Here is a 55467-nt window from a genome sequence, read left to right on the forward strand (position 1 = left end):
CGCAAGGTCAATCCCATTCCGCTGGAGACCTACGGCTGGCCTGCTTTCGTCGACGAAGTCGCGGCTGCCGCGGCCTCGCTGCCCGACGATGTGCCGATCTTCGCCAGCGACTACGGCGAAGCCTCGGCACTGCGAATCTTCGGGCCGTCAGCGGGTATCAATCGTCCGGTGGTCAGCGGCGACAGCAATTACGCCCTCTGGGGCCCGCCGCCCGGTGACGCAGCCACGGTGCTGTGTGTCGGGAGATTCCCGGTCCGCAAGCTCACGCAGTACTGGGAGCACGTGACCTATCTGGCGTCGATCAAGATCCCCGGTGGTGTGCACAACGGGTTGCACGGAGCCCACATCTACCTGTGTGAGCAGCCGCGGGGCAGCTGGGCCGCGATGTGGCCGCGGATGCGCCACAGCTCCGGTGTTCCGTACTGAACCTGTTGACTGCGGCAAGCGTCGAGTGGACAGGTGTCAACTACTTGCTACCATGCCCGGGTCTGTACTGCTTGACGATGGAGAGCCGGTGATTCGCTCGACAGCCGTGCCGGGGCGTCGTTCCACAGACTCGTTGGTGAGTCGCCGAACGCTCGTGCCGGTAGGCATCGTGATGGCCGTGACCGCCGTCGTCCACGGGGCCTTCGCCATGAACTACGGCTGGCACCCCGACGAGTTCTACTACGTGATCTGCGGCCAGCACCCGGCCTGGGGATACTTCGACCACCCGCCGCTGGTGCCGCTGCTGGCCCGGGTGGCTGCCCTGGGTGGCCTGCTGGGGCTTCGGCTGTTGGCCATCGCGATACACCTGGGCTGCATCGTGCTGGCTGCGTTGCTGGCCGCGGAACTGGGCGGTCGGCGGGTGGCGCAGGTGATCACCGCGGCGGCCGTGGCCGCCAGCCCGCTGTTCATGGGTGCCGCGATGTTCTTCGGGACCACCGTCGTCGACCAGCTGATCTGGATCGCGGTGCTGCTGCTGGTGACGCGGGCGCTGCGGATCGGAACGACGTTGGCCTGGCTGCCGGCCGGAGTGGTGGCCGGCATCGGGCTGGAGGCCAAACAGACCGTCGCGTTGCTGCTCATCGGCATCGGGGTCGGTCTGGCGATCTTCCGGCGTGATGCGCTGCGCTCGCCGGGACCATGGCTGGCCGGCTCCGTCGCGATCTTCTTGGCTGTCCCGAACCTGATCTGGAGCGCGGCACACGGCTGGCCGAACCTGGAATTCGCCCACGCGATGTCGGTGCGGATGGGCGGCCCGGCGGGATCGCTGACCCAGCTTCCCCTGCTGCTTCTTTTGTACGCAGGTCCGCTGCTGGTGCTGCTGTGGGTGATCGGGGCACGGTGGCTGGCGTCCGATGATGCTCGCGAGTACCGCTGGATGCTGGCGGTGCCGGTGGCCGCGTTGGTGCTGTGCGTCGTCACCGGCGGTCGCTGTTACTACGCGGGCCCGGCGCTGGTCGCGTTGTTCGCCGCCGGGGCGGTTTGGATCGAAAGCGAGAACCCCGACCGGCCGCCGCGCGGCTGGGCGATTGCGCTGGTCGCGCTGTTCGCCGGCGCGGTGGTGTTCTGCCTGCCGGTGCTGCCGCCGGCGAACGCCACAACACTGCGGAAGGTCAACCCCATTCCGATGGAGACCTACGGCTGGCCGCAGTTCGTCGATCAAGTGGCGACTGCCGCCGCTCCACTGCCCGCCGACGTACCGATCTTCACCAGCAATTACGGCGAAGCCTCGGCCCTGCGAGTCCTCGGGCCGGCGGCCGGCATCAACCGTCCGGTGGTCAGCGGCGACAGCAGTTACGCCCAGTGGGGGCCGCCGGCCGGCAGCGCCGACACCGTGCTGTGCGTCGGCCGATTCCCGGTCGCGAAGTTGACCCAGTATTGGCGGCACGTCACCTACCTGACGTCGATCAGGTTCCCCGCCGGGGTGCGCAACGGGGAGAGCGCCGCGAAGATCTATCTGTGCGAGCAGCCGGTGGGCAGCTGGGCAGCGATGTGGCCCCGCATGCGGCACAGCTCAGGAGTGAGCTACTGACCTGAGGGGGCAGGCAGCAGCGCGATCACGTCGGCGAGCAGCGCACCCATGCGGGCCGCCGATTCCCGCCCGGCGGCCAGCACCTCGGCGTGGCTGAGCGGCTCGCCGGTGATCCCGGCTGCCAGGTTGGTCACCAGCGACAGGCCCAGGACCTGGGCGCCGGCCGCCCGGGCGGCGATGGCCTCGTGCACGGTCGACATGCCCACCAGGTCGGCTCCCAGAGTACGCAGCATCCGGATTTCGGCGGGGGTCTCGTACTGCGGGCCGGGCATCCCGGCGTAGACGCCCTCGGCGAGCGTGGGGTCGACTTGGTGGGCCAGCGCGCGCAGCGACGGGGTGTAGGCGTCGACCATGTCGACGAAGCGCGCCCCTTCGAGGGGGGAGCGCCCGGTCATGTTCAGATGGTCGCTGATCAGCACCGGTTGGCCGACGTGGTAGCTGGTCCGCAGGCCGCCGGCCGCGTTGGTCAGCACCACGGTGTTCGCGCCGGCCGCGACGGCCGTGCGTACCGGGCGCACGACGTCGGCGAGCTGATGGCCCTCGTAGGCGTGGATCCGGCCGACCAGCACCAGCACCCGGTGCGTGCCGATCTGCATCGACACCAGCTCGCCGGTGTGGCCCGCCGCGGTCGGCGCGCTGAACCCGGGCAGGTCGGCCATCGGCAGGGCCGCAGTCGGGGTGCCGAGGGCCGCCACCGCGGGTGCCCACCCGGAACCCAGCACGACTGCCACGTCGTGCGTCTCGACGCCGGTGCGCCGGGCCACGACCGCTGCCGCCTGTGTTGCCAGCGGTACCGTCACAGGCACTGAGTTTAGTAGCGCTCCGCGATGGGATACTGCCTGAATGTCTCCAGCTCCCGTGTCGCACGCCGTCGAGGCGTGGCTGGCAGCCCATGCCGAGGAATTGGTGGCATGGCGACGGCACCTGCACCGCCACCCGGAGTTGAGCCGGCAGGAGTTCGCCACCACCCAGTTCATCGCCGAGCGTCTCGCCGGAGCCGGCCTCAATCCCAAGGTGCTGCCCAGCGGAACCGGCTTGACCTGCGACTTCGGTCCAGAGGACGGGCCTCGCGTTGCGTTGCGGGCCGATATCGACGCCTTACCGATGACCGAACAGACCGGGGCGCCCTACGCCTCGCTGGTGCCGGGGGTGACGCACGCCTGCGGTCACGACGCGCACACCGCGATCCTGTTGGGTGCGGCGCTGGCGTTGGCATCCGCGCCGGAATTGCCGGTCGGCGTGCGGCTGGTGTTCCAGGCCGCGGAAGAACTGATGCCGGGCGGCGCGATCGACGCGATCGCCGCGGGCGTGCTGAGCGGAGTCAGCCGAATCTTCGCGCTGCACTGCGACCCGCGGCTGGAGGTCGGCCGGGTGGCCACCATCCCGGGGCCCATCACCTCGGCTGCCGACACCATCGAGATCATGGTCACCGGTCCCGGCGGACACACCTCGCGACCGCACCTGACCGCCGACCTGGTCTATGGGCTGGGCACGCTGATCACCGGGCTGCCCGGCGTGCTGTCCCGGCGCATCGATCCGCGTAACAGCACGGTGATGGTGTGGGGTGCGGTGAATTCCGGTGCCGCGGCCAACGCCATACCGCAGTCGGGGCGCCTGGCCGGTACGGTGCGCACCGCCAGCCGGGACACCTGGGTGGCGATGGAGAGCATCGTCGAGGAGGCGGTGGCGTCCCTGCTGGAGCCGCTGAACATCGAGCACACGCTGAATTACCACCGCGGCGTGCCGCCGGTGGTCAACGAAGCGGTGTCGACGCGGATGCTGACCCACGCGATCGAGGCCATCGGGCCCGAGGTGCTGGCCGAGACTCAGCAGTCCGGCGGCGGGGAGGACTTCTCCTGGTATCTGGAGCAGGTGCCCGGTGCCATGGGCCGGCTCGGGGTGTGGCCGGGCACCGGGCCGCAACTGGACCTGCATCAGCCGACATTCGATCTCGACGAACGGGCGCTGGCGGTCGGCGTGCGGGTGATGGCCGGCGTCGTCGACCAGGCCGGTCTGCTGTAGCACCTTTCTCGCGCCCTTTGGCGCGAGTGTGCGTGTTTGCCCGCCGACACTCCGTGATTTCTGTACAACTGCGCACCCTCGTGGCGCTCACGGGTGTGCACAGTACGGAGGCTATCCACAGTTCATGCGGGACGATCTCGTCGAGGTAATCGCCGCAGTGGCCGCGCGCCGACGATCGCGGCATGGACCCTCGATTGCGTCAACTGCTCGACCAACAGGGCGGGGTGGTGACATCCGGTCAGGCGCTCGCTGTCATCACCCGACGCGGCTTGGCGGCGGAGCTGAAACATGGCCCATTGCAAAAGATTTGGTATGGAATCTACGGCGACGGCGAGTTGAGCGATGAACTACGGTTGCGGGGACTGGACCTGGCCACCGGAACCAGTGTCGCGATCTGTTTGGGTACCGCGGCGGCGGCGTACGGTTTCGACACCGAGGAACCGGTCGATCTGCACGTACTCAACCCGCCGAACCAACAACTGCGCCCGGCCGATGGGCTTGTGGTGCACCGTCGTGAGGGTGCACCGCTGACTGAAGTCGCGGGCCGGCCGGCGACTGCCCCGGCGTGGACCGCGATCGAAGTCGCTCGCAGCCTGCGGCGGCCACGCGCGCTGGCAACGCTGGACGCGGCACTGCGCAGCGGCACCTGCTCCCGCGGCGAGCTGCAACGGGCCGCCATCCGGCAGGCGGGCCGTCGGGGCATCGTGGCCGTGCGCGAACTCCTGCCACTCGCCGACCCGCGCGCGGATTCCGCGATGGAGAGCGAGTCGCGGCTGATGATGATCGAGGGCGGCCTGCCGCTGCCGGTACTGCAGTATCAGGTCGTGGACCGCGATAACCGGACCTGGCGTCTCGATTTCGCCTGGCTCGAGCAGCGGGTCGCGGTCGAGTACGACGGCGTCGACTGGCACGAGGGGCCGGCTGCGTTCGTCTACGAGCGGCAGCGGCGCGCGGCGTTGGAGGAGATGGGCTGGGTGGTGATCCCAATCATCGCCGACGACGTTCGGCGCCGACCTTGGCAGACGGTCCGACGTATCGAGACGCACTTGGCGCGTGCTGCAGCCTGACGGCGAAATGGAGCGCGCGAGGGTGCACGGTTGGACAGATATTGCCGCGTGTCGGCGGGCAAACACGCACCGTCGCGGGAAGGGAAGCCAGCGAAGGAAAACTAGCTGCCGGGGCCGATGTTGCGGGCCGGTCGGGTCTGCAGGTTGCGCACGTATTCGTCTGGCGCACCGGCGATCTGGGCGGCCTCGGCCACCACGCCGAGATACCGCGCCGACGGCAGCCCGCCCTCCCAGGCATCCACCACGTACAGCCAGGCGAGCACCGGTTCGGGGGCAGCGTCGGCGGGGTCCGACGTGATGCCGTCCACCCGGTCCACCCGGAGGCGGATCTTCTTGTGGATGCCGAACTCCGAGCCCTCCCAGCTGTCCATGTTCTTCTCGTCCTCGGGGGTCACGTCGTAGAGCACGACGAAAACACTCGAGTCCGGGTCCTCGACCACGGTCGCCAGGGCGCCTTCCCAGCCGATGTCCTCGCCGGCGAACGTGAGCCGCCAGCCGTGTAACCAGCCGGTGCCGGTCATCGGGGAGTGCGGTGCCCGCTGCAGCATCTGCTCGGGATGCATGTTCGACCCGTAGGCGGCGTAGAGCGGCACGGCAGAAAGCTTAAACGTCGCGCCCCGGATAGGTTAGTCGCTGTGACTTCTCCCTCGACGCGCATCGTGATCGTCGGCGGCGGCCCGGCGGGCTATGAGGCCGCGCTGGTCGCGGCGGCCAAGGGCCCGGAGGCGGTCTCGGTGACGGTGGTCGACGCCGACGGCCTCGGCGGCGCCTGCGTGTTGTGGGACTGCGTGCCGTCCAAGACCTTCATCGCCTCGTCCGGGGTCCGCACCGAGCTGCGACGCGCCCCGCACCTGGGCTTCGACATCCATTTCACCGACGCCGAGATCGAACTGGACAAGATCCACGAGCGGGTGAAATCCCTGGCCGCGGCGCAGTCCGCCGACATCCGCACGCAACTGCTCAACTCCGGCGTCGACGTCATCGCCGGCCGGGGGGAGCTGATCGACCCCGAACCCGGCCTGGCGCACCACCGGATCCGGGTCACCGAGCCGCATCAGTCCAGCGGTGCGCAACGCGTGCTCGACGCCGACGTCGTGTTGATCGCCACCGGCGCCAGCCCGCGCACGCTGCCCGGCGCCGAGCCCGACGACGAGCGAATCCTGACCTGGCGGCAGCTCTACGACCTGCACACACTGCCCGAGCACCTGGTGGTGGTGGGCTCCGGGGTCACCGGTGCGGAGTTCGCCAACGCCTACACCGAGCTCGGGGTCAAGGTGACAGTGGTGGCCAGCCGCGACCGGGTGCTGCCGCACGAGGACCCCGACGCGGCCCGGGTGCTGGAGAGTGTGTTCGCCGAACGCGGCGTCACCCTGGTCAAGAACGCCCGGGCCGCCTCGGTGACGCGTGCGGGAGACGGCGTGCTGGTCACCATGACCGACGGCCGCACCGTGGCGGGCAGCCATGCGCTGATGACGGTCGGGTCGGTGCCCAACACCTCCGGTCTGGGCCTGGAGCGGGTCGGGATCGAGCTCGGGCCGGGCAACTGCCTACAGGTGGACCGGGTGTCGCGGACGTCGGTACCCGGGATCTACGCCGCGGGGGACTGCACCGGGTTGTTGCCGCTGGCGTCGGTCGCCGCCATGCAGGGCCGGATCGCGATGTATCACGCGCTGGGTGATGCGGTGGCCCCGATCCGGCTGCGCACGGTGGCGGCGGCGGTGTTCACCCGGCCCGAGATCGCCGCGGTGGGGGTGCCGCAGTCGCAGATCGACGACGGCACGGTGCCCGCCCGCACCGTCATGCTGCCGTTGCAGACCAATGCCCGGGCCAAGATGAGCCGGATGCGGTACGGCTTCCTCAAGCTGTTCTGCCGGCCGGCCACCGGAACGGTGATCGGCGGGGTGGTGGTGGCACCGATCGCCTCCGAGCTCATCCTGCCGATCGCGCTGGCGGTGCAGAACCGGATCACGGTGGCGGACCTGGCCCAGACGCTGGCGGTGTATCCGTCGCTGTCGGGTTCGCTCACCGAGGCCGCCCGTCGGCTGATGACACACGACGACCTGGACTGAAACAGCCGGGATGAAGCGAGCGTCACACTCGGCCGGAGCACCAAGCCACGTAGCCTGGCACTCGTGAGCACGCTGGGACCCGACCAACGAGCACGAGCCTGGGAACGACTGGGCAGTGAGCAGTTCGACGTAGTGGTGATCGGTGGTGGTGTGGTGGGCGCCGGCTGCGCGCTCGACGCGGCCACCCGCGGCCTGAGGGTGGCGCTGGTCGAGGCGCGTGACTTCGCCGCCGGGACGTCGAGCCGAAGCTCGAAGATGTTCCACGGTGGTCTGCGCTACCTCGAGCAGCTGGAGTTCGGCCTGGTGCGCGAGGCGCTGCACGAACGCGAGCTGTCGCTGACCACCCTGGCGCCGCACCTGGTCAAGCCACTGCCGTTTCTGTATCCGCTGACCCGGCGGTGGTGGGAGCGGCCGTACGTGGCCAGCGGCATCTTCCTCTACGACCAACTGGGCGGAGCGAAATCGGTTCCCGCGCAACGGCATCTGACTCGCGCCGGCGCACTGCGGCTGTGCCCGGGGCTGAAGCGCAGCGCGTTGATCGGCGGCATCCGCTACTACGACACCGTCGTCGACGACGCCCGCCACACCCTGACCGTCGCGCGCACCGCGGCGCACTACGGGGCGGTCATCCGCACCTCCAGCCAGGTCGTAGCGCTGCTGCGCGAAGGCGACCGGGTGACCGGAGTGCGGGTCCGTGATTCCGAGGACGGCGAAGTCACCGAGGTCCGGGGACATGTGGTGGTCAATGCCACCGGGGTGTGGACCGATGAGATCCAGGCGTTGTCGCGCCAGCGCGGCCGGTTCCACGTCCGGGCTTCCAAGGGCGTGCACATCGTGGTGCCGCGGGACCGGATCGTCTCGGAAGCGGCGATCATCCTGCGTACCGAGAAGTCGGTGCTGTTCGTCATCCCATGGGGCACCCACTGGATCATCGGCACCACCGACACCGAATGGAATCTGGACCTGGCCCACCCCGCGGCCACCAAGGCCGACATCGACTATCTCCTGACCCACGTCAACACCGCGCTGGCCACGCCGCTGACGCACGCCGACATCGAAGGCGTGTACGCCGGGCTGCGACCGCTGCTGGCGGGCGAGAACGACGACACCTCCAAGCTGTCGCGTGAGCACGCGGTGGCCGTTCCGGCGCCGGGCCTGGTGGCGATCGCCGGCGGCAAGTACACCACCTACCGGGTGATGGCCGCCGACGCGATCGACGCCGCCGCCGAGTACATCCCGACGCGGGTGGCGCCCTCGATCACCGAGAAGGTTCCGCTGTTGGGCGCCGACGGCTACTTCGCGCTGGTCAATCAGGCTGAACACGTCGGCGCTCACCAGGGCCTGCACCCCTATCGGGTGCGGCACCTGCTGGACCGTTACGGCTCGATGATCCACGACGTGCTGGCGGTGGCCGAGGGTCAGCCGGATCTGCTGGATCCGATCGCCGAGGCGCCCACCTATCTGAAGGTGGAAGTCGCCTACGCGGCCGTCGCCGAGGGCGCACTGCACTTGGAGGACGTGCTGGCCCGCCGGACCCGGATCGCCATGGAGTACGCCCATCGCGGGGTGAACTGTGCGCGTGAGGTCGCCGAGGTGATGGCGGCGGTGCTCGGGTGGGACGACGCCGACATCGACCGGGAGGTGGCCATCTACATCGCCCGGGTGGAAGCCGAGATCCTCTCGCAGGAGCAGCCCGATGACGCGTCCGCGGATGCGCTGCGGGTCAGCGCCCCCGAAGCGCGGGCCGAAATACTGGAGCCGATTCCGCTTACCTGAACAGAATGTCATTACTATGGGTATGGTTCAGGGAATCTTTCCGGACATTTAGGTTGATATCAGCATTCACATGTGTTTGACACACATTTCTGACAGGGCTACTTTCTGCCCATGAGCTGGATCACATGGGGGATCCGGGCTTGGGGAAGGGGCGGCTCATGTCGGGTGGGATCGGGGTGTGGCGCTCTCGCGAGCTCTCGGTAAGGGGCGGCGCCCTAATCGCGGCCGCTGTCGTCGCCGGGGCCGGCCTGCTCGGTGTCGGTGCGGCCGGGCCACAACTCCCCAGCTCGTCGAGCGCCTCGGCGCAGCACCAAGTGATGCTGACGGCCTATCCGACGTTTACGCAGAGCCTGCAGGCCCTGCTCGACACCATGTCCCTCGGGGATCTCAACCAGGTGCTGGCGGCGCTGGGGGATGTGCCCGGGACCAGCACGCCGCTGAGTGTCAGCGCGGATGTGTCGGCCCTGCTGGCGGCGTTCAACCCGGACGGCACCACCCTGGCCGGCATCGCCGACATCTTCGGGATATCGCTCACCGAGCCGCTCTACAGCTCGAACCCCGCGGTCCAATCGCTGTTGGGCACCGGCAGCCTGTTCCTGGTGGATGGCGTGCCGATCGGCAATGTGGACCTCGGCGACCTGGTGGACGTCGTTCTGGGCGACGGTGCCGGTACGCACTCGCTGACCGATCTGGCCAACGCGGTGGGCCTGGGATCGCTGCTCGGTCAGTTCGCCAGCATGATCAACGCGCTGGGCATGGACAACCTGAACGTTGAGAACTGCACCTTGACCTGCGGCGCCCTCCTCAACATCACCAGCCATCCCGATCTGACGGTCAACAGCTCGCTGGTCGACTGGTTGAGCGGGATACTGACTGTTCCCACCACCGACGTCACCCAACACGCGTTCTCGGGTCTCGGCTCGACCACGGTTGTGGCGGGCAGCGCCTACACGCTGGGCGAGTACCTGCACATCTTGCCCGTCAGCTCTACCAACAGCACCACCATGGATAACGCGACCCTGGCGCTGCTGTTCAGCCTCAACCCTGTCCAGACCTGGGACAAGTACCTCGACGGTCTCCCGTTCGGCGGCACGCTGCTGGACCCCTCCGGTGAAACATGGGGTGAGCAGAGCCTGGGCACCTTCCTGGCCAATTTCCTGCCCGACGACAGCACCTTGGTGATCACCGGCGACACGCCGGTCACCGACTTCTTGGAAGCTCTCGGCCTGCTGGCTCCCTAGCGGCCCCCGCCTTTCTCGCCGCGCCCGGTCCGTCTCCGCGGACCGGGCGCGGCTTTTGTCTGAGTTCAAACGCGCGATAAACGCACCCGTAAATTTTCGCGACCGAGAAATAGTACTGCCGTGTGCGCATTTCGCTCTATAGCGCAAAATAGCTCAAGTATTTTTGCCCCGTAAATTTCATACCGATTGACTGCTTTGCCGTGATGTTAATGCCCATTAGCCATCGGTCTGTCGCGTGCGGCGATCGGCTGGGCTGAAAACCCCGAGAAAAGGCTGAACTTCTTGCTGTCGGCGGGCGGATTCCCGACCCGCGGCGTATTGCCTGTGGTCGTTGCGGGTCCGACCCCGCCATCTCGATGAGCTGGTAATTTGCTGTGTACTGACGTTGCTGGTGCCGAAAGATCTACCCCTGAAACCGTTGACACGAGACTGAGCACATAATAAGTTAATGGCGATGTGGGAATCGCATCGCCTTAATGCTCGATCCCAGAAGGGGGACCCATTCATGTCTACTTGTTCCACTGTCGCCACGCCGACGGGGCCGCGTGGTTTTGTGGTGAAAGCCGGTGCGCTAGCGGCCGGAACTGCATTTGCGGGTGCGGCTCTACTCGGCGGTACCGCGGTCGCTCCGACAATTACCGCCGGCCTTACCGCGTCGGTGCAACACGAGGTCATGCTGACCGCCAGCTTCCCGACGTTCAGCGAGAGCCTGCAGAGCCTGCTGAACGCCATCGACCTCGGCAACATGGGCCAGGTCTTGGGGATATTCGGCGATGACATCTCCACCACCTCGAGCCTCGCCGACCTGCTCGCGGCGCTGAACCCGGACGGCATGTCCCTGGACGACGCCACCCTGGGCATGCTCTCCACCGACATCACCGCGCTGCTCAACGATGTCGACTTCGGCGGGGCGCCACTGGGCTCGATTCCGATCGACAGTTTGATCGGCGGCTTCATCGGTGGCGACGGGGCCGCCACCGAACTCGGAACCTTGCTGGGTTACTTCGGTCTCGGTGAGTACGCCGGCCTGCTGAACATCCCGTTCACCGACTTCTCGCCCGAGATGACCGTGGCCCAGCTGCTCGACGTGCTGATGGGGATCGACGGCACCACCACGCTGAACGGCCTGCTGGCGCAGAACGGAATGGAAGACGCCACCATCGGCGGCCTGTTCGGGATCACCCCCGAGCAGCTCGACGCGGGCTGGGACAAGTTCGTGGACAGCATGGTTGTCGGCGGCACGCTCGCCGACCCGGACGGCACCGGACTACTGGGCGACGAGACGCTGGGAGCCCTGCTGACCGCCTTGCTGGGGACGGGCGCCGACCCGGTGACCGACGCCACCACGCTGACCGCATTCTTGGACGACCTGGGCATCTTCGCCATGCTCGGGGTCAGCTGAGCCGGACCGCAACTCCGCGTCAACAAGCCACATCGGCCACAACCCCCGACGGTTGTGGCCGATGTGTCGTTGTGGGCTGGGACGCCGCTCGAGGCGGGGAGCCCGCTGACCTGGCGGAATGCGCGGCTGTCCCGGTACGGTGGGCACCATGTCCGCGCAGCACTGCCGCACCGGGATGCGTGCAGTTCCGCTACCGACCGACCGAGATCTACGGCCTCGGGGCACCAACGGCTACACCACCTGCTGGGGTAACAATGCCCACGGCAAACTTGCCGGCTGCCCACCGGCGCACCACTGAGCCGCCACGTCCGACATCGTCGAGGTCCGAGATCTCTGGCCTCCGTCACTCGAATCAAAGGCTTTCCCTTGACCTCTGGTCGCCCCCCGCTTTTCGGCCGCGGATCTTCGGCCGAAGCCCGACGGCTTGCCGACGTGCTCCGCAAGGAGACCGTCGGTGGGGCGCTGTTGCTGCTCACCGCTACCGTCGCGATCGGGTGGGCCAACTCGCCGTGGTCGGCTGTCTATTACCGGCTCGGCGACCTCACTTTCGGCCCGCGCGCCTGGCATTTGAATCTCCCGGTGTCGACATGGGCCGCCGATGGCCTGTTGGCGGTCTTCTTCTTCATGGTCGGCCTGGAACTGAAGTACGAAGTGCTCGCCGGCGACCTGCGTGACCCGCGTCGAGCAGCGCTTCCCGTCGTTGCTGCGGTCGGCGGAATGGTCATGCCCGCAGCGGTATTCGTCGCCGTCAACATCCACACCGGGGGCGGGGCGCTGCGCGGGTGGGCCATTCCCACCGCCACCGACATTGCCTTCGCCCTGGCCGTACTGGCCGTGATCTCGTCGCACCTGCCGTCGGCGCTGCGTACCTTCCTGCTGACCTTGGCTGTGGTGGACGATCTGTTGGCGGTCACCGTGATCGCGGTGTTCTACACCGATGACCTCAATCTCGCCGCTCTTGCGCTGGCGCTCGTACCATTGGCGTTGTTCGCGGTGGCGGCCCGGCGTTTCGGAAACGCCGCGGTGCTGCTCCCGCTGGCCGCAGCCACCTGGTATCTGGTCCACGAATCCGGTGTGCACGCCACCATCGCCGGTGTGTTGCTCGGTCTGACGGTTCCCGTTCGCGAGTCGGCCAAGCGTAAGTCGGGGCGTCGTCGGCTGGACGCCAAGGACCTCGAGCACCGGATTCGCCCGCTGTCCGCCGGACTTGCGGTACCGGTGTTCGCGTTCTTCGCGGCAGGAGTGACCTTTGGTGGACTGCACGGATTGGCCGCATCCCTGCGTGATCCCGTCGCCATCGGGATCGTCGCCGGCCTGGTCATCGGGAAGGCTGTCGGCATCGCCGGTGCCGCCGCGCTGACTGCCGCATTGACCCGGGCCGAACTCGACACCTCGCTGAAGTGGATCGACGTGGTGGCTCTGGCCTTACTCGGTGGCATCGGGTTCACCATTGCACTGCTCATCGGCGATCTCGCCTTCGCCGACCCCGTTCGCCGAGAACACGTCAAATTGGGCGTGCTGATCGGCACGCTGACCGCGGCGCTGCTGGCGGCGGTGCTGCTGACTTTTCGCGACCGGGCCTACGCCCGCGATGCCGACAGTCCACAGTCCTTCGACCTCAAACCGCAATGACCCGCCGACGCCCCGCCCCGCTGCCGGCACGCGACGGCCTGGGCCCCGCCCGGCTGCGCCTGCACGGCGGCCCGGTCGCCGCCGAGCTGCGTACCAGGTTCGGTGCGGCTGCCGCGGCGAAAGTTGCTGCCGGAGAAGTGGTTACCGCAGATGGGGCGGTAGTGGACGACACCACGGTGTTGCCGGCCGGGGCACACGTCTTCTTGTATCGCGACCTGCCCGACGAGGTGCCGGTGCCCTTCGACGTCCCGGTGCTGCACCGTGACGCGAACCTGGTGGTGGTCGACAAGCCGCACTTCCTGGCGACCATGCCGCGCGGCAGCCATGTGGCCCAGACCGCGCTGGTACGGCTGCGGCGGGAGTTGGACCTGCCGGAGCTGAGTCCGGCGCACCGGTTGGACCGACTCACCGCCGGGGTGCTGCTGTTCACCACCCGCCGGGAGCTGCGTGGGCCCTATCAGACCCTGTTCGCCCGCGGCGCGGTGCGCAAGCGGTACCTGGCGCGGTCCTCCGCCGAGCCGACCGTCGCGTTTCCGCAGCTGGTTCGCAGTCGGATCGTCAAACAACGCGGCTGCCTGCAGGCGCGCGAGGAACCGGGCGAGCCGAATGCCGAGACGCTGATCGAGTCACTGGGCGACGGCCGCTACCGGCTCACGCCGCGCACCGGACGCGCCCACCAGTTGCGGGTTCACCTGGCCTCACTCGGGCTGCCGATCGACGGCGACCCGCTGTACCCGCAGGTCATCGATGTTGCCCCGGACGACTTCTCGCAGCCGTTGCGACTGCTGGCCCACCGTCTGGAGTTCGAAGATCCCTTCACTGGCCGGCTGCGCGGGTTCGTCAGCGAACGCAACCTCGACGCGAACTGACTCCGGCCGCCCCGGGTTTCGGCCCCGACCGTCCTGGGTACAGGAACACGACCAGAGCAGAAGGAGTCTGATTCTGATGAAGGCACACAGCAAGATGACGATCGCGGTGCTCGGCAGCGCAGTCGCGCTGGTGGCAGCCGGTTGCAATGGCACCAAAGAAGAGGGGCCGAGTACCACCACGACCACGACAACCACCACAACCACGACCGAGACGACACTCGAACCGGTACCTGGTGGGCCAGGACCGGAAAACCCGGGTGAGCCTGGCCCGACCGGTGGTGGCGAAGTTCCCGGTGGCCCGACCGGTGGTGGCGGGCCCGGTGGTGGCGGTGGTCAGATTCCCGGTGGCCCGACGGGTGGTGGCGGGCCCGGTGGCGGCGGTGGTCAGATTCCCGGTGGCCCGACCGGCGGTGGTGGGCCCGGCGGGGGCAGCGGCACGATCCCCGGTGGCCCCACCGGCTGGGGCGGACCCGGCGGCGGCGGGGGTTGCGTGCCCGGTGTGGGTTGCGGCGGGTGGCCGTGATCGATCACCGCTTCGGGTGCTGACAGCCGAAAGTCGGCCGGCGAAACAGCCGGCCGGCTTCGGTTGTGTCAGCGGCCGGAAGGTCCCGGCATCACCGCTGACATGACGAACACCAGAACCGAATCCGCTCGCCATTGCGGTCGGACTCCACAGCGGTACCGCATCGCCGACACGGCCGACCGGCTCGGCCGTACACCCACAGCTGTCGGCCCGGCCGGGTGTCGCCGGTGGTGCAGCGCGACCATCGCAGCCGATTCGCCCACAACATCTCGCGTGCCCGCGATACCAGCCGACCCGGATCATTCAGTTCCGCAACAGGCGTAGTCGGCAACCGGCCAACGATGAAGCACAACTCGTTGCAGTAGACGTTACCGATCCCGGCCATCACCGTCTGATCCAACAGTGCCGATGCCAGTGGACGCTGGGGGTCGGCGACCAGGCGGTCTGCGGCCACAGTCGGATCCCAGTCGGCGCCGAGCAGATCCGGACCCAAGTGCGCGACGACGTCACCGTCATGGCGGCGATCCAGCACCTCCAGCACACCCAGATCGACGCCGGTTGCGCGAACGGGGCCGGCCTCCAGGATGATCCGTACCCGATGATCGACCGGTCGGCGACCGATCCGCCAACTGCCCTCCATCTTCAGATGCGAATGGATGCTGGCCGGACCGACGCGGATAAACAAGTGCTTGCCGCGGCTGATCACCTCGTCGACCCGCTGTCCGCTCAGATCGATATCGGCGTACCGCGGGACCCGGACATCGCAGCGGGTCAAGGTCTTTCCCGCCAACGCGGTGGCCAGCACCGTCGCGGTGTGGAAAACGGTGTCGCCCTCGGGCATCAGCGCATCCGCAATCCGCGTGGTGTACGGGAGAACCCGGCCTCGGTCAACGCATCCAGCGTCGGCGAATCGTGCAGCTCCAGAACCGGTACGCCGTCGACCCGCTCGATGAGAATCCCGTCGACCCGCCGATCGCTGATCAGCTGAGCCAATGCCCCGGCGGCGGCCTGCTGCGCCGCGGCGACACCGGCGAAGTTGAGCAGCGTCCGGCCACCCCGCTCGACGAACCACGCCAGTTCACCGTCGACCAGCACCACCAGCGCGCCTGCCTTGCGACCCGGCCGGGCCGTTCCCGGGTGCGCCGGCCAGCTCAGCGCCGCGCCGTACGGGTTGGCCGGGTCGGCGGCGGCCAGCGCGACCGCGTGGTAGTCCGGACGGGCCGGGTCGACACCGTCGAGGTAGCCACGCAGCCGGTCCACTGTGGAGGCCAGCGCGAACTGTGCTGCCCCCAACGACTCGATGAAATAGCCACGCTGGCATCGCCCGGCATCCTCGAACGCGGTCAGCACCTTGTAAATGGTGGAAAAACCGCCCGGCACGGCCTCGACGGCCACCGCGCCGCGGGTCAGCACGCCGTAGCGGTGCAGCAACAGCTCGGCGGTGTGGTGTGCCCGCAGGGTGGAATCCTCTTCCGGTGCCGGCAGAGCCGACCAGCGTCCGGCCACCGTCGGGTCGGCGGCGCGGGCAGCGGCGTGCGCCACGCTGTAGCGACTGAGCCGGGGTGGGCGCCTGCTGCGGTGCGCCGGGGTGGCGCGCCGGGTACCGGCCAGTACCGCGCGCACCGGAGCGAAGGTATCGCCGGTGACCCAACCCGCCCAGATCAGCTCCCACAGTGCGGCTTTCAGAGCCGCCTCGCTTGCGTCACCGCACAGTTGGCGGAAGAAGAACGCACCGCCGCCGTGCAGGGCGTCCAAGACCATCCGGTGGGCCTCGGTGAATTCGATCGGCGCCCCGGGTGACAACGTCAGCGGCGCCGAATCGGCGGTGTGAAAGCTGATCCAGCCGTCGGTCGCCGGGGCGCTGCCGGCCGGGGCGCCCGCGCCCGACCACAGCACCTCCCCGGAGGCCAGCAGTTCATCGAGCATGGCCGGTGAGTAGTCGCGCACCCGCGGGCCGAATATCAACGGCTCGACCGCCGACGCAGGAAGCGCTACGCCGGCGAGCTGGTCGATCACCCCGGCCAGCCCGTCCACACCGGTGGCGGCGACGTCCGGAGCGCCGATCTGCTGCCAGGCCGGCAGGAAGCGCCCATAGGCGGCCGGCGACACCGGTTCGATCGCCGAACGCAGCGCGGCCAGCGACCGGCGCCGCAGGATCCGCAGTACTTCGGTGTCGCACCACTGTTCGCCGGGGGAGTCGGGGAAGTCGGTGAACTCGCCACGCACCACCCGCCCGTCGGCGGCCAGTCGACCCAGCGTGTCGGCCGCCACCCGCACGCCCAGCCCGAACCGGTCCGCGGCCTGGCCGGTGGTGAACGGCCCCCGGGTGCGGGCGAAGCGGCCAAGCAGATCGCCCAACGGGTCGGCGACCGGTTCGGTGAAGCCCGTCGGCACCCCGGGCGGCACCGCAACCCCGAGGCCGTCGCGCAGCCGCCCGATGTCCTCGATCGCCACCCACCAGCGGTGCCCGCCGAACGCGACCGTCAGCACCCGCCGGGCCGCCAGCAGATGTTCCAGCCAACCGCCGACCGCAGCACCCGCGGCTCGGGCGCTGACCTCTTCGGTGGTGAGCGGACCGAGCAGCCGCAGCAGATCGGCCACCCCTTCGGCGTCGCGGGCGGCCTTCTCCGGCGTCAGATGCTGTAGTTGCGCAGTGAGTCCGGTGATCACCTCGGCGTCGAGCAGTTCGCGCAGTTCGACCCGGCCCAGCAACTGCGCCAGCAGGGTCGGGTCCAGCGACAAGGCCGCCGCTCGCCGCTCCGCCAGGGGGCTGTCGCCTTCGTACATGAATGCCCCGACGTAGCCGAACAGCAACGACGCCGCGAACGGTGACGGGGTGGTGGTCTCGACCTGGGACAGCCGCACCCGGCGTTGGGCGATCCGCGCCATCAGCGCGGTCAGCGCGGGCACGTCGTAGACGTCCTGCAGGCATTCCCGCACGGTCTCCAGCACGATCGGGAACGTCGGATATTTGCGCGCCACGTCCAGCAGTTGGGCGGCCCGCTGGCGTTGCTGCCACAACGGTGTCCGACGGCCGGGATGCCGGCGCGGCAACAGCAATGCCCGGGCCGCGCATTCCCGGAACCGGGAGGCGAACAACGCCGAACCGCCCACATCGGCGGTGACGATCGGCTCGATCTCGTCCGCGTCGAACACGAACAGTTCGGCGCCGGGGGCGTCTGCACCGGGGTCGGTGTCGGGCAGCCGGACCACGATGCCGTCGTCGGAGGCCGTCGGCTTCTCGTCGATGCCGTAGCGGTCGAGCAGCCTGCGGCCCACCGCCAGCGCCAACGGCCCGTGCACGCGCAGCCCGTACGGTGAGTGCAGTACCACCCGCCAGTCCCCGAGCTCGTCGCGGAATCGCTCCACCACCAGCGTGGTGTCGGTGGGCACCGCTCCGGTGGCGGCGCGCTGATCGTCGAGTAGCCGCCTCAGGTTGTCGATCGCGTAGTCATCGAAACCCAAACCTGCGCAGCGTTTGTCGAATGACTCAGGGGCAAGTCCGGCCAACTCGCCGGTGAACGCGCCGAGCGCCGCACCGAGCTCGGCTGGCCGCCCGACACCGTCACCGTGCCAGAACGGCAGCCGGCCAGGCTGGCCGGGTGCCGGCGTGACCAGCACGCGGTCGTGGGTGATTTCGGTGATCCGCCACGTGGTGGCGCCCAGCGAGATCACATCGCCGGGACGCGACTCGTAGACCATCTCCTCATCGAGTTCGCCGACCCGGGAAGGTTTCTCAGCGCCCGCCAGGTACACCGCGAAAAGTCCGCGGTCCGGGATGGCGCCACCGGAGGTGACGGCCAGTCGTTGCGCGCCGGGCCGGCCGGTCAGGGTCCCGGTGTCGCGGTCGTAGACCAGCCGCGGCCGCAGTTCGGCGAATTCGGTCGACGGGTATTTGCCGGAGAGCAGGTCCAGCGTCGCCTCGAAGACACCGCGCGACAGGGTGGCGAACGGAGCGCTGCGGCGCACGGTGTCGAACCAGGCTTCGGCGTCCAGCGGCTCCAGCGCGGCCGCGGCCACCGTGTGCTGGGCCAGGATGTCCAGCGGATTGGCCGGTACTGAAAGGGTTTCGATCTGGCCGGCGAGCATCCGCTCTACCGCGACCGCGCACCCGATCAGATCGGTGCGATGTTTGGGAATCAGTACGCCCGAAGAGATTTCGCCGACCTGATGCCCTGCGCGACCGACGCGCTGCAGGCCGCTGGCCACCGACGGCGGCGCCTCGATCTGGATCACCAAGTCGACCGCACCCATATCGATACCCAGCTCCAGGCTCGAGGTCGCCACCACGGCGCGCAGTCGCCCGCTCTTGAGGTCCTCCTCGACGTCGGCTCGGGTCTGCAGCGACACCGAGCCGTGGTGTGCCCGGGCCAGCGGTACCGTCGGCTCCGCGATGTCAACATAGCGCTCCGCGTGAATCTCGTTGAGCCGCGCAGTCAGTCGCTCAGCGAGCCGTCGCGAGTTGGCGAACACGATCGAGGACCGGTGGGCTTCGATCAGATCCACAATGCGCTCTTCGACCTCGGGCCAGACGGTGCCCTCGGCCGGATTGGCCATGTCCGGCACCGGGACCTGAACCGTCAGCTCGAACGTCTTGGCGGCCGGAGGAGCCACGATCGTCGCCGGCGACTGCCCGGACAAGAACCGGGCGACTTCTTCAGCGGGACGCACGGTGGCGCTCAAGCCGATCCGTTGGGCGGGTCGGGCGAGTGCCGCGTCGAGGCGCTCCAAGGACAGTGCCAGGTGGGCGCCGCGTTTGGTTGCAGCCACCGCGTGCACCTCGTCGACGATCACTGTGCGCACCCCGGTCAACGTCTCCCGCGCCGCCGAGGTCAGCATCAGAAACAGCGACTCCGGGGTAGTGATCAAGATGTCGGGTGGCTTGGCGACCAGCTCGCGGCGCCGCGCCGGGGAGGTGTCGCCCGAGCGCACTCCCACGGTGATGCCGGGAGCGGGCAGATCGCGCTGTGCGGCCAACCGGGCGATGCCGGCCAACGGGGTGCGCAGGTTGCGCTCGACGTCGACGGCCAGCGCTTTGAGCGGCGAGATGTACAGCACCCGGGTGCCGCTACCGGGCCGCTCGGTCAGTTGATCCAGCGCCCAGAGGAATGCCGCCAGCGTCTTACCGGACCCGGTGGGAGCGACGACGAGCGTGTTGTGGCCGTCGGCGATCGCCGACCAGGCCTGCTCCTGCGCCGGGGTCGGCGCGCTGAAGGTGCCGGTAAACCAGTCCCGGGTCAGCGCCGAGAACCGCGCCAGCGGGGCGGGAGTCTCTCGGTCTGGTGGGCTCACCCCGCCATGGTGCCAAGTTCAGCGCCGGAATGCTCCCGCGCTTGCGGTTTTGTGCACGTCGTAGCCGGGTATCCGCCAACGGTGATCGCGGTGATCGGAGGCGGGGGATGATCATTCTGGATGAGGGGCCGGCGACGGTCCGGCCGATATTCGCCGATGCGCGACCGCGGGCGGCAGGAACGTCGCCGCCCGAAGCGCAGCCACGCGATTGGACCTGGGCCAACTGGGCGCTGTCGCTGCTGACCGGGCCTGCTGCTGCGCTGCTGATGGCATTCGCGCTGACCAGAGTGTCAGGTTCCGCGTTGTGCAGCAGGGCGGCCTGCCCAGAACTGAAGGTGCACGGATCGTTGTTCGGCCTGCTCTACCACGGAGCGGCGGGGGTGGCGGCCCTGACGCTGTTTCTGGCCTTCTTCTTGGCGACGCACCGCCGCGGGTTCGCGGTCTGGGTGTGCGGGTGGGCCCTCCTGGCAGCCGACCTGATGGTCCTGCTTGCGGTGTTCTGACCGAGCGGTACGTCACTCCTCGACGGTGAAGAACGAGTCGCCGTCTTCGGGACTTCCGGAAACCTGAGCGCGGTGCCGGCCGCCCGCGACAGGCTCGTCGGGATCGTGTTCGGGGCCGGCGACGTCGGGTAATTCGGCCGCCAGCTTCTCATCCAACGACTCATGGGCCGTCTCCTCGTCAGCGGCTTGCCAGTTGTCCGGCGCGGTGACGGTCGCGTCGCCGTCATCGTTGCGCAGCTCGTCGGAGTCGGTGGCCTCACTCGGCGGCAGCGTGTCGTCATCGGTGGTGTCGGTGGCCGCCGTATCGGGCTCGGGTTGTTCAGTCATGGTTCTTGCCCTTCTCAGTTGGCGATGGCCCACTGCGGTGGTGGCGACTCCGGCGTCATGTAGCCGACACCGCGGACCGTGTCGACGATCGATTCGTGGTCGTCGCCGAGCTTGGCGCGCAAGCGCTGCACATGAACGTCGACTTTGCGGCGGCCGCCCTCGCCGCCCCATATCTCCCGCAGCAACCGGGTGCGCGTGAATGCCTGGCCGGCATGCCGCACCAGATAGTTGAGCAGTCTGAACTCGGTGAGGGTCAGATCGAGTTCGCGATTCGACAGCGTTGCGGTGAAGCTGTCCGGGTGGATGACCAGGGCGCCGAATCGCAACGTGCTGTGGGTGGATTCGTGCCGCCGGGCCAGGGCCAGTCGCAGCCGGGCGTTCGCCTCGGCCGGCCCTGCGGTCGCGGCCAGAACATCGTCGACGTGCCAGTCGAGGCCGATCGCGGCGAAGTCTTCGGCCGCGACGACGGCCAGCACGGCAGCCCACGGCTCCCAGGCTCCGAGCTTGCGGCAGCTCTCCCGCGCGGCCGGCACATCAGAACAGCCATCCACCAGAACGGCTTTCGCCCCCCGGCAGTCGGCTCGCGCGGTGAGGGTCAGCGGGCGGCGGGCGACCGAATGACCGAAGACCCCCAGCCCCAACAGCGACCGTTCGAACTCGTCGCGGTCGGTCAGTAACAGGATCTCCATCGCCTGGCTCCAACCCGTGGATGCTTTCCGCCTCAAGGCGTTTACTACCCGTTGCACCCAGGAAATAACCCCGGTCCGTAGCGACAGGCCCGGCCCGCCAGGCGGACCGGGCCTGCCCTCCCCTCGGGCTACTGGTGCGACTGTTCGCGCGCCTCGGCTGCCTTCGCACCCGCTCGGGCCGATTCGGCCTCGGCTTGGTGTTTGGCGGCGTCGCGCTGCGCTTCGCCCTTGTCCTGCTGGGCCCGGCCCTCACGAGCCATCTCGTCATTGCCGGTCACGGCCCCCAACGCTTCCTTGGCCTTGCCTTTGACGCCCTCGACGGCGCCGCGGACGCCGTCTTCGGTGGCGCTCTTCTTGTCGTCCGACATAAGTCCTCCCTTCGTGACTGCGACAGACCCACGCGGGTGTCGAGGTCCGCCACAATGGCAAGGCTTCCCGGGGTTCCGCGCGCCCAAACGTTGCCCCAAACGATGAATCGCCTTGACGCAGAGCTGATCAGCGCGGACGGTGGAATATGTGGAACCGCCCACACCGTCACGCTCTGCTCCCGGTGGCGATCGGCTGGGCCAGGAGGACCGTGAGGTTCGAGCGGCCGCTCGATTCGCCGGGACGATCGCCGCTGTCGCGCTGGCGTTTGTCGTGATCGCGGTGTTGTGGGTGGGCTCATGCGACCCGCAGTCGGCCACTGCGGGATGTGGAAGGCCCTACCGAGCAGTGTTGGCCGCCGGAGGCCCGGTGATTCTGGCCGCCGGTGGATTGCGGGCGTTTATGCGCACCTACCGAGTGTGGCGCGCCCGCGGCACCTGGTGGGGCTGGCAGGGCGCCGGATGGTTCTTGATGACGTTGATGCTGGTCGTCTTACTGGTGAGCGGGGTGCCGATCATGGGTATTGGCTGACCGCGGCGCCGGCCTCGACATCGCTGTTGCATGACTGTGAACATCCTGTAAACCAGGCGCCGCGCTCAACGTATCGTCATACGATAGTTGCGGGTCGCGGACGGGTTCACCTCATATCGGTCGACTTCCGGGGGCGACTTCTGAGATCAGAGTTCAGGAGTGTTCAGGAGGAGGAACGCAATGGGAGACACGTTTCATGACCCGGTAGACCATGTCCGGACGACCCGGCCCCACGCGGGCCGCGCCATGATCGACGTCATGGGCTGGCCGGGCTACTCCCTGCTGGTGGTGGGGATGGTGGCCGGAATCGGCAGCCTCGCCGCATTCGGGACCGGAAACGACCGTCAAGGCGTGGAGGTCGCGGTCGTCGCGGTGCTCGCCGCCGCGCTGGGCACGGTGTGGCTGCTGCTCGAGCACCGCCGGATCAGCAAGGTGAACCATCAGTGGCACCTGGCGCACGCTGAGATGCATCAGCAGGTCTCCACGAGTTAAACCGGGGGGTCAAGTCGGCCCGGCCGGTGTACCGGCCGGGCCGCTCTACGCTTACCCACCGAATTCGATGATTGAGTTGTCCGGCGATCGGGTACAGACTCCCCATGACTGATCTCCGGGCAGCCGGCGTGCGATGTTGACGGTGTCGGCTGAAGGCGGAACGCACGAGGTGCCTGCAGGCGAGGGTGGTGAGCAGTCGATTGACACGCAGCAGTAGTCTCGGTCCGATTTCGCCGGGAGGCCTCATGACCGACATTCACAGTGACCGAGCTCAGCCGTCGTGCAGCGAACGGGCCGTCGAACTGCGGGTTACGCCCAGGCTGGAAAGCCTGGCGGTGGTCCGCATGTTGGTGGGTGCGATCGCTACCTACGAGGATCTCGATGTCGACACCGTTGCTGATCTGCGGCTGGCGATCGATGAACTGTGTACCCAGCTGATCCGTAGCGCCGCGCCCGGCGCGATGCTGACGGTGGTCATCGACCCGCACGACGACCACGTGACGATTCAGGCGTCGGCAGCCGGTGACGGGGCGGGTGTGCTGACTCCGGGAAGCTTCAGCTGGCACGTGCTCACTTCGCTGGTCGACGACGTCCAGACATTCACCGATGGGCACGAAACCGACGGCGTGGGTGAGGTATTCGGGGTAACGCTGACGACCCGCCGGGCGGATTCCGAGCGGTGACTCCGCGTGCCGCCGGCAGCGGCTCACAGTCCGGATCCGAGTACGCCGACGTCGGCGACATGTTCCGTGAGCTCGCCGAATACGACGCCGACTCGCCCGACTTCCGCAACCGCAAAGACAAGATCGTGGAGCGGTGTCTGCCGCTGGCGGACCACATCGCTCGCCGGTTCGAGGGCCGTGGAGAGTTGCGGGACGACCTGGTACAGGTAGCACGGGTGGGTCTGGTCAACGCGGTCACACGCTTCGACGTCGAGACCGGCTCCGACTTCGTCTCGTTCGCGGTTCCGACGATCATGGGCGAAGTTCGCCGCCATTTTCGCGACAACAGCTGGTCGGTCAAAGTACCGCGGCGACTTAAAGAGCTGCACCTTCGGCTCGGGGTGGCCACCGCGGAACTGTCGCAACGGCTGGGGCGGGCGCCGACCGCCTCCGAGCTTGCGGCCGAGCTGGAGTTGAGCCGCGACGAGGTGGTCGAAGGACTGGTGGCGGGCAGCTCCTACAACACGCTGTCGATCGACGGCGGCGGCAGCTCGGACGAGGACGACGTCCGCTCGATCGCGGATACCCTCGGTGAGGTCGACGCCCGGATGGACCGGATCGAGGACCGAGAGGCGTTGCGGCCCTTGCTGGAAGCCCTCCCGGAGCGAGAACGCACCGTATTGGTGCTGCGGTTCTTCGAGTCGATGACCCAGACGCAGATCGCCGAGCGGGTCGGCATCTCGCAGATGCACGTGTCGCGCCTGCTGGCCAAATCGTTGGCGAAGCTGCGCGACCAGCTGCAGTAGCCCCGCTCATTGCAGCCCGTAGATGCCCGACCACAACCGGCTCAGTTCGGCTTCGTGAGCGTCGCCGAACATGTAGACCGGCGAGGCGATCGGCAGCGCGCGTTCGACCCGGATCAGTACGGCTTCGCGACACGGAAACCGCGGTCCGTGGGTGTCGATGACCCACTGCCGCAGCCACTCGTAGACCTCGTCCCCGGGCTGCCGCAACTGCGCGGTGCCCTTGAAGCGATAGCCGCGCCGTTTGAGGAAGTCCACCACGTTGACCTCGATGCGCGGGTCGCGGCGCAGATCGGCCACCGTTGTCGGCGAAGCCATATGCATGAACGCCAGGTGCTCGTCGCCATAGACCAGCAGGGACTCCTTCGGTGACAGGTTCGGCGAACCGTCCGCACAGACCGTGGCCACGAACGCCAGCTTCGCGCTCTCAACGATCTGGCGCATGTCATGGTCGATGATGCACACCGCTCACCCCGTCGCTTCGCAGCCGTCTTTCACCGCCCAGCGGTCGGTTACCCGCCCCGGCGCGCGATAAACGACGCCCGCGGCTGCTCAGCCGCCGGCAGTCAGGCCGCGGGTGGCCGGGCCTTCCAGCAGAGTGCCGTCGGGGGCGAAGCGCGAACCGTGCAATGGGCACTCCCAGGCACGGTCGGCGTCGTTCCAGGTGACAACGCCACCCAGGTGGGGGCAGACCGGGGAGAGACGGTGTTCGACACCGTCCACCCGGCACTGGGCCTGCAGGTGCCACGGAGGTCCGCTGACCACGCCGGCGTCGGTGCCCAGGCATTGCTGGCCGATGTGAGCCGCCGGAGCGATCCAGCCTTTCGCCAGGTTGACGCCGACCGCAAGGTTGGCTGCCACGGCCGTCGACAGTCCGCGCAGCTCGCGGGTGCTCCAACTGGCGAACGCCCGGTCCCACCGCGGCCGTTCACCGAGCAGCCGGCCCGACAACGCGAGCGCGGCCGCCGCCCCATTGGTCATGCCCCATTTGTTGAAACCCGTTGCGACGTAGATGGTGTCGTTCTCGGGAAGAATGGGACCGACATAGGGGAGTTCGTCGACGGGCGCGTAGTCCTGCGCCGACCACAGATGGGTGCGGATGGCGCCCGGGTAATGCCTGACCGTCCACGACTCGAGTTCGGCCAGTGCATCGATGGGGTGCTTTTCGCGGCCGACGGTATGCCCGGCCCCGCCGACGAGCAACAGCTGCGAGTCATCGACCGGAGCGTAGCGCAGTGACCGCGTCGGCGAGTCGGTGGAGATCATCATCGGTCGGGTGATCTCGCCGGGCACGTCGAATGCCATGCAGTACGACCGGCTGGGCTTGAGGCGGGCGAAGTACCCGCCGCGGTCCAGGACCGGGATTCCGGTGGCCAGCACCAGTTGGGTGGCCTGGAGCTCGGCATTCCCGCGCGGAGCGTTGACTGTCAGGAGAAGGCCGCGACGGTTGCTGGAAACACGCTGCAGCCGTGTGTGTTCCACCAGTTGTCCGCCACTGGCGAGCAGCTCGGCGCGCAGCGCGTCGAGAAACGGCATCGGGTCGAACTGTGCCTGCTCGCCCAGCCGGACGCCGCCGTGGTAGGCGAACGGCACGTCGGCGTGCGCCGCCCACGTTGCCGGCAGGCCCAGTGCGCGGCAGGCCTCGAACTCGGCGCGCGCCGCGGCCACCCCACGCTCGGACTGGGCGAAGCTGTAAGCATCCTCGCGCTGGACCGGCACCCCGGCATCGGCGCAGAACGACAGCAGCCAGCCCTGTCCGGCGCGGTTGCCGTCCAGGTAAGCAGCGGCCAGACCCTTGCCCTGCTTCGCCGAGATCGTCGACAGCTGGGTGCCCTGCAGCAGGCTGATCTTGGCGGTGGTGTTGCCGGTCGCGCAGGACCCCACCGTGCGGGCTTCCAGCACCAGCACCTGGCGGCCGGCCCGGGCCAGCAACACCGCGGTCATCAGCCCGGTGATACCGGCGCCCGCCACCACCACGTCGGCGAGGCCGGGCAGGTCTTCGGCGCTGCCCGAAGCCGGTGATGTCGCGATCCGGTCGGCGAGCCACAACGACGTCATGGTCGATCAGTACCCCGCGGGGCGACCGTGAAACGTGCCGGGACTGGCCGGCGTGGCCAACGCGTTTGCGCTGCGCCACGGGCGGGTAGCCGGGCGATGTTCTCAAGACACGACGGAGGCGACCCGATGCGGGCAGTCACATGGCAGGGCAAGCGCAAAGTTCAGGTCGACACCGTCCCCGACCCGGTGATCGAGAAGCCGACCGACGCCATCATCGAAGTGACGACCACCAACATCTGTGGATCCGATCTGCACCTCTACGAGGTGCTCGGCGCGTTCATGGATCCCGGCGACATCCTGGGGCACGAGCCGATCGGCATCGTGGCCGAGGTCGGTGCCGCGGTCAGCAATCTCGAGCCCGGTGACCGGGTGGTCATCCCGTTCCAGATCGCCTGCGGGCACTGCTGCATGTGCCGCCGCGGTCTGCCGACCCAGTGCGACACCACCCGGGTGCGTGAGCAGGACACCGGCGCGGCACTGTTCGGCTACTCGAAGCTCTACGGCCAGGTTCCGGGCGCGCAGGCGCAGTACCTGCGAGTGCCGCAGGCGCAATACACCCACATCAAAGTTCCTGAGGGCCCGCCGGATTCGCGGTTCGTGTATCTGTCCGACGTGTTGCCGACCGCGATGCAGGCGGTCGACTATGCCGCGATACCCGACGGCGGTTCGGTGACGGTGCTGGGGCTCGGGCCGATCGGTGACATGGCGGCACGGATCGCCACCCATCAGGGCGCCCGGGTGATCGGCGTAGATCTGGTGCCCGAGCGGCTGGGCCGGCTGGCTCGGCGCGGGATCGAAATCGTAGACCTCACTCAGGTATCCGACCTCGGTGAGGTGATTCGTGACCGCACCGACGGCCGGGGGACCGATGCGGTGATCGATGCCGTCGGCATGGAGGCACACGGCTCCGTCGGCGCCAAGGCCGTGCAGCAGTTCAGCTCGCTGCTGCCCGATGCCGTGGCTGCACCGTTGATCAGCAAGGCCGGCATCGACCGGCTCGCCGCGCTGTACGCCGCGATCGACATCGTGCGCCGTGGCGGCACCGTGTCGATCGTCGGCGTCTACGGTGGCAAACTCGACCCGCTGCCGATGTTCACCTTGTTCGACAAGCAGATCACCCTGCGGATGGGGCAGGCCAACGTCAAACCACGCGTCGACACGCTCATGCCGCTGCTCACCGACGACGACCCGCTGGGCGTCGACACCTTCGCCAGTCACGAACTGCCCTTGGAGCAGGCGCCAGAGGCCTATGAGATGTTTCAGGAGAAACGCGACGGCGCGGTGAAGATCACGCTCAAGCCGTAACTCAATCCGGGTGGGGGCCTGCCAATAGGTGCGCGGCCTCGAACAGCAGTGCGTGTGCGAACGCCTGCGGCAGGTTGCCGCGCAACTGACGTTGGCGCACGTCGTATTCCTCGGCGAGCAGGCCCGGCGGACCGCATGCGGTGCGGCCCCGCTCAAACCACTGCAGCGCCGCAAGGTCATTGCCCTGCTGGTGATCGGAGAGCGCCATGACGAAGTTGCACAACAGAAACGCCCCCTCGGCCGAGCCGAGCCCGCGCTGGTCGGGCCGGTAGCGGTAGACGAAGCCGTCTTGGGTGAGGTCTCGGCGCACGGCGGCCAGGGTGGCCAGCGTGCGGGCATCATCGGCCGGGACGGCTCCCCGCAGGCCGGGCAGCAGCAGAGCCGCGTCGATCCCCGCGTCGCCGGGTGCGCGTTGCCACCTGCCGTCCCGGTGCAGACAGCCGGCGCTGGTATCGCTGACAAGCTTGTCGGCCAGTTGTTGCCAGTGGGCGCCTTCGGCCAGCGATGCCACGCCGGCGATTCGGCGCAGCCCGGCCGCGCACATCAGCCGGGAATGGGCCCAGCGTTGGTTGTCGAGTTCCCAGATACCGGCGTCTGGCTCGGCGCAACGCTTTTCGATCGCGTCAACCAGGGTGTGAACCGCCCCCCAATGGGTGCTGTCTATCCGGTCGAGCCGGGCGGCGGCGGCCAGCAGCAGCAGCGCCTCCCCGAAGATGTCGAGTTGGAACTGCCGGCCCACCCAGTTCCCGGTTCTGGCCGACGCGCCGGGATAGCCGGGCAGCGGCAGGTCGTGTTCGGACGGTGGCGTCGTGGCGTCGACGCAGTAGGCCGGTCGCAGGTCGGGCCCGTCGGCCAGGACCCGCTCGGTGACGAACCGGACGGCGTCATCAAGCAGTGGATGCGGGCCGGCGGCGGCGATCGCCTGTCCGGTGTAACACTGGTCGCGAATCCAGCAGTAGCGATAGTCGTAGTTGCGCCCCTCCTTGGCGCGCTCCGGTAGTGACATGGTCGCCGCCGCGACCATCCCGCCGCCGGTGCTGGTAAGGCCGCGCAATACCGCGTAGGACTGTTGTGCGTCCACGTCGGCCAGCGTGCCGGTGACTTCCGGAACGGCTTGGTTCCAGGCGCTTTCGGTGGCGGCCCAGGCCTGCGCCGCGTCGGCCGGCTGCGCCGGCAATTCGCGGTCGGACAACTCCAGCACCAGGTCGTGGTCACGCCCCGGTGCGACGTCGAGCACCATACGCAGCGAGCCGTCGTCGGCGCAGCGGGCCGTGGCAGCGCCGGTCCACCGGAACCGGTGCGGTCCCGATCGACCGGTCCAGACTCCGCTGTCGCAGGACAGTGCCGACATGGCGGTGGCGCCGAAGTCGGCGCGAACGTCGAGCGCGACCTTCACCCGCATCGGTCGGTCGAGTGCCCGGATGCGGCGTAGCACGACCGCGGTGTGGGTGTCGCCGGGGAAGGCCAGCGCCTCGCGGCACTCCACGATTCCGTCGGTGGTGACCCAGCGGGAACGCCAGATCAGCGACCGCTCCTCGTATCGGCCACCCCATACGTAGCGCAGTTCCGGGGTGACGGCATAGACTCCCGAGCCGCCGAGCAGCGAGCTGAAGACCGCCGGACTGTCCCAGCGGGGCAAGCACATCCAGCAGAAGTCGCCGCGCGGCCCGACCACGGCCCCGCGCTCACCGTCGGCGATCAATGCATACTGGCGCAGCACCTGCGGCGGATAGCGTTCTAACAGCGACGGGCCGGTGTTCATGCTCGGGTGCATACCCTGCGCCGGACGAGGGTAGTCACCGACCTATGAGCCAGCCTCGTGGTGTTGCGGTGCCGATCGACTCGATCGGGATTGCGGCCTACACGATTCCCACCGACGCCGAAGAATCCGACGGCACACTGGTGTGGCATTCCACCACGCTGGTGCTGGTATCGGTGCGCGCCGCAGGACAGACCGGCACCGGCTACACCTACGCCGGCAGCGCCGCGGCGACGGTGGTGTGCGACCAGCTGGCCGGGGTCATCACCGGCGCCGATGCGCTGTCGCCACCGGCTCGCTGGGCTGACATGGTGCACGCGGTGCGCAACCTGGGCCGCCCCGGACTGGTGGCCGAGGCGATCGCCGCGGTCGACATCGCGCTGTGGGATCTGCGGGCCCGGCTGCTCGACGAGCCGTTGACGGTGGCGCTCGGTGCCGTGCACGAGGCCACCCCGATCTATGGCAGTGGCGGTTTCACCTCCTACGACAACGACACGCTCTGTCGCCAGCTGGCCGGGTGGGTCGAAGAGGGCATCGGCCGGGTCAAGATGAAGGTCGGCCGCGACCCTGCCGTCGACGCCGCACGCGTGGCGGCGGCCCGCTGCGCGATCGGCGCCGCCACCGAGTTGTTCGTCGACGCCAACGGCGCCTACCGACGCAAGCAGGCACTGGACTGGGCGCAGCGCTTCGCCGAGCAACAGGTCGGCTGGTTCGAGGAACCGGTCAGCTCCGACGACCTCGAAGGCTTGCGACTGCTGCGCGACCGCGGGCCGGCGGGTATAGACATCGCCGCGGGTGAATACGGATACGACTTGCCCTATTTCCAGCGGATGCTCGACGCCGGTGCTGTTGACTGCCCGCAGGCCGATGTCACGCGCTGCTTGGGTATCACCGGAGTGCTCAAGGTGGGCGCACTGTGTGACGCCCGCGGACTGGACCTGTCGTTGCACTGCGCGCCGCAGATCAGTGCGCACGTCGGTACCGCGCTGTGGCACCTGCGACATCTGGAGTATTTCCACGACCATGTGCGGATCGAGCGGATGGCCTTCGACGGCGTTCTTCACCCCGAGCCGGGCGGAGTGCTGCGTCCGGACCGGGGCGTGCCGGGGCATGGCTTGGCCGTCAAAGCGGCGGACCTGGAACGCTTTCGGGTGTTCTGAGGTGTTCGACGGCGAAGTCCGCCGCCTGCGCTGTCATGCCGTTTGCCGCATAGGCCGCATGCGCTGCACCGTCGCCGCCGGCCGAGCAGACCGGATCACCGGGCGCGCACAGGTCGATGGTCTTAGCGGCGTAGCCCGGCCCGATCTCCACGGGCGGCGCCCCGATGGAGTTCAGGAACGCCGCCGACGGCTTTCCCAGCAGTGCCACGGCGGCGACGTGGCCGGCCGCCTCGGGCGGTAAGGGGGCTCCCAGCCCGCCGCCGGCCGTCGGTTCGGTGACGTATCCGACCAGGGCCGCGCCCCGGGAGTATCCACCGAGGACCATTTGGGTGCTCGGGCAACCAGCCGCCATATCGCGGATGTGGCCGGCTGCGTCGGTGACACCGGCGGCGGACGGACCGAATTCGGCTACTGCCGGAAAGTCGACCGGATAGACGTCCACGTTGCGACCCCAAGTGCGCCACCGTAGTGCGTCGATGAACTGTTGGCCGATCCATCCGACGCCGGGCGCTTCGCCGGTGCCGCGGGCGAACACCACCTGGATATCGGGGCAGCCGGCGGCGGCCGCGTCGCCGCCGGCGGGTGAGCACAGCAGCGTGCAGCCCGACAGGCCCACCACGGTGAGGACTCGAGTAATCACAGCACTTGGTCCGATACCCACTGTAAACAGTGTGCAAACCGTGGTTTAGCTCGGGAGAAAACGGCAAGCCTAGTTCGGTGCCGTCGTCGACGGAACATGAATTGAAGGGGAGAAACCAATGATTACAACGTCTTTGACCAGGCTTGCCGCTGTCGGCGGCATGGCGCTGGCGTTGGCGGCGGGCACCGGGCTGGCGAACGCCGAGCCGCCTCAGCCGGGCCAGCCGACTCAACCCGGCCAGCCCGCTCAACCGGGCCAGCCCGCTCAACCGGGCCAGCCGGCTCAACCGGGTCAACCGGGTCAGCCAACCCAATGGTCGCAGCACCCCGCGGTGAACACGACATGCAGCTACTCCCAGGTGGTGGCGGCCATGAATGCGCAATCGCCGGACGCCGCAGCACAATTCAACGCGACACCCATGGCGCAGTCGTTCCTGCAGAACTTCCTGGCCGCGCCGGCGCCGCAGCGTGAGCAGATGCTCGAGCAGGCCCAGGCGGTGCCGGAGGCGGCGCAGTACATCAATCTCGTCGGACCCATCTCCAAGACTTGTAACAAGTACTAGAGCGATGGCGCAATCGACCGGGACCGGCAGCACCATCGCCGACGCGGCCAAGCGGGAAGCCGACGCGTACCGCGGCGACAACCCGCGGCCGCTGGGGGGATACGTGATGGTGCTGCTGGTCTACGGCGGGCTGGTCGCGGCGGTAACCGTGGCCGCCGCGGCCACCGGCCGCCGCTTACCGCAGGGCTGGTTGGCCGCAGACCTGCTGACGGTGACGCTGGGGACCCACAAACTGTCCCGAACGCTGGCCAAGGATGCGGTGACCAGCCCGCTGCGGGCGCCGTTTGCCCATTATGCGGGCACCGGCGGCCCTGCCGAGGTGATGGAGGAGACCCGGCACTCCAGCGCGTTGCGGCACAGCTTGGGGGAGCTGCTGACGTGCCCGTTCTGCCTGGACATGTGGGTGGTCACCGCGTTCACCGCGGGGCTGGTGCTCGCTCCGCGGCTGACCCGGCTGGTTGCGGGTACGTTCACCGCGCTGGCCGGGGCTGATTTCCTGCAGCTGGCCTATGCGAAAGCCCAGCAGATGACCCAGCAGTGATGACCGGAGTTTCCTGGTGCGCAGGCACGAACCGCCAATGAGCAGCATCGCCTTCAATCTGCCGCGGACGGTGACGCTGGCCGCCGACGCCGCGCTGCTGGGGCTGGCGGCCACGCACGGCTACGTACTGGCCACCGCAACGGACCCGCCGGGGTATTTCGCGGGGTACTGCGTAGCGGTGATCATCGGCTGCGTCGTCGCCGCCGGCACCACCTGGATCGACGTCGACCATATTGTGCCGGCCGCGGGATGGATGACCGGCGGAATCATCTGCACCGCTGTTGTGATCGGCTATCCGATCAGCCGGCTGGTGAACCTGCCTGGCTTGGCGGCGCTGACCGGACGATGGGATCTGGCTCCGGGAAGCCTCACGCTGGCCTGCGCGGCCGCCTTCCTCGGGCTGTATCTGACGGTCTTGTCCGGGGTCAATGTGGCGTTCGGACAGCGCAGGGGCTGGTATGAGTGATGGTGCTCGACTATCCCGCGTGGCTACGGATCGACCACTGGCTCAACGTGTTATTCCTGACGCTGCTGCTGCGCAGCGGCATCGAGATCCTGTCCACCCATCCGAAGCTCTACTGGCACGACGACAGTGCGCCGGGAACGGAGTGGGCCCGGTTCACCGGCAAGGTGATGCCGACCGACAAGCTCTACGACACCTTGGACGAGGAACAGGACTATCACCCGTTGATCGCACTGCCGGGTCACGCGCAGCTCGGCATCGGCCGGCATTGGCATTTCGCCGCGGTCATCGGCTGGATTCTGGTGGGACTCTCGTACTACGTCTTGCTGTTCGCAACCGGCCAGTGGCACCGGTACTGGCCGTATTCATGGTCGATCTTCGGCGAGGCGTGGGACGACATCGTCACCTACCTGAGCTTCAACCTCCCATCACTGCTGCCAGGCGAACCGCTGGACGCCATCCAGAAGCTGACCTACGCCGGGGTGATCTTTGTGTTGGCGCCGTTTCAGATCCTCACCGGCGCCGCGCAGTCGCCGGCGATCGAGGCCCAGTTCCCCCGCTACGTGCGGCTGTTCGGCGGGCGCCAAGTTGCCCGGAGCCTGCATTTCCTGGGGCTGATCGCGTTCGCGGTGTTCATCGTGATCCACCTGGCGATGGTGTTCTTCTGGGGCTGGGGCCGGCTGACGGCTTTGATGATCTTCGGCTCGGTCCGCCACGTCTACTGGGCGACTGTGCTGTCATTGCTCATCATCGCGGTGATCGTCGCGGTCCACATCGCGGCGACCCGGTGGAGCCAGCGCAGCCCGTCGTCGGTGCGCCGGGTGCTCGGGGCGGTGATCAGTGTGCCGCGTCGAACCCTGCTGCGGCGGTTGGACTCTCGGCAGGATTATCCGGTGAAGATGCTGTCGCCGCAGCACCGCGTCAACGGCAAACCGCCGACCGCCGAGTACTACAAGGTGATGGCGGTGCACAACTTCGTCGACTGGCGCCTGCGGGTCGGTGGTCTGGTGGAACACCCGGTGACCCTGGACCTGGCGGGGCTGCGCGACCTCGCCGAGCCGCAGACCCAGCGGGTGCTGCACAACTGCGTTCAGGGCTGGTCGTCCATCGGCGAGTGGACCGGGCTTCCGCTGGGAGCCCTGGTGGACCTGGTGCGGCCGTTGCCGCCGGCCCGCTACATCTGCTTTATGAGCATGCAGGACAACAGCACCGACGAGCCGAGCGCACACGGTGGGGGGCAGTTTTACGAGGTGTTCGATCTGGAGCTGGCGCACAAGCCGCAGATGCTGTTGGCCTACGCGATGAACGGCCAGCCACTGCCGATCAAGCACGGGGCGCCCCTGCGGCTTCGGGCGGAGACGCAGGTGGGTTTCAAAATGGCCAAATGGATCAACCAGATCGAGTTCATCGACGACTACACCCACATCGGGAAGGGACGTGGTGGCTGGCGTGAGGACAACGTCTACTACGGCATGGACGGGGAGATCTGACGTGACCGCAATCGCTGGTGCGCGTCCGGAACTGATCGAGTTGAGCCAGGTCGCCCGCGATCGGGTGTCGGAACTGGTCACGGTGCGCGGCGGTTACTGTGCGGCATGTGGTGGAGCCGATTTCGCGGTAGGGCAGGCGCTGTACCTGGGCTTCCTGTTTCTCGATGAGGACGACGACGCCTACCTCGTCGCACTGACCTGTCGCAATACCTGCTGCCCGCAGCCGCGAACCGCGATCCGGCTGCGGTACAAGGAATTTCTGGCCAACTAGCCGGGAATTTGCGGACGGGCGAGATCGAACCGCGCTACCAGGTCGGTCACGCCACGCAGCTCGTCGCAGACCGCGGTGAAGCGGCGCTCGGCGTCGTCGTCGAGCAGGCCACGGTCGTGGTAATAGACCAGCCGGCGTAGCCGTCCGGCCAGCGCGGTGCCCCACCGGATGCTCAGGTCGTAGGTCTGTTCGCCGTCGACTTCGTTGCGCCGCGCCAGTTCACGCAGCGCGCGCACCTGCTCGGTGAGCACCGCAACGTCGTCGTCGATGCTGATTCTCATAGCGGCGGTTTGGCGACGCTGACCAAGACCGGCTGGCCGACGAGGGTCAGATATATCCGGTCGGGGCCGATCGCCATGCCGGACAGTGGGGCGGACCGGGCCGGTCCGGACGGTAGACCGGCCCGGTAGTCAATGTCGCGCAGCACCGGAATGCTGGCGTGGGGATAGCCGGTGAACGTCGCCGACTCAAAGACGGTCACGCGTGCGTTGGTGGCGGCGTAAACCCGGGTGTCGTCTGAGCCGAGATAGCGGATCGGCGAGGAGATCGACGAGCGACCGACCATCTGCAAACCGTGCCCGCCGCGGGCGGTCTCGACGGCGTACAGGGTGTCGCCGCTCGCGTCGGTCAAGTAGACCCGGCTCGCTGCGGTGCCGTCGCCGGCTGCCGCGATCACCTCGGCGTCGTAGTGGCCGCGTTGCTCCGGCGGCGACGATGCTCCCTTGTAATAAGAGATTCCGTCCGGCCCGTAGACGTGGTATTCGATCGCGCGGCCCCGGTTGGCGCCGTCGATCACCCCGGTGGCGCCCGCAAATACCTGAGCGCCTGGCAGTTTCCGTAGGCCGAACTCCTCGACCGGGGTGACCGTCGACCCGTCCGCGGACAGCGCGAGCAGCACCCGCATTCCCGAGTCTTCGGACAGGTAGGCCGGAGCCGGACCGGCGTCGATATCGCCGACCTGACGCAGGCCGGTCAATTCGACCGCCGCTACCCGGTCGCGCGCCGGCTGAGGGACGAACACAGTCCGATCATCGGCGCGGCTGATCTGCACGTTGCGTCCGGCGCCCAGTGGCGCCGACAACCGGGTGGCCACCGTGTCGGGGTTGTCGGGGTGGTCGACCGCCGCCAGCCGCCCATCATCGGTGAGCGCGAGCAGCGCTCCGGTGGCGTAGGAGAACACCGGGGCGTGCAGCGGCGTCGACACCTGAACCGAGACGGCCGCCGGTGTGCTCTGTGAGATCGGCGTCGAGCAGCCGGCGCACGCGACCATGCCGACGGCTGTCGCTCCGAGCCCGGCCCGCCAATCCATTGCGACGGGATACCCCCGCAATTGCCCTACTACACCGCTTCGTTTGTGCGGCCGGGCAGCCGGGTATGCGGATCGGTGTTGGGGGAGCTGTCCGCAGCACGCAAAGGAGAGGTCATGTCCGGATCGCTGGAAGGACGACGGGTCGCGTTTCTGGTGGCGCCAGAGGGTGCCGAACAGGTCGAGCTGACCGAGCCGTGGCGCGCGGTAGCCGAGGCCGGCGCGCGGCCGGTGTTGGTGTCCACAACCGCCGGTCCGGTTCAGGCCTTCAACCATCTGGATCGCGCCGACAAGTTCGACGTGGACCGGCAGCTCAGCGATGCCTCGGCGGATGACTTCGACGCGCTGGTCCTGCCGGGCGGGGTGGCCAACCCAGACCAGTTGCGCACCGATGAGCGGGCAGTGTCGTTCGTGCGGGAATTCTTCGACGTGGGCAAGCCGGTCGCTGTCATCTGCCATGGCCCGTGGACCCTTGTCGAGGCCGGAGTCGTTGCCGGCCGGCGGATTACGTCATGGCCGAGCCTGCGCACCGACATCGTCAATGCGGGCGGTGATTGGGTCGATGAGGAGCTGGTGCGCTGCGACTGTGGGCCGTCGATCCTGCTGTCCAGCCGTAAGCCCGATGACCTGCCCGCTTTCTGCGACGCGGTGGTCGAGGAGTTCGCGGCTCGCGGGGCGACGCTGTGATGGCCGAGCCGATGCCGGTACCGGTCGAGACCGACAACCGCCGCGCCCGGCTCTGGGTCAACTGGGCCGCTGCCCTGTTGACTGCCGCAGGGGCTGCGCTGGTGATGATCTTCGCGATGGGCGCGGTGATGAGCACCGCCGCCTGCAGCACCACCGAGTGCCCCGACATGGGTCCCAGCGGGGTGGTCTTCGGCCTGCTGTACTACGGCGCACCGGCCGTCTCCGCGCTCACCATCCTGGCCTCGTTCTTCACCGCGGGGCGGCGACGTGGCTTCCTGGTGCCGGTGGCAGGTTGGGTGCTGCTGGCACTCGATCTGCTGGCACTGCTCATCGTCTTTCGGCGTTAGATGACGGCGGCTCGTCGATGGATCAGCGCCGAGCACCCGTGCTGGAAGCCCTGGCCGATTACCACCGCAAGGACCGGTACGGGTTCAGCCCGCCCGGACACCGCCGGGCCCGCGGCGCCGACGAGTCGGTGCTCGACGTGCTGGGCGCCGACCTGTTCCGCGCCGACGTGCTCGCCCGCGGCGGTTTGGATGACTGGGAAGCACGCGGCGAGTTCCTGACCGACGCCGAGCAATTGATGGCCGACGCGGTCGGCGCCTCGACAGCATTCTTTTCCACCTGCGGCAGTTCGCTTTCCGTCCGCGCCGCGATGATGGCGGTGGCCGGCGGCGCTGACGGTGGGCTGCTGCTGCCCCGCGACAGCCACAAGTCCGTGGTGGGTGGGCTGATCTTCTCCGGGATCCAGCCACGCTGGATCGCCCCGCGCTGGGACGCCGAGCGGCATCTGTGCCACCCGCCGTCGCCGGAACGGGTTGCCGGCGCGTGGGAGGAAAACCCCGATGCCGCGGGCGCGTTGGTGGTCAGCCCGTCGCCGTACGGTACTTGCGCCGACCTGGCTGCCATCGCCGAGATCTGTCATCAGCGCGGCAAGCCGCTGATCGTCGACGAGGCATGGGGTGCGCACCTGCCCTTCCACCAAGACCTGCCGACCTGGGCGATGGACGCCGGCGCCGACGTCTGTGTGGTCAGCGTGCACAAGATGGGAGCGGGATTCGAGCAGGGCTCGGTCTACCACATCCAAGGCGATCTCATCGACCGAGAGCGACTGACGGCCTGCGCCGATCTGTTGATGACCACCAGCCCCAGCGTGCCGATCTACGCAGCACTGGACGGCTGGCGCCGCCAGATGGTGCACCACGGGCATGAACTGTTGGACGCCGCACTGAAATTGGCGCGCGACGTGCGCGGGCGCATCGATGAGATCGCGGGAGTCGAAGTGCTCGAACAGGCGCTGCTCGGCAGGGAGGCCTCCCACGATCTGGACCGGCTGCAGGTGCTGGTCGACGTGTCGGCGACCGGTACCTCGGGTTATCAGGCCAGGGACTGGCTGCGCGAACACCGCTGCCTCGACGTGGGGTTGGCCGATCACCGGCGCATTCTGGCCACTATGTCCATCGCCGATGATGCCGGCACCGCCGACCGGCTGCTGGACGCACTACGCGGATGGCGCAATGCCGCAACGTCTTTCGAACCATCACCTGAGATCCGTATACCGTCGCCGCAGGAGCTGCAGTTGGAGACAGTGCAGTTGCCCCGGGACGCGTTCTTTGGCTCGACCGAGATGGTTGCCGCACCGCAGGCTGCCGGACGGATCGCCGCCGAGCAGATCACGCCGTATCCGCCCGGCGTACCGGCAGTGGTGCCCGGCGAACGACTCAACTCCGCAGTCATTGACTATCTGCGCACCGGGCTGGCGGCCGGAATGGCGTTGCCCGATGCCGCCGACCCGTCATTGGAACGCATCCGGGTGGTGGCCTGAGGACTGGCGCGGGTTTTGCCCCGACCTGGTCGGGGTAGCCCATGGCTATGGCACAGACGACTTTGCACAGCCGGACCGATGTGGTCGATTTCCTCACCGCGCAGCATCAGCGGATCAAAACCCTGTTCGACGAGACGCTGCTGGCCGCCGGTGCCGAGCGCGACGAGTCGTTCGTCCGGTTGCGCCGGTTGCTGGCCGTTCACGAGACGGCCGAAGAGGAGATCGTTCATCCGCGAGCTGCCCACGAACTCGACAACGGCCGCGCGATGATCGACGCACGTCTGGCCGAGGAGAAGCAGGCCAAGGAAGCCCTGGGTGAACTGGAGAACGTCAACGTCGACTCGGAGTTCTTCACCGAAAAGCTGCGGGAGCTTCGTGACGATGTCCTCGAACATGCCGGCCACGAAGAACACGACGAATTTGCCCGGCTGCGTGACGAACTCAGTGACTCCGAACTGCAGCTGCTGGAACGGGCCGTCAGGCTCGCCGAAGCGATCGCACCGACCCGCCCGCACGCCGGGGTCGAGGGCGCACTGGCCAATGCATTCGTCGGGCCGTTTGCCTCGATGGTGGACCGGGCACGCGACGCGATCCTGGGGTATGACTCATGATCGGCCTCGGGGTGTTGCTGCTGATCCTGGGTCTGGTGTTCGACGTCTACGTCCTGTGGGCGATCGGGATCGTCCTGCTGGTCGTCGGCGCGGTGTTCTGGCTGCTGGGTGCGGTGGGGCGCCCGGTTGGCGGCAGGCGCTACTGGTACTGATCGCTTGGTGCTCGGGTCAGACTCGCCCTCCAGCGCCCAGCGTGTTCTGCATGTCACCCTTCATGGCCACCAGTTGGGCGTTCCAGTAGCCCCAGCTGTGCACGCCGTTGCTGTCGATGTTGAACGTCGCGTTGTGACCGCCCGCGCCGGTGTAGGCGTCGCGGAAGGCGACGTTGCTTTGCATGACGACCTGCTCGATCACCTGGCCGGGCAGGCTTCCCTCGCCGATCTCCGAAGGGCTGCCGTTGCCGCTGTAGATCCAGAGCCGCGTGCCGTTTCCCGCCAGGCGCCCGGCCTGCACTGTCGGGTCGTTGCGCTGCCAGCCCGCACTGCCCGAGGGACCCCACATGTCCTGCGGGTTGAAACCGCCCTCGTCATTCATGGCCATTCCGATCAGCGTGGGACCGTTGCCGCTGGAGGGCGTCAGCAGCGCCGAAAGCGAGGCGGCGTAGGTGAATTGCTGTGGGTGGTAGGCCGCCAGGGTCAGCGCCGACGATCCGGACATGGACACGCCCACCACCGCGTTGCGGGTGGACCGTACGCCCTTCCCGGCGAGGTAGTTCGGCAGCTCACTGGTCAGAAACGTCTCCCATTTGTAGGTCTGCCCATTGGCCGACCCGTACCAGTCGGTGTAGAAGCTGGAGCGCCCACCCACCGGCGCCACCACCGACATCCCCGAACCGCTGTACTCGTTGAACGCCGGCGTTTCGATGTCCCAGCCGCTGCGGTCGTCACGGGCCCGTAGGCCGTCCAGCAGGTAGACAGCCGGCGCGCCGCCGCCCTGGAATTCGACGGTGATGTTGTGGCCCATGCTCGGCGAGGGCACAGCGAAAAATTCCGGCCCGGCGGCGCCGGCGGGCGGGGCCGATGCACCCAGGCCGATCAATGCCGGCAGCAACACTGCCGCCGCTGCGACCGCGCTGACCCGGCGCGGCCGGTGCGTTGCGTTGTTCCCCATCGTTCTCCCCTTTCGCACAGACCCGAACGCCAAGGCCCGTCGGCCGGCTGTGTGAGAGGGGAGAGACCGACACAGGGCCCGTGAGGCTTTGGTTCCCTCCGTCGGCATTGTGAGTTACCGCGAAGGGCTGCCCTGCAGTCTGAAGACAGATACCTAACCTTCTTGTCTTAACAAAGTGGCGGACCATTGTCCAGAGTGTTGGCCAAAAGCGCCGCCGGCATAAAAATTTTCGGGCAGGCGGTTTGGGCCGGGGCCGCGGTGGGCACCTCCACCGACATGTTCGCGCGTACCAGTCTCGATTCCATTGGCCCGCTGGTGATCGCGGTATCGGCAGCCGGTGCCGCGATGCTTCTCACTCCCGGCGTTCCCGCCGCGAGAGCTGCGCCATGTCCCGATACCGAGGTGGTCTTTGCGCGCGGAACCGGCGAGCCGCCGGGCGTCGGCCCAACGGGTCAAGCGTTCCTCAATGCGCTGGACGCACGCCTGGGAACAAGCCCGGCCGTCTACGCGGTCAATTATCCGGCTACCGATCAGTGGGGCACCGGTGTTGACGGCATTCGGGACGCGGGTGCTCACGTCGTCTCCCGGGCGACCACCTGTCCCAAAACCAAGATGGTGCTGGGAGGGTACTCCCAGGGCGCGGCGGTCATGGGTTTCGTCACCTCGGCGCAGGTGCCCGACGGGGTGGACCCGGCGACGGTGCCCAAGCCGCTGGACCCCGACGTCGCCGATCACGTGGCCGCGGTCGTGTTGTTTGCCATGCCCAATGAGCGGGCGATGAACTTCCTGAACGAACCCACAATCGCGATCGGACCCTTGTACCAGGCGAAGACACTGCAGGTGTGCGCGCCCGAGGACGCGGTGTGCTCCGACGGCATGAACTTCGCGGCGCACGACAGCTACGCCGGCGACGACGTAACGATGGTCCAACAGGGGGCCGACTTCGCCGTCCGGCAGCTGCGCCAGGGCCGCGTGGGATAGCCCACTGGCCGGCCGCAGGCATCGCCGCCGACGGTGGCGGCGCGAGCAGATCCACGTAGCCGACCCCGACCAGGTGCGGCGCTCCATCCGAGGCACCGCCATCGGCAACTTCATGGAGTGGTACGACTTCGGTGTCTACGGCTACCTGGCCACCACGATCGCGCGGGTGTTCTACCCGGGCACCGGCGCCGGCAGCCTGATCGGCGCGTTCGGCACGCTGGCCGCGGCTTTCGCGGTACGCCCGGTCGGGGGATTGGTCTTCGGCCCACTCGGCGACCGGATCGGCCGTAAACGCGTGCTGGTCACCACTCTGCTGTTGATGACGCTCGGCACCACTGCCACCGGGCTGCTCCCCAGCTATGGCGCGGTCGGCGTTGCGGCGCCCATCCTGCTCGTGGCGACACGAATGGTGCAGGGCTTCTCCGCCGGCGGTGAATACGTCGGCGCGATGGTCTACGTCGGCGAACAGGCCCCCGACAACAAGCGCGGCATGATGGCCGGATTCCTGCCGCTGAGTTCACAGGCCGGGTATGTCGCCGCCGGCGTGCTGGTCACCGTTCTGCAGAGCCAACTGACCGACGAGGCAATGCTGCAGTGGGGGTGGCGAATTCCGTTGTTGCTCAGCGCTCCGCTGGGGTTGGCCGCCCTCTACCTGCGGTTGCGTTTGGCGGAATCACCGGCCTATCAGCAGGCCGGCGGCCGCAACGACAGCCCCAACGCCTCCGCCGCGGCGCAGCTGCGGCGCACCGTCAGACAGTGGAAGCCCCTGCTGCTGTGCATCGCACTGGTATTGACCTACAACGTCACCGACTACCTGCTCACCGGTTACCTGCCCACGTACCTTCAGACCACCGCGCAGATTCCCCACACCGCCGGGCTGCTGATGGTGGTGCTGACACTGGTGGTCCTGATGGCCACCGTGGTGTTGGTGGCCCGGCTGTCCGACCGCGTCGGTGTCAAGCCGGTCCTGTGGGTGGGATGTGTTCTGCTGCTGGCTGTTTCGATCCCCGCGTTCAGTCTGATCCGCTGCGCCCACAGCTATCCGACGGTGTTCGCCGGAGTTCTGCTGGTGGGGCTGATGCTGCTCTGCTTCGATGCGACACTGCCGGCGACGTTGCCCGCCCTGTTTCCCACTCCGGTGCGCTACGGCGCGCTGGCTATCGGCTTCAACCTGTCGGTCTCGGTATTCGGCGGCACCACACCCCTGATAGCCGAGACCCTGGTCTCGAGCACCGGCAACCCGATGGCGCCGTCGTACCTGCTGGTCGCCGCCGGAGCCGTCGGTGCGCTCGCGCTGTTCTTCACCCCCGAAGTCGCCGGGAGGCGGCTACCCGGCTCGGGGCCGGCGGTGGAGAGCGAGGCGCGGGCACGCGAACTCGCCGGAGGACGTGAGGGTTAGCGGACCCGGCGGAATCCCTGCACTCCGGCCAGCGCATCAGCCACCGACGATGTGGTCGGCAAGGCGTTCGTCGGGTCGCAGATTCGCAACAGTCGCGCTACCGCAACGCCGGGCACGGTCGTGCAGTAGACCATGGTTTCGGCGCACCGGTCGGCAATCGTCTTCAACGCCGAAAATCCTGCGGTTCCAATGAATTCCAGATCATTCAGATCGAGTATCAACCACTCGCAGTAGCCTGCGCAGCGTTGCACGTGCTCGGCCAGTTGGTCGGCGTTGGAGGCGTCGAGTTCGCCGCCGACGCTGATCACCGCGCCGGAGCGTCCCCAGCGGGTGACGGAGCGGACGGTGCGGCTCTCCCAGGTATCGGGGGGGCCGAGGGTATCTATTCGGGACGCCGGGAACACCGACCCGGCGGTCTTCAAAGCTGACATTGCACTACTCCATCAGTCGAAACTCGTACTGTTGGATCGCGTCGATGCGAGTTACACCTTCACGGATGAGATGCAGGGAGTGGGCCTCCCTGGCTGGCGTGGTTGACGCGTCTTTCCGGGTGGCTGTGAACTCAACCTGCTAACGAACCTACGCCGATCTCCGCGACTCTGCAACGATTCGGTAACGGTGCTTTTGTCAGTCGCCACCGAATTCCCTTGCAGCAAACCGCTTCGGGGACGTTTTCCACGTTTAGACGCCGGTGTCGCGGGTAACAACCGGTTATGGCATTTCCGCAGACCACCCAGCGTTCCGTGCTCGCCTGGCACGTGCACGGCTCCTGGATGGACTCCTTCGTCGCCGGCGAACACCGCTACCTCCTTCCGGTCAACGCCCCGCGTGATCCCGACGGCCGCGGCTTGTGCGGTCGCGACTGGCCGCGGGCGCGCGAAGTGCCGTTGGCGCAATTGCGCGACGAAGAGATCGATCTGGTGGTGCTGCAGCGACCACACGAGCTGGAGCTGGCTGCTCGCCTGCTGGGTCGCCGGCCGGGAATCGATGTTCCCGCGGTGTACGTCGAGCACAACACCCCGCGGCCGTTCGTGGTGGAGAGCCTGCACCCCATCGCCGACCGTGATGACATCCCGCTGATCCACGTCACCGCCTTCAACGAGCTGATGTGGGACAACGGCCGCGCGCCGACCATGGTGATCGACCACGGGATCGCCGACCCGGGCCATCTGTACACCGGGGATATCGCCGCCGCGGGTGCCCTGATCAACGAACCGCTGCGGCGCTGGCGCACCGTCGGCGCCGACCTGCTGGGCGCGTTGGGGCAAGCCGCGCCGGTCGACGTCTGGGGGATCGGCACCGAGGACCTCAACGAACCAGCGCATCGGTGCGCGGGTGTCGTCGGCCACGGCGACCTGCGCACCGACCAGCTGATGAAGGAACTGGCGCACCGGCGCGTTTACCTGCACACCGCGCGCTGGACGTCGCTGGGTCTGTCGCTGTTGGAGGCCATGTTCCTGGGGATGCCGGTGGTGGCGGTGGCCGCCACGATGGCCCCGCTGGTGGTGCCCCCGGAGGCGGGTGTGGTCAGTGCGGACGTCGATACCTTGCGGGCCGCGCTGAGTGGGTTGGTCGCCGACCGTTACCTGGCCGAGGTGGTGGGCAAGGCGGCCCGCAACTACGCCACCGAGCATTTCGGCCTCGACCGATTCCTGCGCCAGTGGGACCAGGTCATCGAGACGCAGTGCAGCGCCGGGAGTGGCGGGGGAGTACTGCCATGAAGATCGCAATGATTTCCGAACATGCCAGTCCATTGGCTGCTCTGGGCGGAGCCGACGCCGGGGGCCAGAACGTTCACGTCGCCGAGCTGTCGGCAGCGCTGGCCCGCCGCGGCCACGATGTTGACGTCTACACCCGTCGCGATGACCCCGACCTGCCCGAACGGGTGCGCACCGATCAGGGCTACACGGTGGTGCACGTGCCAGTGGGGCCACCGCGCCAGGTGCCCAAAGACGAACTGTTGCAGTTCATGGTCGCGTTCGGGCGGTACCTCGACGCACAGTGGGACCGCGAGCGCCCTGACATCGCGCACGCACATTTCTGGATGTCCGGGATCGCCGCCCAGCTGGCTGCCAAACGTCGCCGGGTGCCCACGATTCAGACCTTTCATGCGCTGGGCGTGGTCAAGCAACGACACCAGGGGCAGCGAGATACCAGCCCCGCCGAACGGCTGCGGCTGGAGACCCACGTTGCCCTTGAGGCGACGTGGGTGACGGCCGGCTGCAGCGATGAGGTCTTCGAGTTGATGCGACTCGGCCGGGACCGATTGCGAATCTCGGTGGTGCCCTGCGGTGTCGACGTGGACCGGTTTTGCCCGCACGGTCCGATCGCGGCCCGCTCGGGGCGGAGGCGCATCGTTGTCGTCGGCAGGTTCGTGCCCCGCAAGGGAATCGACACGGTGATAGAGGCGTTGACCACGGTGCCCACGGCTGAGCTGGTGATCGCAGGTGGACCCGAGCGGGCTGAACTCGATACCGTTCCCGAGGCTTGTCGGCTGCGACAGCTGGCGGCCGATCTCGGTGTGGCGGAACGGGTATCGCTGCTCGGCTCCGTCGCCCGCGAGGATATGCCGGCGTTGCTGCGGTCTGCCGATGTCGTCGCCTGTACGCCCTGGTATGAGCCCTTCGGCATCGTCCCGCTGGAAGCGATGGCCTGCGGGGTGCCGGTCGTGGCGTCGGCGGTGGGCGGCATGCTCGACACCGTCGTCCACGACGTAACGGGGCTACTGATACCGCCGAAGGACCCGCGTGCGTGTGCGAACGCCATCAACGCCATTCTGCGGGATCGGCGGGCCGCATCCGGCTTTGGCAAGGCCGGGCGAGAGCGGGCACGGTCCAGGTATTCCTGGGACCGGGTCGCCACCGATACGTTGCGGGTATATGACCGGCTGGTGCCGGCCGCGGCGCCGGGCCGTGGCGCGGCGCGGGCATCGGGGTCGGGGTGATGGCCGGGCCGACGAATATGTAACGCCTGAGAGTAATTTGACGGATTCTTGGTTCGGGCACGGCTTTCCGTCCGCGACGCCGAAGTAGTTGCCGCTTCTGGCTGATCGGAGGAGCATGGACGCATCTGACGCGGGATCTGGGCGGAGCGAAGACATGGCGGTGACGGGCCGCGACGACATGATGCGCGACGTGGCGGACCTGGTTCACACGCTGAATCAGCGGGCACGTGTCGACGCCGACGGTGCGCTCGACGAACTGGTCGTGAATCTTCTCGGCCACATGTCCTGCGCTCAGCATGCCGGTGTCACGCTCACGACGTCGGGCGGCGACGTGCAAACCCTGTCTGCGACAGACCCCTACCCGGCTGCGCTAGACGACATTCAGCGCCGGCAGCGGGAGGGTCCGTGCCTGGCTGCGGCCTGGAAGCACCACGTCGTTCGCCTGGACGACATCTGCCGTGAGGAGCGCTGGCCGGCGTATTGCCGGGAGGTCGCGGCCACGACTCCGATCCGGTCCGTCTTGGCATTCGAACTGTTCACCGGTGAGGGCACGACCGGCGCCCTGAACTTTTATTCGCAGACCGCCAATGCTTTCGATGAGGACGCGGTGGAGTTGGGTTTGATCCTGGCCACGCATGCCGCGCTGGCCTGGCACATGGTTCGTCGTGATGAACAGTTCCGCAGTGCGCTGGCCTCCCGCGACGTCATCGGCCAGGCCAAAGGCATGTTGATGGAGCGGTTCGACATCGATGCGGTGCAGGCCTTCGAGTTGCTCAAACGACTGTCGCAGGCCTCCAACACGCCGCTGGCCGAGGTAGCGCAGCAGGTAGTGAACCATCGATGAGCCCGTCGGCGGCGGCTGCACGCGGTGAGCTGGCGCGGCTGCGAGCCGTGGAACTGCAGCTGCGACGGGCCGAGTTGGCCGCCGGACTGACGGTTACCGCGGAAAACGCCGGCAACGCCCGCCGCCATGCCGAGGAGTCGCGGGAGAGAGCCGAGCGGGCGCATCGGGATGCCGCGGCCAGACACCGCGCCGCCGTCTCGGCCCATCTGAAGGCCGCCGCCGCGCACGAGCAGGCCGCATTGTTTGCCGGCAACGGGGATGGCGACGCTCACCTGGACGCCGCCGAAGTCCACCGTGCCGCGGCGCGAACGCATGAGCTTGCCGCTGCCGAGCAGTCTCGGCGCGGCTGACGGCTCAGGCCTGCGCTTCCATCAGCAGTAGTGCCCCGTTCACGCCACCCTCGCCGGGCGCCTGGAAGCCCGCGCACGTCACCCGGATCTTCGCCGTGCGGCCACGCCGATTGACGGCTTCGACGTGCGCCTCACCGGGATGGTCCGGATCGACGAATGCGTTGCCGATCAGCGGTCGAATGCTGTCCATCGGCAGTCCGATGTCGAGGCTGGTCAGCGTCGAACCAACCGCCTCGTCCGAACGCAGGCCCCACAGTTCCTCACAACCGCGGTTCCACACCATCACCCGCATCTCTCGGTCGACCACCACCATGCCCAGATGCACCGAATTGACCAGCGAATCAAGGAAGGTACGGGCGTCGTCCAGTTCGATGCTGCGCTCGCGCAACGTGTCGTTGATGGTGTGCAATTCGTCGTTGGTGGATTGCAGCTCCTCGTTCATGGTTTCGAGTTCTTCGTTGGTGGACTGCAACTCTTCATTCGTCGTTTCCAACTCCTCGACTGTTGACTGCAGTTCTTCGTTGGTTGTTTCGAGTTCTTCGTTGGTGGACTGCAGCTCCTCGTAGGCCGCCTCGAGCTGGCGGTTGGTCGCCACCACCTTGTCGACCAGTGCCCGGGTGGCGGTGACGTCGAAGAACACGATCGAGACCCCCAACAGGCCGTTCTCGGCGTCCACCAGGGGGTTGATGTGGATCTCGAACCAGACGGTCTCGGCGCCCGGGCGTTGCCAGCTGACGTCTTGAATCCGGGCCGAACGCCGGTCCACCTTGGCCTGTTCCAAGTACGCCCGCAATTCCACCGGGCGATAGGAGACTTCCAGGTCGCGCAGCAGCCGCCCGATGTCGCGGGCGGACAGCCCGAACATTGTCTCGGCCTGCTGGTTGATCATCGCCACCGTGTCCTCGCCGGTCACCACGATCTGCGCCACCGGACTTGCCCGAAATGCCATCTCCCGCACGGTCACCAGACCGGGCAGCTCGCCGTGCCGCTCATACATCGACGCCGTCGGGTCATAGCGCTCCAGGCCGCTGTGTGACCCGGCCGCCTTGCGGAAGATCCGATGCTTGAGGCTCAAGGGAGTGAACCGATCGCTGTGGCTCAACAACATCTCGGCGTGGCCGAGGAACAGGGTGCCTTGAGCGGACAGCGCAAAATGCAGGCGGCCCAACACATTGCGCTGCGTTTCGGCGTTCATGTACATCAGGGTGTTGCGGCACACCAACAGGTCCACCCGGGAGATCGGGGCGTCCCTGACCAAATCATTGCGGCCGAAAATCACCCCGCGACGCAAGTCCTTGTGAAAGACGTACCGGCCGTTGACCTGTTCGAAGTACTTGTCCAGATACTCCGGCGGCACCGATTCGACGGCTTTGGCGTCGTAGGTGGCGGCCCGCGCCTCGGCGAGGGCATCTTCGTCGACGTCGGTGGCGTAAATCTTGACCCGTTGGCGGTACTCCTCGGTGCCGAGCGCTTCGGCCAGCAGAATCGCCAGGGTGTAGGCCTCCTGGCCGGAGGCGCAGCCGGCGCTCCAGACCCGGATCGGGTCGTTGGGGCTACGCTCGGCCAGTATCCGCGGAATGATGTCGGAGGCGATGTAGTCCCAGGTCTCCGGGTCCCGGAAGAACGCCGTCACATTGATCAAGATGGTGTTGAACAGCGCCGAGAACTCGTCGGAACTGGCCTGCAGGACGTCCAGATACTGTTCGAAGGTGTCACATCCGGCCTGGCTCATCCGGTGGCGTACACGGCGCATCAGCGAAGCGCGCTTGTAGCCGGTGAAGTCGAAACCGCGTGAGTCCCGCAGGTAGCGCAGCAGGGTCTCGAAGGCTTCGTCTGTCTCTTCGTTCTGCCCGTCCATCTCGCCCCGTCCGCTTGGAGAAACCTCGCGACCCCAAACATTACTCGCGGGACTCTTCGGGTCTGCGAAGGTCAAAGGCGGTTCTCTGGGCCGAGCACAGCCCACACCGTCTTGCCCTTCGGGGTCGGGCTGCTGCCCCAGGCGCGAGCCAGGGCGTCGACCACCGCCAGGCCGGAGGCTCGATCCGCGCCGCCGGCGGCGGCTTCGTGGCGCACCGCTGGGACGCCGCTGTCGTCCTGGACCGCGATGGTGACGGTGGAGTCGGCGCATTCGAGCCGGACCACCAAGTGGCTGTCGGTATGGCGCAGCACGTTCTCCACCAACACATCGACCACCACTTTCGCGGTCGGGATCAGCTCGGTCTGCGACCAGTTGGTCAGCCACTCGGCCACGAAATCGCGGGAACCGCGCAGACTGCTCAGACAACGCGGCAGTGCGACGCGGGCGCGGCGGCGCGGGTGCGGGCCGTGCACGAGCGAGGCCACCGCGGATGCGACATCGGCGTGCACCGAGACGTAGCGGGTCACCCCGGTGCTCTTGATTCGCGCGGCCACGTCCGCTTGCGGACAGATCAGCAGGATCGGGATATCGGGCCAGGTGCTCACATGCCACCGCGCGCTGGTGAACACCGACCACGCCGACGGCGCCGGGACATCGAGCCGGCTGACATCGACCAGCACGGCCGGCGGCTCGTCGAGCGCTGCCTTGATCACGCTGTCGCGAAGTTCGAGGTAAGTGCCGCTGTCCAACGTCCCGGCCGCGGTCAGCAGGCGAACGCCGGCGGCGGTGGCCGCCGTCACCGTCAGCTGACTCGACGCGCTACTCAGGGTCGTCCTCCTGGGCACCGTAAACGGCGGCGAGTCGCCGCCCGAGTACCGAGGTGGCATGTTCGGCCTCGCGGGCCAGGGCGGCATAGCGCTCGCTCAAGACGCCGGGGCTGACCTGATCGGCGAGCCGGCGTGACAGTTTGGCCTTCTCCTGCAGGCTGCGCACCGCGACCCACAGCGCGTTGCCGACCTCGTCGTCGCGGGCCTGTAACAGCGCGTCGCCGGTCCAGGCGTGCCCCACGTGACAGCGATAGTTGCCCTCGCTGACAGCGATCAGCGCACCGTGGCAGTCGGGACAGACGTAGCCCGAAGGCGGACCGAGCTCCTCGGTGTCGAAATCGGTCGCGAACCGCCGGGCCATCGCGATGCGGTTCTCCAGCTCCATCCTGGTGTCCGGCTTCATCTCGGTTTCCTCGATTTCTCGATCCGCCAGCTTCTCCAGCAGGCCGCCGATCTCCGCCGCCGTCGCCTGGTGGTCGACCACGCCGGCGTGGATCGCGTTCTTGGGCATGGCCGGGAACAGCGCATCGTCTGGGGTTTGGACGATCGTCGCCCCGCCGCGCGATCGGATAGCGCTCAACCCCAGTACCCCGTCGTCCAGCACCCCGGACAGCAGGACACCGGTCGCTCGGCGGCCGTGAGCCAGTGCGATCGACCGAAAGAGAGCATTGATCGCGGGGCGGTGGCCGTTCTCAGTGGGGCCTTCGGAGAGTGCGATCTTTCCGCGGTCGACCAGCAGGTGGTGTCCCGGCACGGCGACGTAGATCTTGCCGTGCTCCATTGGGGTTCCGGCGGTCGCGGTCTCCGCCGGCAGGGGACCGGCGCGGTCCAGGATGCGGGCGAGCACGCTGGGTGCCCCCGGCGGGATGTGCAGCACCACCAGGACCGCGTAGGGCAGATCGTTCGGCAGCGTGGCCGCGAGGGTCTTCAACGCCTCGACCCCGCCGGCCGATGCCCCCACGCCGACGACGTTGAGAGGGCCGGGATTCCCTGCCATCGCACTCACCACCTTCAGGTGGCTACCCACTGGACCACGCGGGCAACCTAACCGCGTGGCATTCTCCAGCGTAGTCTTCGCGTCGCTTTTCAGGTCACGGTTAAGAGAGTGTGGTCCAGATCCGACAGCACCTCGGCCGGCAGCTTGCCGGTGAAAGCAGCCAGGAAGCGGGCCGCCAGGTCACGCACCTTGACGTTGGTCTCCTGTGAACGCCACACCAGGATGTCGAATGCCCGCTCGGCGGAGATGCCGTAGCCGACCATCAGCACGCCCTTGGCCTGCTCGATCACCGCGCGCGACTCGGCGACCTCGGACACCGCGGCGCTGACGTCGGCCTGCAACACATCGGTGACGTCGACGTAGAAGCCGGCCGTGCCAATTACCAAGCCGGCATCGTCGAGCATGCGGTCACCGACCACGATGACCCAGTGCTCCTGCCCACCGGTGTCGATGATCCGGTGCCGACTGCTGAACGGCTCGCCCTGGATAACCCGCTCCAGGACTTCGGCGACCTGGGGGCGGTCCTCGGGATGTTTGTGCTGCAGCAACAATTCGGTGCTAGGTGTCACGGTGCCCGGCTCGTAGCCGTGCATGCGGGCCACCGTATCCGACCACTCCCAGCGCTGCTCGCCGAGCCAGTACCGAAACCGGCCGACCCGCTGCGGCTCGCCGTGGCCCACTACCAGGTCGAGGTCACTGTGGACCTCGGCCTCGTCGTCCGCCGGTGTAGCAAACGAAGCATTGACATCCCCGACCACCGCATACCCGCCTTCTCGTACTCGAACAGTATGAGCTGATTCCGAACGGCCGGCGGGCGAGCCGCGGTCTGGAATCGCAGGAATGAACGGCACGGACGATCCAGACCGGCGCTACTTCCTGAACGCCCGAGCTCCGTAACTATCCACAATTTCCCGACGCTGCGCAACCACCTCCGTGTTTCCCTACCGGCTGTCCCGGGTAAGCGCTGTGACACGGGCGGTGATGTTCCAGCAACGGGACCACCGCCAAGTAACGACTCGATGGGAGGAGCCACCAGTGAAGCTCTCCAAGACTGCGGCCAAGACGGCCGCCGGCGCGGCCGGGATCGCGGCGCTCAGTGTTTTGTCCGCGACCACCGCCGTCGCCGATCCGGCCGTCCAACCATTCGGCACGCCCGAACAGCTCAACGACGGAGCGATGGCAACGTCCTACACGGTCAGCAACCTGGGGCCGGCCAACGTCACCATCCCGGGCTACCAGCCCCACGGCAAGCTCTATCAAGCCGACGTGACCGCTCGCGCCGACCGCGGCACGGTGACCCCGGTGGTCGCCGACTTCAACGCCAGGGCGGCCAACAGCGACACCTACCGGGTGATCAACACGGTGCCCACGCCGGGCGGTATCAACCCCGGGCCCATCGCCCAGGGTGCTGCCGCCAACGGCAAGATCTACTTCGATGTCACCGGCCCGCCGCCGGACGGAGTGGTCTACAACGACGGTGTCCAGGACGTGCTGATCTGGACGAGCAAGGCCTGACGCCGAGCCGAGATGGGCCCGATCGGGGGGTCGGGCCCATCCGGATGTGGTAGCGATGCGAGCGCTCGAGCGGGTTCTGGTCATCGGAGGTGCCGGGTTCCTCGGTAGCCGGCTGTGTGCCCGGCTGCTCGCTGACGGTGCGCAGCGGGTCTGGTGTGTGGATGACCTGTCCACCAGTTCTGCGGCCAATCTTTCTGCGGTACAGCGGCTTTCCGGCCTGGAGTTCATCGAGCACGACATCGTCCAGGGGTTTGAGGACCCCGGCCGGCTCGGGCCGCTGGACGCGGTGTTCCACCTGGCCTCGCCGGCCTCGCCACCGGATTATCTGCGAATGCCGATAGCGACGCTGCGGGTAGGCGCCCAGGGCACCATGGTCGCACTCGGTATCGCCGAGGCCTGCCGGGCCCGCTTCGTGCTGGCCTCCACCAGTGAGGTCTACGGCGATCCGCTCGTGCACCCGCAACCCGAAAGCTACTGGGGCAACGTCAATCCCATTGGAGTACGCAGTGTCTACGACGAAGCCAAGCGTTTCGCCGAGGCGCTGACCTTCGCCTACCGCCGAGCGCGCGACGCCGACGTCGGGGTAGCTCGGATCTTCAACAGCTACGGGCCGGGAATGCGACCCGACGATGGCCGGATGGTGCCCACGTTCTGCGGTCAGGCCCTGCGCGGCGAACCGATCACCGTCGCCGGCACCGGTCGGCAGACTCGATCACTGTGCTACGTCGACGACACGATCGCCGGGTTGATCGCCCTGGCTACGCATGACGTCACCGGCCCGATCAACATCGGCGGCCCAGACGAGCTCACCGTGCTGCAAGTCGCCGAACTGATCCGTGAGCGGGCCGGGAGCACATCGCCGGTCCGGCATGTCCCCGCCGCACAGGATGACCCGCGCCGACGCTGCCCCGATATCCGGCGGGCCCGCGAATTGCTGGGCTGGGAGCCGAAGGTCGGCCCCGCCGAAGGGCTCGACACCACCATCGCCTGGTTCCGAAACCAGATCGACTTCGCCGCAACGGTTTAGCGGAGCGGTTCTGACTTCCGTTTAGCAGCGGTTCTGTTGGGTATCTCCACTGCGATAGCGAAGCGCTTCACGCAGTCGGGGGGAGGTCGGGTGCTAGTCTTGGGCATCAACGCGGTCTTCCACGACCCTGCGGCCGCCCTTGTCGTCGACGGCCAGATCGTCGCGGCGGCCGAGGAAGAGCGGTTCAGCCGGCGCAAACACGGCAAGGAGGCGGTGGCCTTCTCCACCTGGGAGCTGCCGGTCCGAGCCGCCCGTTGGTGTTTGGAACAGGGCGGCATTGGGCCTGCCGACCTCGACGCGGTCGGTTACTCCTACGACCCGGCGCTGGCAGAGACCCATGCAGGCGTGATAGCGGGCCAGGACCGCGACTGGGAATATCTGCGGACCCTGTACGCGCGCCGGGCCCCGCGGTTTCTCGCCGCGGCGCTGCCCGGTCTGGATCCAGGAGTGGTGCGCCATGTGCGCCACCACGTCGCCCACGCGGCGTCGGCGGTGCTGGCCTCTCCCTTCGGCGACAGCGCCGTGCTGGTGGTGGACGGCCGAGGTGAGGCCACCTCGATGCTGGCCGGTGAGTACCGGGACCAGAAGCTGGATGTCCTTGCCTCCCAATCGTTGCCACATTCGTTGGGCCTGCTGTACGAGGAACTCACCGAACACCTCGGGTTCACCCGCTCCAGCGATGAATACAAGGTGATGGCAATGGCCTCGTACGGCCGGCCCGCCTACGCCGATCGGCTGCGCGAACTGGTGTACTCCTGCCCAGACGGCACGTTTCGCACGCTGGGCGTCGACTGGTGCGAGTTCACCCGGCCACGCGGTCGCGGCGAGCAGGTGCTGGATCCGGCGCACGCCGACCTGGCGTGCAGCGTTCAGCAAGTGGTCGAGCAGGTGCTCGCCGACACCGTGTCCTGGCTGGCCCGGCACACCAAATCAGACCGCCTCTGCCTGGCCGGCGGAGTGGCGCTCAACTGCGTGGCCAACACCGCCCTGTTCGAACGCGGTGACTTCCATACGATCTGGGTGCAGCCGGCCGCCGGCGATTCCGGGACCGCGCTGGGCGCGGCGCTGGCCGTGGCGGCCGAACACGGCGAGCCAATCGCGCCGATGGCATCGGCCTCGCTGGGCCGATCCTTCACCGACGACAAGATCGCCGCCGACCTGGCCGAAGCGGACATCCGTTATGAACGCCCCGATGACATCGCCGTTGCGGTCGCCGAGATTCTGGCCGGCGACGGCATCGTCGGCTGGTTCCAGGGCCGTTCGGAGTTCGGCCCCCGCGCGTTGGGCAACCGTTCGCTGCTGGCGGACCCGCGCCGGGCCGCCAACCTGGAGCGGCTCAACCGGGTCAAGGGCCGCGAACAGTTCCGTCCTGTCGCACCCATGGTGCTTGCCGAGCGTGCCGCGGAGATCTTCGCCCGCGGACCGCTGCCCAGTCCGTACATGCTGTTCGTGCACGACGTCGCCGAGGGGTGGCGCGACCGCATTCCCGCCGCCACCCACGTTGACGGCACCGCCCGCATTCAGACGGTGGATGCCGACCAGTCGCTGCTGCATCGGATGATCAGCGTGTTCGCCGAGCGCACCGGGGTGCCGGTGGTCGTCAATACCAGCTTCAACACCGCCGGCCGGCCGATGGTGGACAGCCCGCGTGACGCGCTGGAGTGCTTTGGCAGCGCGCCGATCGATGCGCTGGCCTTGGGGCCCTTCCTGATTCGGCGGCACTCCCAATGATCCCGACCTATGCGCTGGTGATCCCGACGATCGGACGCTCCTCGCTGAATCGGCTGTTGGAGGCGCTGGGCGAGGGCGATCGGCTGCCGGCCGGTGAGGTGATCATCGTCGATGACCGGCCGGGCAGACCCACGCCACTGTGGCCGGCGACGGGCTTTCTCTCGATCACCGTGTTGCGCTCTGGCGGGCGAGGCCCGGCCGCAGCGCGCAACGTCGGCTGGCGCGCCGCCCGTGCGGACTGGATCTGCTTTCTGGATGACGACGTGGTTCCTGGTCAGAACTGGTGCGCGCGTTTGGAAGCCGATCTGTCCGGTGCCGGCCCGGAGGTGATGGGATCACAGGCCAAGATCGTGGTGCCGGAGCCGGCGGACCGCCGACCGTTCGACGACGAACGGCGCACGCTGCGCCTTGCCGATGCCCGGTGGATCACCGCTGACATGGCCTACCGGCGCGACGCGTTGGTGGCCTGCGGTGGCTTCGACGAACGCTTTCCGCGGGCGTATCGCGAAGATGCCGACCTTGCGTTGCGCGTCACCCGAAGCGGTGGCCGAATCACCGTCGGGACCCGGGAATCGGTGCATCCGATAGCGGCCCGGACGTCGGCGCGCAGCAGCGTGTTGAGCAGCGTCGCCGCTCAGCGCGGTAATCGCGACGACGCGCTGATGCGCCGCAAGCACGGCCGTGGGTGGCGCGCGGCCGTCGGCGAGGGCCCCGGACGGTTGCCACTGCACGTGATCACCTGTGGCGCCGGGCTAGTGGCCGTGTTGGGCATGCTCGCCCGCAGTCGGGTGCTGCTGCGCATCGGAGGGCTGGGCTGGCTTGGACTCACCGCCGAATTCGCCCTGCGCCGCATCGCCGCCGGCCCGCGGAGTCCCCGCGAGATCGCCGCGATGCTGGTGTCCACTGCGCTCATTCCCCCGGTG

Annotated in this window: 56 protein-coding genes and 1 pseudogene (2 of these 57 only partly in view); 38 read left to right on the top strand and 19 right to left on the bottom strand. The window is 67.9% G+C overall.

The annotated features are described in order from the left end of the window. Positions 1-426 carry the 3' portion of an ArnT family glycosyltransferase gene (locus tag ABW16_RS08340; RefSeq protein ID WP_233424725.1) on the top strand. Its footprint begins 1029 nt before the window's first position, so only the last 426 of its 1455 coding nucleotides appear in the window; the start codon falls outside the window, past its left edge; it ends in the stop codon at positions 424-426. A 172-nt stretch (positions 427-598) separates the two neighbouring features. After that, positions 599-2017 (top strand): glycosyltransferase family 39 protein, encoded by a 1419-nt coding sequence (locus ABW16_RS08345; protein WP_047318865.1) that lies wholly within the window; start codon positions 599-601, stop codon positions 2015-2017. On the opposite strand, the gene ABW16_RS08350 is transcribed toward ABW16_RS08345, so the two are convergent. Then, entirely contained in the window at positions 2011-2817 is an 807-nt protein-coding gene (locus ABW16_RS08350; protein WP_047318697.1) for a purine-nucleoside phosphorylase, read from the bottom strand. The two genes, ABW16_RS08345 and ABW16_RS08350, sit on opposite strands and share 7 nt — an antisense overlap. A 43-nt stretch (positions 2818-2860) precedes the next feature. Here ABW16_RS08350 and ABW16_RS08355 point away from each other — a divergent pair, with 43 nt between their 5' ends. Both ABW16_RS08355 and ABW16_RS08360 read left to right on the top strand, forming a co-directional pair. Further along, entirely contained in the window at positions 2861-4039 is a 1179-nt protein-coding gene (locus ABW16_RS08355) for an amidohydrolase (protein WP_047318698.1), read from the top strand. A 182-nt stretch (positions 4040-4221) separates the two neighbouring features. Further along, entirely contained in the window at positions 4222-5106 is an 885-nt protein-coding gene (locus ABW16_RS08360; protein ID WP_047318699.1) for a DUF559 domain-containing protein, read from the top strand. Positions 5107-5207: 101 nt separating this feature from the next. Here the strand turns inward: ABW16_RS08360 and ABW16_RS08365 are convergent, their stop codons facing one another. Further along, a complete protein-coding gene (locus ABW16_RS08365) occupies positions 5208-5699 on the bottom strand; it encodes a gamma-glutamylcyclotransferase (protein WP_047318700.1) in 492 nt (163 codons plus the stop codon). 42 nt (positions 5700-5741) lie between these two features. Here ABW16_RS08365 and ABW16_RS08370 point away from each other — a divergent pair, with 42 nt between their 5' ends. From ABW16_RS08370 to ABW16_RS26355, 7 genes are all read left to right on the top strand, one after another. Then, positions 5742-7175: an NAD(P)H-quinone dehydrogenase gene (locus ABW16_RS08370; protein WP_047318701.1), complete on the top strand. Its 1434-nt coding sequence runs from the start codon at positions 5742-5744 to the stop codon at positions 7173-7175. A gap of 63 nt (positions 7176-7238) precedes the next feature. Beyond that, the gene (glpD, locus tag ABW16_RS08375; protein ID WP_047318702.1) at positions 7239-8951 is read left to right on the top strand and encodes a glycerol-3-phosphate dehydrogenase; all 1713 of its coding nucleotides are present in this window, start codon (positions 7239-7241) and stop codon (positions 8949-8951) included. A 158-nt stretch (positions 8952-9109) separates the two neighbouring features. After that, on the top strand, positions 9110-10192 hold the full coding sequence (locus ABW16_RS08380; RefSeq protein ID WP_047318866.1) for a hypothetical protein: 1083 nt from the start codon (positions 9110-9112) through the stop codon (positions 10190-10192). Positions 10193-10865: 673 nt separating this feature from the next. Continuing rightward, positions 10866-11594, top strand: a complete 729-nt coding sequence (locus ABW16_RS08385; RefSeq protein WP_131721480.1) for a hypothetical protein — start codon at positions 10866-10868, stop codon at positions 11592-11594. A gap of 366 nt (positions 11595-11960) precedes the next feature. Then, positions 11961-13226 carry a Na+/H+ antiporter NhaA gene (gene nhaA, locus ABW16_RS08390; RefSeq protein WP_047318704.1) on the top strand — a complete coding sequence of 422 codons (1266 nt, stop codon included), beginning with the start codon at positions 11961-11963 and terminating at the stop codon, positions 13224-13226. After that, on the top strand, positions 13223-14095 hold the full coding sequence (locus tag ABW16_RS08395; RefSeq protein WP_047318705.1) for a pseudouridine synthase: 873 nt from the start codon (positions 13223-13225) through the stop codon (positions 14093-14095). The genes nhaA and ABW16_RS08395 overlap by 4 nt, the downstream gene beginning before the upstream one ends. Positions 14096-14171: 76 nt before the next feature. After that, positions 14172-14618, top strand: a complete 447-nt coding sequence (locus tag ABW16_RS26355) for a hypothetical protein (RefSeq protein WP_047318706.1) — start codon at positions 14172-14174, stop codon at positions 14616-14618. A 91-nt stretch (positions 14619-14709) separates the two neighbouring features. Here the strand turns inward: ABW16_RS26355 and nei2 are convergent, their stop codons facing one another. Together nei2 and ABW16_RS08410 are read right to left on the bottom strand one after the other, a co-directional pair. After that, positions 14710-15459, bottom strand: a complete 750-nt coding sequence (gene nei2 / locus ABW16_RS08405; RefSeq protein ID WP_047318707.1) for an endonuclease VIII Nei2 — start codon at positions 15457-15459, stop codon at positions 14710-14712. Then, positions 15459-19910, bottom strand: coding sequence for an ATP-dependent helicase (locus ABW16_RS08410; protein WP_047318708.1), 4452 nt, complete (start codon positions 19908-19910; stop codon positions 15459-15461). The genes nei2 and ABW16_RS08410 overlap by 1 nt, the downstream gene beginning before the upstream one ends. Positions 19911-20017: 107 nt before the next feature. Here ABW16_RS08410 and ABW16_RS08415 point away from each other — a divergent pair, with 107 nt between their 5' ends. Beyond that, positions 20018-20413, top strand: a complete 396-nt coding sequence (locus tag ABW16_RS08415) for a hypothetical protein (RefSeq protein WP_052956810.1) — start codon at positions 20018-20020, stop codon at positions 20411-20413. A gap of 12 nt (positions 20414-20425) precedes the next feature. Here ABW16_RS08415 and ABW16_RS08420 read toward each other — a convergent pair whose 3' ends face one another. The 3 genes from ABW16_RS08420 to mbp1 form a co-directional block, all read right to left on the bottom strand. Continuing rightward, entirely contained in the window at positions 20426-20740 is a 315-nt protein-coding gene (locus tag ABW16_RS08420; RefSeq protein ID WP_047318709.1) for a hypothetical protein, read from the bottom strand. A gap of 14 nt (positions 20741-20754) precedes the next feature. After that, a complete protein-coding gene (locus ABW16_RS08425; RefSeq protein WP_047318710.1) occupies positions 20755-21429 on the bottom strand; it encodes a winged helix-turn-helix domain-containing protein in 675 nt (224 codons plus the stop codon). Between the two features lie 128 nt (positions 21430-21557). Continuing rightward, on the bottom strand, positions 21558-21797 hold the full coding sequence (gene mbp1 / locus ABW16_RS08430) for a microaggregate-binding protein 1 (RefSeq protein ID WP_047318711.1): 240 nt from the start codon (positions 21795-21797) through the stop codon (positions 21558-21560). 148 nt (positions 21798-21945) lie between these two features. Here mbp1 and ABW16_RS08435 point away from each other — a divergent pair, with 148 nt between their 5' ends. From ABW16_RS08435 to ABW16_RS08450, 4 genes are all read left to right on the top strand, one after another. Continuing rightward, complete coding sequence (locus ABW16_RS08435) at positions 21946-22326, top strand: hypothetical protein (protein WP_047318868.1); 381 nt, start codon at positions 21946-21948, stop codon at positions 22324-22326. A gap of 180 nt (positions 22327-22506) precedes the next feature. Further along, positions 22507-22818, top strand: coding sequence for a protein UsfY (gene usfY, locus ABW16_RS08440; RefSeq protein WP_047318712.1), 312 nt, complete (start codon positions 22507-22509; stop codon positions 22816-22818). 245 nt (positions 22819-23063) lie between these two features. Next, a complete protein-coding gene (locus tag ABW16_RS08445) occupies positions 23064-23501 on the top strand; it encodes an ATP-binding protein (protein ID WP_047318713.1) in 438 nt (145 codons plus the stop codon). Next, on the top strand, positions 23498-24286 hold the full coding sequence (locus ABW16_RS08450; protein ID WP_047318714.1) for an RNA polymerase sigma factor SigF: 789 nt from the start codon (positions 23498-23500) through the stop codon (positions 24284-24286). Before ABW16_RS08445 ends, ABW16_RS08450 begins: the two co-directional genes overlap by 4 nt. 6 nt (positions 24287-24292) lie before the next feature. On the opposite strand, the gene ABW16_RS08455 is transcribed toward ABW16_RS08450, so the two are convergent. Further along, entirely contained in the window at positions 24293-24727 is a 435-nt protein-coding gene (locus ABW16_RS08455) for a pyridoxamine 5'-phosphate oxidase family protein (protein WP_047318869.1), read from the bottom strand. Between the two features lie 108 nt (positions 24728-24835). Further along, entirely contained in the window at positions 24836-26341 is a 1506-nt protein-coding gene (locus ABW16_RS08460) for an FAD-dependent oxidoreductase (protein ID WP_047318715.1), read from the bottom strand. Positions 26342-26467: 126 nt separating this feature from the next. Between ABW16_RS08460 and ABW16_RS08465 the strand changes: the two genes are divergently transcribed. Next, positions 26468-27646, top strand: a complete 1179-nt coding sequence (locus ABW16_RS08465) for an alcohol dehydrogenase catalytic domain-containing protein (protein ID WP_047318716.1) — start codon at positions 26468-26470, stop codon at positions 27644-27646. A 1-nt stretch (position 27647) separates the two neighbouring features. Here ABW16_RS08465 and ABW16_RS08470 read toward each other — a convergent pair whose 3' ends face one another. Next, positions 27648-29408, bottom strand: a complete 1761-nt coding sequence (locus tag ABW16_RS08470; RefSeq protein WP_047318870.1) for a glycoside hydrolase family 15 protein — start codon at positions 29406-29408, stop codon at positions 27648-27650. A 44-nt stretch (positions 29409-29452) separates the two neighbouring features. Here ABW16_RS08470 and ABW16_RS08475 point away from each other — a divergent pair, with 44 nt between their 5' ends. Continuing rightward, the gene (locus ABW16_RS08475; protein WP_047318717.1) at positions 29453-30565 is read left to right on the top strand and encodes an enolase C-terminal domain-like protein; all 1113 of its coding nucleotides are present in this window, start codon (positions 29453-29455) and stop codon (positions 30563-30565) included. Here the strand turns inward: ABW16_RS08475 and ABW16_RS08480 are convergent. Further along, positions 30528-31205 (bottom strand): cutinase family protein, encoded by a 678-nt coding sequence (locus ABW16_RS08480; protein ID WP_082134001.1) that lies wholly within the window; start codon positions 31203-31205, stop codon positions 30528-30530. The two genes, ABW16_RS08475 and ABW16_RS08480, sit on opposite strands and share 38 nt — an antisense overlap. A 325-nt stretch (positions 31206-31530) precedes the next feature. Between ABW16_RS08480 and ABW16_RS27980 the strand changes: the two are divergent. The 5 genes and pseudogenes from ABW16_RS27980 to ABW16_RS08505 form a co-directional block, all read left to right on the top strand. Further along, positions 31531-31767 (top strand): annotated as a pseudogene (locus ABW16_RS27980) (hemophore-related protein); the annotation flags it as partial. Positions 31768-31771: 4 nt separating this feature from the next. Continuing rightward, positions 31772-32308, top strand: a complete 537-nt coding sequence (locus ABW16_RS08490) for a DUF1360 domain-containing protein (protein ID WP_047318719.1) — start codon at positions 31772-31774, stop codon at positions 32306-32308. A 37-nt stretch (positions 32309-32345) separates the two neighbouring features. Then, positions 32346-32774 carry a hypothetical protein gene (locus ABW16_RS08495; protein WP_052956812.1) on the top strand — a complete coding sequence of 143 codons (429 nt, stop codon included), beginning with the start codon at positions 32346-32348 and terminating at the stop codon, positions 32772-32774. After that, positions 32771-34261 carry a molybdopterin-dependent oxidoreductase gene (locus ABW16_RS08500; RefSeq protein WP_109519530.1) on the top strand — a complete coding sequence of 497 codons (1491 nt, stop codon included), beginning with the start codon at positions 32771-32773 and terminating at the stop codon, positions 34259-34261. The genes ABW16_RS08495 and ABW16_RS08500 overlap by 4 nt, the downstream gene beginning before the upstream one ends. A gap of 1 nt (position 34262) precedes the next feature. Continuing rightward, positions 34263-34532, top strand: coding sequence for a hypothetical protein (locus ABW16_RS08505; RefSeq protein WP_047318722.1), 270 nt, complete (start codon positions 34263-34265; stop codon positions 34530-34532). Here ABW16_RS08505 and ABW16_RS08510 read toward each other — a convergent pair. Beyond that, complete coding sequence (locus ABW16_RS08510) at positions 34529-34813, bottom strand: hypothetical protein (RefSeq protein ID WP_047318723.1); 285 nt, start codon at positions 34811-34813, stop codon at positions 34529-34531. The two genes, ABW16_RS08505 and ABW16_RS08510, sit on opposite strands and share 4 nt — an antisense overlap. Continuing rightward, positions 34810-35841 (bottom strand): hypothetical protein, encoded by a 1032-nt coding sequence (locus ABW16_RS08515; RefSeq protein ID WP_047318724.1) that lies wholly within the window; start codon positions 35839-35841, stop codon positions 34810-34812. The genes ABW16_RS08510 and ABW16_RS08515 overlap by 4 nt, the downstream gene beginning before the upstream one ends. Before the next feature lie 114 nt (positions 35842-35955). On the opposite strand from ABW16_RS08515, the gene ABW16_RS08520 reads away from it, so the two are divergent. The 5 genes from ABW16_RS08520 to ABW16_RS26755 are packed head-to-tail and all read left to right on the top strand — an operon-like array spanning position 35956 to position 39113. Then, positions 35956-36525, top strand: coding sequence for a type 1 glutamine amidotransferase domain-containing protein (locus tag ABW16_RS08520; RefSeq protein ID WP_047318872.1), 570 nt, complete (start codon positions 35956-35958; stop codon positions 36523-36525). Further along, a complete protein-coding gene (locus tag ABW16_RS08525) occupies positions 36525-36872 on the top strand; it encodes a hypothetical protein (RefSeq protein ID WP_047318725.1) in 348 nt (115 codons plus the stop codon). Before ABW16_RS08520 ends, ABW16_RS08525 begins: the two co-directional genes overlap by 1 nt. Before the next feature lie 17 nt (positions 36873-36889). Continuing rightward, positions 36890-38350, top strand: a complete 1461-nt coding sequence (locus ABW16_RS08530; RefSeq protein WP_047318726.1) for an aminotransferase class I/II-fold pyridoxal phosphate-dependent enzyme — start codon at positions 36890-36892, stop codon at positions 38348-38350. Positions 38351-38397: 47 nt separating this feature from the next. Next, a complete protein-coding gene (locus tag ABW16_RS08535) occupies positions 38398-38961 on the top strand; it encodes a hemerythrin domain-containing protein (RefSeq protein ID WP_082134002.1) in 564 nt (187 codons plus the stop codon). Continuing rightward, positions 38958-39113, top strand: coding sequence for a DUF6131 family protein (locus ABW16_RS26755; protein ID WP_167344268.1), 156 nt, complete (start codon positions 38958-38960; stop codon positions 39111-39113). Before ABW16_RS08535 ends, ABW16_RS26755 begins: the two co-directional genes overlap by 4 nt. A 16-nt stretch (positions 39114-39129) precedes the next feature. On the opposite strand, the gene ABW16_RS08540 is transcribed toward ABW16_RS26755, so the two are convergent. After that, the gene (locus ABW16_RS08540) at positions 39130-40071 is read right to left on the bottom strand and encodes an esterase family protein (protein ID WP_047318728.1); all 942 of its coding nucleotides are present in this window, start codon (positions 40069-40071) and stop codon (positions 39130-39132) included. Positions 40072-40329: 258 nt separating this feature from the next. Between ABW16_RS08540 and ABW16_RS08545 the strand changes: the two genes are divergently transcribed. Together ABW16_RS08545 and ABW16_RS08550 are read left to right on the top strand one after the other, a co-directional pair. Beyond that, positions 40330-41052 (top strand): cutinase family protein, encoded by a 723-nt coding sequence (locus ABW16_RS08545; protein WP_047318873.1) that lies wholly within the window; start codon positions 40330-40332, stop codon positions 41050-41052. 73 nt (positions 41053-41125) lie between these two features. Further along, positions 41126-42451: an MFS transporter gene (locus ABW16_RS08550; protein ID WP_047318729.1), complete on the top strand. Its 1326-nt coding sequence runs from the start codon at positions 41126-41128 to the stop codon at positions 42449-42451. Here the strand turns inward: ABW16_RS08550 and ABW16_RS08555 are convergent. Continuing rightward, positions 42448-42882, bottom strand: coding sequence for an STAS domain-containing protein (locus tag ABW16_RS08555; RefSeq protein WP_082134003.1), 435 nt, complete (start codon positions 42880-42882; stop codon positions 42448-42450). The genes ABW16_RS08550 and ABW16_RS08555 overlap by 4 nt on opposite strands. Positions 42883-43164: 282 nt before the next feature. On the opposite strand from ABW16_RS08555, the gene ABW16_RS08560 reads away from it, so the two are divergent. From ABW16_RS08560 to ABW16_RS08575, 4 genes are all read left to right on the top strand, one after another. Then, a complete protein-coding gene (locus tag ABW16_RS08560) occupies positions 43165-44172 on the top strand; it encodes a glycosyltransferase (RefSeq protein WP_047318730.1) in 1008 nt (335 codons plus the stop codon). Beyond that, positions 44169-45395, top strand: coding sequence for a glycosyltransferase (locus ABW16_RS08565; RefSeq protein ID WP_047318731.1), 1227 nt, complete (start codon positions 44169-44171; stop codon positions 45393-45395). Before ABW16_RS08560 ends, ABW16_RS08565 begins: the two co-directional genes overlap by 4 nt. Before the next feature lie 154 nt (positions 45396-45549). Continuing rightward, complete coding sequence (locus ABW16_RS08570; RefSeq protein ID WP_047318732.1) at positions 45550-46239, top strand: GAF and ANTAR domain-containing protein; 690 nt, start codon at positions 45550-45552, stop codon at positions 46237-46239. Next, complete coding sequence (locus ABW16_RS08575) at positions 46236-46589, top strand: hypothetical protein (protein ID WP_047318733.1); 354 nt, start codon at positions 46236-46238, stop codon at positions 46587-46589. Before ABW16_RS08570 ends, ABW16_RS08575 begins: the two co-directional genes overlap by 4 nt. Before the next feature lie 4 nt (positions 46590-46593). Here ABW16_RS08575 and ABW16_RS08580 read toward each other — a convergent pair whose 3' ends face one another. From ABW16_RS08580 to ABW16_RS08595, 4 genes are all read right to left on the bottom strand, one after another. Next, the gene (locus ABW16_RS08580) at positions 46594-48447 is read right to left on the bottom strand and encodes a CheR family methyltransferase (RefSeq protein ID WP_047318734.1); all 1854 of its coding nucleotides are present in this window, start codon (positions 48445-48447) and stop codon (positions 46594-46596) included. A 71-nt stretch (positions 48448-48518) separates the two neighbouring features. Further along, entirely contained in the window at positions 48519-49274 is a 756-nt protein-coding gene (locus tag ABW16_RS08585) for an STAS domain-containing protein (protein ID WP_047318875.1), read from the bottom strand. Next, positions 49267-50271 (bottom strand): chemotaxis protein CheB, encoded by a 1005-nt coding sequence (locus ABW16_RS08590; protein ID WP_047318876.1) that lies wholly within the window; start codon positions 50269-50271, stop codon positions 49267-49269. The genes ABW16_RS08585 and ABW16_RS08590 overlap by 8 nt, the downstream gene beginning before the upstream one ends. A gap of 89 nt (positions 50272-50360) precedes the next feature. Beyond that, a complete protein-coding gene (locus tag ABW16_RS08595) occupies positions 50361-51029 on the bottom strand; it encodes a PAS and ANTAR domain-containing protein (RefSeq protein ID WP_047318735.1) in 669 nt (222 codons plus the stop codon). Between the two features lie 277 nt (positions 51030-51306). On the opposite strand from ABW16_RS08595, the gene ABW16_RS08600 reads away from it, so the two are divergent. From ABW16_RS08600 to ABW16_RS08615, 4 genes are all read left to right on the top strand, one after another. Next, positions 51307-51786 carry an MPT63 family protein gene (locus ABW16_RS08600; protein WP_047318736.1) on the top strand — a complete coding sequence of 160 codons (480 nt, stop codon included), beginning with the start codon at positions 51307-51309 and terminating at the stop codon, positions 51784-51786. A 55-nt stretch (positions 51787-51841) separates the two neighbouring features. Continuing rightward, a complete protein-coding gene (locus ABW16_RS08605; RefSeq protein WP_047318737.1) occupies positions 51842-52813 on the top strand; it encodes an NAD-dependent epimerase/dehydratase family protein in 972 nt (323 codons plus the stop codon). Positions 52814-52903: 90 nt separating this feature from the next. Then, positions 52904-54544 carry a carbamoyltransferase family protein gene (locus tag ABW16_RS08610; protein WP_047318738.1) on the top strand — a complete coding sequence of 547 codons (1641 nt, stop codon included), beginning with the start codon at positions 52904-52906 and terminating at the stop codon, positions 54542-54544. After that, positions 54541-55467: the 5' portion of an HAD-IIIA family hydrolase gene (locus ABW16_RS08615; protein WP_047318739.1), read on the top strand. The gene runs 582 nt beyond the window's last position; 927 of the gene's 1509 nt are visible here — the first part of the coding sequence; it begins with the start codon at positions 54541-54543; its stop codon lies off the right edge, out of view. The genes ABW16_RS08610 and ABW16_RS08615 overlap by 4 nt, the downstream gene beginning before the upstream one ends.

Source organism: Mycolicibacter heraklionensis (genome assembly GCF_001021505.1).
Lineage (GTDB): Bacteria > Actinomycetota > Actinomycetes > Mycobacteriales > Mycobacteriaceae > Mycobacterium > Mycobacterium heraklionense.

What these genes read in the sequence shown, in the direction of transcription:
- ABW16_RS08475 (WP_047318717.1), top strand. Translation starts at nt 29,453, where the DNA reads ATGAGCCAGCCTCGTGGTGTTGCGGTGCCGATCGACTCGATCGGGATT.
- ABW16_RS26755 (WP_167344268.1), top strand. Translation starts at nt 38,958, where the DNA reads ATGATCGGCCTCGGGGTGTTGCTGCTGATCCTGGGTCTGGTGTTCGAC.
- ABW16_RS08385 (WP_131721480.1), top strand. Translation starts at nt 10,866, where the DNA reads ATGCTGACCGCCAGCTTCCCGACGTTCAGCGAGAGCCTGCAGAGCCTG.
- ABW16_RS08515 (WP_047318724.1), bottom strand. Translation starts at nt 35,841, where the DNA reads ATGGATTGGCGGGCCGGGCTCGGAGCGACAGCCGTCGGCATGGTCGCG.
- ABW16_RS08380 (WP_047318866.1), top strand. Translation starts at nt 9,110, where the DNA reads ATGTCGGGTGGGATCGGGGTGTGGCGCTCTCGCGAGCTCTCGGTAAGG.
- ABW16_RS08465 (WP_047318716.1), top strand. Translation starts at nt 26,468, where the DNA reads ATGCGGGCAGTCACATGGCAGGGCAAGCGCAAAGTTCAGGTCGACACC.
- ABW16_RS08420 (WP_047318709.1), bottom strand. Translation starts at nt 20,740, where the DNA reads ATGACTGAACAACCCGAGCCCGATACGGCGGCCACCGACACCACCGAT.
- ABW16_RS26355 (WP_047318706.1), top strand. Translation starts at nt 14,172, where the DNA reads ATGAAGGCACACAGCAAGATGACGATCGCGGTGCTCGGCAGCGCAGTC.
- usfY (WP_047318712.1), top strand. Translation starts at nt 22,507, where the DNA reads ATGGGAGACACGTTTCATGACCCGGTAGACCATGTCCGGACGACCCGG.
- ABW16_RS08445 (WP_047318713.1), top strand. Translation starts at nt 23,064, where the DNA reads ATGACCGACATTCACAGTGACCGAGCTCAGCCGTCGTGCAGCGAACGG.
- ABW16_RS08510 (WP_047318723.1), bottom strand. Translation starts at nt 34,813, where the DNA reads ATGAGAATCAGCATCGACGACGACGTTGCGGTGCTCACCGAGCAGGTG.
- ABW16_RS08455 (WP_047318869.1), bottom strand. Translation starts at nt 24,727, where the DNA reads ATGCGCCAGATCGTTGAGAGCGCGAAGCTGGCGTTCGTGGCCACGGTC.
- ABW16_RS08360 (WP_047318699.1), top strand. Translation starts at nt 4,222, where the DNA reads ATGGACCCTCGATTGCGTCAACTGCTCGACCAACAGGGCGGGGTGGTG.
- ABW16_RS08345 (WP_047318865.1), top strand. Translation starts at nt 599, where the DNA reads ATGGCCGTGACCGCCGTCGTCCACGGGGCCTTCGCCATGAACTACGGC.
- ABW16_RS08525 (WP_047318725.1), top strand. Translation starts at nt 36,525, where the DNA reads ATGGCCGAGCCGATGCCGGTACCGGTCGAGACCGACAACCGCCGCGCC.
- ABW16_RS08490 (WP_047318719.1), top strand. Translation starts at nt 31,772, where the DNA reads ATGGCGCAATCGACCGGGACCGGCAGCACCATCGCCGACGCGGCCAAG.
- ABW16_RS08470 (WP_047318870.1), bottom strand. Translation starts at nt 29,408, where the DNA reads ATGAACACCGGCCCGTCGCTGTTAGAACGCTATCCGCCGCAGGTGCTG.
- ABW16_RS08540 (WP_047318728.1), bottom strand. Translation starts at nt 40,071, where the DNA reads ATGGGGAACAACGCAACGCACCGGCCGCGCCGGGTCAGCGCGGTCGCA.
- mbp1 (WP_047318711.1), bottom strand. Translation starts at nt 21,797, where the DNA reads ATGTCGGACGACAAGAAGAGCGCCACCGAAGACGGCGTCCGCGGCGCC.
- ABW16_RS08520 (WP_047318872.1), top strand. Translation starts at nt 35,956, where the DNA reads ATGTCCGGATCGCTGGAAGGACGACGGGTCGCGTTTCTGGTGGCGCCA.
- ABW16_RS08560 (WP_047318730.1), top strand. Translation starts at nt 43,165, where the DNA reads ATGGCATTTCCGCAGACCACCCAGCGTTCCGTGCTCGCCTGGCACGTG.
- ABW16_RS08355 (WP_047318698.1), top strand. Translation starts at nt 2,861, where the DNA reads ATGTCTCCAGCTCCCGTGTCGCACGCCGTCGAGGCGTGGCTGGCAGCC.
- ABW16_RS08495 (WP_052956812.1), top strand. Translation starts at nt 32,346, where the DNA reads ATGAGCAGCATCGCCTTCAATCTGCCGCGGACGGTGACGCTGGCCGCC.
- ABW16_RS08605 (WP_047318737.1), top strand. Translation starts at nt 51,842, where the DNA reads ATGCGAGCGCTCGAGCGGGTTCTGGTCATCGGAGGTGCCGGGTTCCTC.
- ABW16_RS08575 (WP_047318733.1), top strand. Translation starts at nt 46,236, where the DNA reads ATGAGCCCGTCGGCGGCGGCTGCACGCGGTGAGCTGGCGCGGCTGCGA.
- ABW16_RS08555 (WP_082134003.1), bottom strand. Translation starts at nt 42,882, where the DNA reads ATGTCAGCTTTGAAGACCGCCGGGTCGGTGTTCCCGGCGTCCCGAATA.
- ABW16_RS08590 (WP_047318876.1), bottom strand. Translation starts at nt 50,271, where the DNA reads ATGGCAGGGAATCCCGGCCCTCTCAACGTCGTCGGCGTGGGGGCATCG.
- ABW16_RS08460 (WP_047318715.1), bottom strand. Translation starts at nt 26,341, where the DNA reads ATGACGTCGTTGTGGCTCGCCGACCGGATCGCGACATCACCGGCTTCG.
- ABW16_RS08395 (WP_047318705.1), top strand. Translation starts at nt 13,223, where the DNA reads ATGACCCGCCGACGCCCCGCCCCGCTGCCGGCACGCGACGGCCTGGGC.
- ABW16_RS08415 (WP_052956810.1), top strand. Translation starts at nt 20,018, where the DNA reads ATGATCATTCTGGATGAGGGGCCGGCGACGGTCCGGCCGATATTCGCC.
- nei2 (WP_047318707.1), bottom strand. Translation starts at nt 15,459, where the DNA reads ATGCCCGAGGGCGACACCGTTTTCCACACCGCGACGGTGCTGGCCACC.
- ABW16_RS08570 (WP_047318732.1), top strand. Translation starts at nt 45,550, where the DNA reads ATGGCGGTGACGGGCCGCGACGACATGATGCGCGACGTGGCGGACCTG.
- ABW16_RS08530 (WP_047318726.1), top strand. Translation starts at nt 36,890, where the DNA reads ATGGATCAGCGCCGAGCACCCGTGCTGGAAGCCCTGGCCGATTACCAC.
- ABW16_RS08580 (WP_047318734.1), bottom strand. Translation starts at nt 48,447, where the DNA reads ATGGACGGGCAGAACGAAGAGACAGACGAAGCCTTCGAGACCCTGCTG.
- ABW16_RS08535 (WP_082134002.1), top strand. Translation starts at nt 38,398, where the DNA reads ATGGCACAGACGACTTTGCACAGCCGGACCGATGTGGTCGATTTCCTC.
- ABW16_RS08425 (WP_047318710.1), bottom strand. Translation starts at nt 21,429, where the DNA reads ATGGAGATCCTGTTACTGACCGACCGCGACGAGTTCGAACGGTCGCTG.
- ABW16_RS08565 (WP_047318731.1), top strand. Translation starts at nt 44,169, where the DNA reads ATGAAGATCGCAATGATTTCCGAACATGCCAGTCCATTGGCTGCTCTG.